The following is a 57,671-nucleotide window of genomic DNA, read 5'->3' as shown; positions in this document are numbered from 1 at the left end:
GATCCGGCGCTCGGGGCAGGGGTCAGTGGTTGTCTTTGCGCTGGCTGGCCGGCCAGGACTCGTGGTCCAGATCCAGGTCGGCGTACTCTTCAGCGTGGAAGGTCGGCGTCTTGTTGCCGCTCTTGAGCTGTCGGTCGTAGTCGGCGAGCACGCGCTTGCCGGTCTTGAACAGCAGGGTCAGGGCAACCAGGTTGACCAGTGCCAGCAGGCCCATGGTCAGGTCGGCGAAGCCGAATACGGTACCCAGATCCATGATCGCGCCCAGACAGCACAGGCAGATCACCACCACCCGAAAGCCGTTCATGACGAACTCGTTGCTGCGGCCGGTGGTCAGGTAGCTGACGCTGTTCTCACCGAGGTAGTAGTTGTAGAGCACGGTGCTGAAGCCGAACAGCAGCATGGCAATGCTGACGAACACACGGCCCCATTCGCCGATATGGGTTGCCAGCGAGGCCTGGGTCAAGGCCACGCCCTGACTGGCGTCGCCCAGCGTCGGGTCATAGGCGGTGCCCATCAGAATGATCAGCGCGGTGCAGGTGCACAGCACGATGGTGTCGATGAAGACCGAGAACGACTGCACCACACCCTGATTGGCCGGGTGCGGGACGAAGGCCACCGCCGCCACGTTGGGCGCGCTGCCGAGACCCGCTTCGTTGGAGAACAGGCCGCGCTTGACGCCCATCAGGATTGCCGCGCCGATACCGCCGCCGACCACCGGGCCAATGCCGAAGGCGCTTTCCACAATCAGCTTGAGGGTCGCGGGAATCTCGCTGAAGTTCAGACCCAGTACCACCACCGCGATCAGCAGGTAACCGCCCGCCATGATCGGCACCAGCACCTCAGCGACCTGAGCGATACGTTTGACGCCGCCGAAGATGATCAGGCCGACCACCAGTGCCAGACCGATACCGCTGTAGTACAGCGGAATGCTGAACGCATCCTGCAGCGAGGTGGCGACTGCGTAGGACTGCAGGGCGATAAAGCCGATACCGAAGGTCACCAGCAGCAGCACCGAGTAAACCATCGCCAGCCACTTCCAGTTACGGCCCAGACCGCGTTCGATGTAGTGGGCCGGGCCGCCACGGTAGGCACCATCCGGTTCGGCGGTCTTGTACAGCTGGGCGAGGGTACATTCGATAAAGCTGGTTGCCATGCCCATCAGGCCGACAACCCACATCCAGAAGATGGCGCCAGGGCCACCCAGGGTGATAGCCACCGCGACACCGGCGATATTGCCGCCGCCAACCCGGCCGGCAACCGACAGGATCAGGGCTTGAAAGGAGCTGAGGTGGCGTCCGTCCGCCTCATGATGGTTGGCAGTGAGAATGCCGAACATCTTGCCGAAGTAACGAAACTGCACGAAGCGGGTAGCGAAGGTGAACCAGATACCGATGCCGACCAGCAGAGCAATGAGGACCTTGCTCCACAGCAGGTCGCTGAGGGCGGATAGCATGACTAACTCCTTTCGGTGAGCCGAATTTTATTGTGGATTGGGCAGGCTCATTGAAGCGTGTGACACCACGCTTGGGGAGTTTGTAACTTGATACGACATGATGCTTTCTGATGCTTTCTGATGCTTATTCAGCACCAGAAAGCATCTTTTTTTCTCAGGCGACGGTCTCCAATGCCTCGTCGCGCAGCACCACCAGCGGCTGACCGGCCTGTACCCGCCCACCGGGCTGCTGCAGCACGTGGGTTACCACGCCATCGCACGGCGCCTGCAACGGGATCTCCATCTTCATTGATTCGAGAATCAGCAGGGTTTGCCCGGCCTTGACGGTATCACCGACCTTGACCTCGGCCTGCCACAGACTGCCGGATACTGGGCTGTCGACGCCGACGCTGTCTTCCGGCCAGCTGACATCCTCGTCGCTGCTTTCCAGCTCCTCGCTTTCGAAGTTGAACTGGCCGTTGGCATGCCACTGGCGCAGTTCTTCGGCGAACGCCGCGTTGCGCTGCTGCTTGAAGGCGTCGATGTCGTCGGCGTTGTTGGCAATAAAGGCTTCGTGTTCGGCCTGGCTGAACTGGCTTTCCTCGATGCGCAGCGGGTAGCGGCCCTGCGGGAAGTCGCGGCGAATCTGCTGCAGCTCCTCGTGGCTGACTTCGTAGAAACGGATCTGGTCGAAGAAGCGCAGCAGCCACGGTTTGCTGAACTCGCGGGTCTGGCGGTAGCGGTTCCACATCTGCAGGGTACGGCCGACGAACTGATAGCCGCCGGGGCCTTCCATACCGTAGACGCAGAGGTAGGAGCCGCCGATGCCGACCGAGTTCTCGGCGGTCCAGGTGCGCGCCGGGTTGTACTTGGTGGTCACCAGGCGGTGGCGCGGGTCGGTCGGTGTAGCCACCGGCGCGCCGAGGTAAACATCGCCCAGGCCCATGACCAGATAGGACGCCTCGAACAGCACCTTCTTGACGTCGTCGATGCTGTCCAGGCCGTTGATGCGGCGGATGAACTCCAGGTTGCTCGGGCACCAGGGCGCGTTCTTGCGCACCGACTGGGTGTATTTTTCGATCGCCAGCTGGCAGGCCTCGTCATCCCATGACAGCGGGATGTGCACGATGCGCGAGGGCACCGCCAGTTCATTGAGGCGTTCCGACAGCGCCTGCTCGGCCTTGAGCAGGTGATCAAGCAGGGCGTCATGGCTCAATTGCTGGCTGTCGAAATGCACCTGCAGTGAGCGGATGCCCGGTGTCAGTTCACGCAGACCTGCCACCGGGTTCTGCTGCAGCCACTGCATCAGCGCGTGGGCGCGGAAACGCAGGCGGATATCCAGCATCTGCTCGCCGTACTCGACCAGCAGGAAGTGGTCGCCGGCGGCGCGGTAGACGATCTCGTCGCCGAACTGCTCGGCGGGCAGGCGCTTGAGAATCGGCGTGTCTGCCGCCACCGGTTGCCATTCAACCGGCTTGGCGGCCAGCGCGTTGATCTGCTCGATCTGCGCGGCTTCCAGTGCGACCGCCTGGTCGATGCTGACCGGTACGAAGCGCACGGTGTCGCCGGCGCGCAGCTGGCCGAGCTTCCACAGGTCGGCGGTAATCACGGTCGCGGGGCAGACGAAGCCACCCAGTGACGGGCCGTCCGGGCCGAGGATCACCGGCATGTCGCCGGTGAAGTCGACGGTGCCGAAGGCGTAGGCGTTGTCGTGGATATTGGACGGGTGCAGGCCGGCTTCGCCGCCGTCCTTGCGCGCCCATTCCGGTTTCGGGCCGATGAGACGTACGCCGGTGCGGCTGGAGTTGTAGTGAATCTCCCAGTCGGTGGCGAAGAAGCTGTCGATGTCCTTGCCGGTAAAGAAGTCCGGCGCGCCGTGCGGGCCGTAGATTACCCGCAGCTCCCACTGGTTGCTGATCGCCGGGCGCAGCTCGCTCGGTACTTCTGCCGCCGCGACCGGGCTGCCTGCGGCACTCAGGTGCAGCACGTCACCGGTGCGCAGCGCGCGGCCGTTGTGGCCACCGAACTGGCCGAGGGTAAAGGTCGACTTGGAGCCCAGATAATCCGGGCATTGCAGGCCGCCGAGCACCGCCAGATAGGCGCGGGCACCGGCGTCCTTGATGCGGCCGAGGGTCAGAGTCTGGCCAGCAGCGACGTCGATCACCTGCCAGGGCGCAATCGGCTGGTCATCCAGTTTGGCGTCGATCGCGGCGCCGCTCAGCACGATCTGGCTGGCGCTGGCAAAGCGCAGGGTCGGGCCCTGCAGGGTGATTTCCAGCCCGGCGGCGTCGGCCGGGTTGTTCAGCAGGCGGTTGCCGAGGCGGAAGGCGTAGCTGTCAAACGGACCGCACGGCGGTACGCCGACATCCCAGCTGCCGGTGCGGCCCGGAAAGTCCTGAATGGTGGTCTGGGTGCCGCCGGCCAGCACGTCGATGCGCGCCGGCTGAAAGCGGAAGCTGTTGAGGTAGCGGGTGGTGACCTCGCCAGCCAGCAGCGCCGGATCGCGGGTCAGCGCACGCAGGTAGTCGAGGTTGGTTTCGCTGCCGTACAGGCGGGTCGCGTCCAGGGTGTTCTGCAGTTTGGTCAGCGCCGCAGCGCGGTCTTCAGCGTGGACAATAACCTTGGCCAGCATGGGGTCGAAGTAGGGCGGTACTTCCAGCCCGGACTCAATCCAGTGGTCGATGCGGATGCCGTCACCGGACGGGAAGGCCACTTCGCTGAGCAGGCCGGCGCAGGGCTGGAAGTCGCGGAACGGGTCTTCGGCGTACAGGCGTACCTGAATGGAATGGCCCTTGGGCGCAAGACTGGCGCGGCGGGCGTTCAGGTCGAGCTCTTCGCCGGCGGCAAGGCGCACCATCCATTCGACCAGATCAACGCCGTAGACCTCTTCGGTGACGCCGTGCTCAACCTGCAGGCGGGTGTTCACCTCAAGAAAGTAGAACTGGTGGCTGTCGGCGTCGTAGATAAATTCGACGGTTCCGGCGTTGCGGTAGCTGACGCTGGACAGCAGCTTCTCAGCGGTCGCATGCAGCTCGCTGCGCACCGTGTCGCTCAGGTTCGGTGCCGGGCACTCTTCAACGACTTTCTGGTTGCGGCGCTGGCTGGAGCAGTCGCGCTCACCGAGTGCCAGCGCGTTGCCCTGGCCATCGGCAAACACCTGTACCTCGATATGCCGGGCGCGGGCGATGAATTTTTCCAGGAACACGCCATCGTCGGCAAAGTTGCTGGCGCCAAGGCGCTTGACGCTGTCGAAGGCGCCGGACAGCTCGTCTTCACTGTGGCACAGCTGCATGCCGATACCGCCGCCACCGGCGGTGCTCTTGAGCATGACCGGATAGCCGATACGCGCGGCTTCTGCCTTGGCAGCAGCCAGATCGGTCAGCAGGTCGGTGCCCGGCAGCAGCGGCACATTGGCCTGCTCGGCCAGCTCGCGGGCGCGGTGCTTGAGACCAAAGGCCAGCATCTGTTCGGGCGTCGGGCCGATGAAGGCGACACCGGCGGCCTCACAGCGGCGCACGAAGTTGGCGTTCTCGCTGAGGAAGCCGTAACCGGGATGGATGGCCTGGGCGCCGGTTTCGGCGGCGATGGCCAGCAGTTTATCGACCTGCAGGTAGGTGTCGGCGGCAGCGCCTTCGCCGAGGCTGTAGGCCTCGTCGGCCAGCCGCACATGCAGGCTGTCGGCGTCGCATTCGGCGTAGACGGCAACGGAGCCGACGCCGAGCTTGCGCAGGGTGCGGATGATACGGGTGGCGATGGCGCCACGGTTGGCGATCAGAACCTTGTTGAACATGTCGCTAGCCTCTGCCGGGCCGTCCCAGGCTGCTTCTTACGACAGTGGTCGTCCACTGAAGATGTTGTGTCTCGTTGCGTCGCCGCTGCTTAGTTCCAGACGAGGAGTTCTACCGGCGTCGGGTTATAGCCGTTGCACGGGTTGTTCAGCTGCGGGCAGTTGGAGATCAGGATCACCACGTCCATCAGCGCGGTCAGCTCGACATACTTGCCGGCGCCGGATATGCCGTCTTCAAAGGTCAGGCCGCCTTCGGCGGTAACCGGGACGTTCATAAAGAAGTTGATGTTGTGGGTGATGTCGCGCTTGCCGATGCCGTACTGCGGGTTCTCCGCTACGGCCAGCATCCAGCTGTCACGGCACGAGTGCATGCAGCGCTTTTCCAGGTCGTAGCGCACGGTGTTGCTTTCGCTGGCGCAGGCGCCGCCGAGGGTGTCGTGGCGGCCGCAGGTGTCGGCGACGATTTCCAGCATCGGGTTGTTTTCATTTGAGCGGATTACCGAACCGGCGGTCAGGTAGACGTTGCCCTGTTCGCGGATGGTGTCGGTGGCGCTGTAACGCTCGACCGGATTGGCGGCGCTGAAGAACAGGGTGTCGGCGGCCTGATTGCCTTCCAGATCCAGCAGACGCAGGGTCTGGCCGGCCTTGACGATGCCGATGTAGTAATCGCCAGCGCCGATGGTGGTGCGCGAGGCGGCGTTTTCGGGGAGCAGGGAGCTGTGCTTGATCATGGTGTCCTCGCTTACTTGCCCAGGTGGTACAGGGCGTTGTTCTGGAAGCCGCGCTGGTTTTCCGGGCGGAAGTTGCGGCAGAAGTCGTCATCACTGACCGGCGCGGCCTGGCTCAGCTCGATGCGTACCGGGGTGTATGGGTAGCTTTCAGCGTTGCTGAGCGGGTGCGGGCAGGTATGCAGCACGACCAGCGTGTCCATTTCGAAACGCAGGGCGACCTGACTGCCAGCCTTGCTGTGGCCGCTGACCAGTTGCATGCGGCCTTCGTCGTCGGTGGCGACCTTGCTGAACAGGTTCAGGTTGGCGGCCATGTCGGCGCGGCCCAGGCCGTATTTGGCCAGCTCGACGAGGAAGGCGTCGTAGCCGTTCTGGTGCCATTCGTTGCGGGCGTTCTGGTAGTCACGCGCGCCCCAGCGCTCGGCCACCTGCGCGGCGTTGCTGTTGCCGCAGACGCTTTCGTGCCAGCCCAGATCGTCTTCGACGATGGAGGCGAAGATGCGGCCCATGTCGGAGTACAGGCAGTTGCCCCGGGTCAGTTTGAAGGTGTGCTGGCACTTGAGGGTGTCGGGCGCGTTGTAGCGCTCCAGCAGGTTTTCCGGGTTGTAGAACAGCATGCCAACGTTGGCGTCGCCGGCCAGGTCGGTCAGGCGCATCAGGGTGCCCTTGCGTACGCGCAGGGACCAGTGGCTGGCGCCGGGGATGTCGGTGGTATAGGTATTCAGCGTCATCTGCCTTGTCTCCGTGATTCGGTGGCTCAGCTGGCGGCTTCGGCCAGCAGCGGGGCAATGGTTTGTTCGGTGGTTTGCGGCGCCGGCTGCCGGGCGCGGTGGTCGATCGGCAGGTCGTAGGTAATGGTGGCGCCAAAGGCTTGCGGTGCGTGCGGGTCATGCCGCACCTTGTCGAACACCCACAGACGGGTGCCGAGGTGAAAGCCTTCCTTGATGTCGTGGGTGACCATAAAGATGGTCAGCTTGTGTTCCTGCCACAGGCGCAGCACCAGCTCGTGCATGTCGGCGCGGATGCCGGGATCGAGTGCGCCGAAGGGTTCGTCCAGCAGCAGGATGCGCGGCTTGCCGAGCAGCGCCTGGGCAATTGCCAGACGTTGCTTCATGCCGCCAGACAGTTCGTGCGGGTACTTCTTCAGCGCGTGGCCAAGGCCGACCTCGGTGAGAATCGCTTCGGCGTCCTGCCGGGCCTGCTTGCGCTTGCTGCCGAACAGGTAGCCGGTGAGGCCGCGTTGGGCGAAGCCGACCGCCGCCATGACGTTCTCCAGCACGGTCATGTGCGGGAACACCGAGTACTGCTGAAACACGATGCCGCGATCCGGGCCGGGCTCGGAGGCAATCGGCTTGCCGTCGAGCAGCAGCTCGCCGCTGGTCGGTGATTCGGTGCCCAGCAGCATTTTCAAAAAGGTGCTCTTGCCGCAGCCGGAGGCGCCGACCAGGGTGACGAACTCGCCTTCGGCGACGGTGACGTTCAAGCGTTCCAGCACTGGGTTGCCGTCGTAGCTCTTGCCGACGTTCTTGACTTCAATCATCAGTGGGCTCCTTGGGCGTTCCACGGGAACAGGCGGCGCGACAGGGTCGCCAGCAGCCAGTCGAAGAGGAAGGCCAGCAGGGTGATCCAGGCGACATACGGCAGGATCACGTCCATCGACATGTAGCGACGGACCAGAAAGATGCGGTAGCCCAGACCGTCGGTGGCGGCGATGGCCTCGGCGGCGATCAGGAACAGCCAGCCGGCACCCAGCGACAGACGCACGGCGTCGATCAGCTTGGGCATCAGTTGCGGCAGCAGCACGCGGACCATGATTTGGCTGGTGTTGGCGCCGAGGGTCTGCGCCTTGACCAGTTGCTCGCTGGGGATTTCCTGGGTGCGGCGCTGCAGGTCGCGGGCGATGAACGGGGTGATGCCGATGGCGATCAGGATCACCTTGGAGGCTTCACCCAGCCCGAACAGAATGAACAGCACCGGCAGAATCGCCAGCGGCGGTATCAGTGACACTACCGTCAGCAGCGGGCTGACCCCGGCGTGTACCAGCGGCAGGGCGCCGGTAAACAGCCCCAGCGCCAGGCCGATGGCGGCGGCGATCAGCACGCCCAGACCGAGGCGCTTGAGGCTGCTGGCGGTGTCCTGCCAGAACAGGTATTCGCCGGTGCGCTTGCTCGGCTCCAGCGCCATGCGGTCAATGGCTTCACCCATCTGGCTGAACGCCGGCAGCAGCTTGTCGTTGGCGTTCTCGGCCAGCCGTGCGTCCGATGCAATCACATACAGCAGCAACAGCAGCGCGAACGGCAGCAGGCCAAGGAACAGCCGGCTGGCCGGTGGTGGTGTGAGATTGATCAGTCGCTTCATATGCATCCCGCTGGGGCGCGCAACTGCGCCCGGTGTGTTTCAGGGCTCAGAGCGCGCCGTCGGCAGCCATCTGCATGTAGGTCGGGTCAAAGCGCAGCTTCAGGTTGCTGCTGTCGCCGTAGTCACCAGCGGGCATCTGCACGCCGATGAAACCGGCATCCGGTGCGCCGTCACCCAGCAGACCGTGGTCGAAGGAGAACTCGGCAACGTACTGCATGGTTTGCTTGAGCTGCGCACTGTTGGTCAGCTCCAGTGCGGCGGCCGGGGTATAGAACATCTTGGTCGCGGCGAGCTGAGCTTCGTAACCGGCCAGATCGGTGCCGGAGGCTTCAGCCATGTAGCTGCGGGCGGCGACACCCTGCTCGCTGTCGCTGCTCATGGTCGCCATGATTTCGTACCAGGCGCCGGTCAGTGCCTTGCCCAGTTCAGGGTGTGCGCCGAGGGTATCGGTGTTGATGACCAGCAGGTCGATGATTTCGCCCGGAATCTGCGCCGAGTTGAACACCACGGTGCTGTTCGGTTGCTGGCTGATTTCGCTCAGCAGCGGGTTCCAGGTCGCGACCGAGGTGACATCGTCGGTGCCGTAGATAGCGACCATGTCGGCGTCCGAGGTGTTGACCACCTGCACATCGGCTTCACTCAGACCTACCGAGTCCAGTGCGCGGGCCAGCAGGTAGTGGGACACGCTCAGCTCGACCAGATTGACGTTCTGACCCTTGATGGCGGCCAGCTCGCTTTCGCCCTTGAGCACGATGCCGTCGTTGCCGTTGGAGAAGTCACCAACGATCAGCGCGGTGCTGTCGATGCCGCCAGCGGCCGGAATGGTTAGCGCATCCATATTGGTCATGGTGCAGGCATCGAACTCGCCGGCGCTGTACTGGTTGATGGACTCGATGTAATCGTTGATCTGCACCACATCAATGTTGATGTCGTACTTGTCGGCCCATTTCTTGACGATGCCGCTTTCGGCGCCGTAGGCCCAGGGCATCCAGCCGGCGTAGATCGACCAGCAGACCTTGAAGCTGTCCTGTGCCTGGGCGGCGGTCGACAGCAGCAGGGAGCTGAGTAGCAGGGCGGAGAATCTTTTCATCGGGAACCTCTCAGTCAATGTCACGTGGAGCACTCCTGGCAGTGGTGCCAATCGTCTCCCGGGCTTTTATCCCGCCGTGTAACCTTTGTCTGAAAGGTCGAGTGCTCTCGGACCAGGCACCGCTACAGCGGCCGGAACCCTAGCGCTCTATTTGCAAATTGTGAGTTGCGCAGTAGTACGGAGTGCGAACGCTGAGTACAAAGCAATATGCAGACCAGAGTGGGCAATGCCCCGTAACACGCGGGATAGAGGCAGTGGCTCCAGTGCGGTGCAATGAAGCTGTGCACGGTTGTGGTGCTTCGCTCGCTTTTGGTGCGTCATGCCGGTGCGGCTGGCGGGCGGGCTTATAGGCGGACAAACCCGGGCGTATGGTCGAAGCGGGCAAAAGAGGGAGAGGTACGCACAGCCCCAGTGCGCTCTTTCTGATCGCTGCACCGTGCAAACGCATGCTCGATACAGGTTTAACCCGCTCGGTATTGGCTTTATTCTATTTAATCAGTGACTTGAGAATTCTGGCACAGGCCTTGCTGCCAACCCCCTGTGTCGGCTATCCCAATGGTGGGAGCGCTGACCACACAGAATTTTCGGGCAAAGGCGTCCACCAACATACCTGCATCAGCGGCTGTGTTTGTGGACGCCTTTTTTTGTGCGCGTTTTTTGGGGGCGTAACCATGGGGATGACACTGCGGGCAGGGGTAACAGGGGCATGGGTGATGGGAGCGATGCTGGCGATGGGCAGCAGCGTGGTGCTGGCTGAGGCAAATTCGATCAGCGAAGCGGTAACCGGCGGCAAGGCGGGGCTGGACCTGCGTTATCGCTATGAGTATGTGGATCAGGATGGCATCGACAAGAGTGCCGGTGCATCAACGCTGCGCACCCGCATCAACTTTGCTACTGCGCCCTATCGTGGTTTCGGCGCGTTTGTTGAGGCCGATGACGTCGCCGTGATCGGCAGCGAGCGTTACAACAACGCTACCGGCCTGCCGAGTGCCAAGACCCGGTATCCGGTGGTCGCCGACCCGGACGGCACTGAAATCAATCAGGCCTGGCTGAGCTATGCCGGTCTGGACGCCACCACCCTGAAGTTTGGCCGTCAGCGCATCATCTATGACAACGCACGGTTTATCGGCAACGTCGGCTGGCGTCAGACCGAGCAGACCTACGATGGCTTCAGCCTGAGCAACAGCAGCCTGGCCGACGCCACCCTCAACTATGCCTACGTCTACAACGTGAATCGTATCTTCGGCGAGGATTCGCCGAAAGGTGATCTGGATACCAAGGCCCATTTCGTCAATCTGGCCTATGGCGGTTTTGATCTGGTCAAGATCACCGGTTACGGCTACTTCCTGGATCTAGAGGATGCGCCGGCCGCGTCCAACAAGACCCTTGGCCTGCGTCTGACCGGTGCACCCAAGCTGACCGAGCGCACCAGCCTCAGCTACGCGCTGGAGTACGCCCGCCAGAGCGATTACGAAGACGGCAGCAACATCGGCGCCGATTACTGGCTGGCCGAGCTAGGTGTGAACGTCGGTGGTCTGCAGCTGCTCGGTGGCTACGAGTTGCTGGGCGCGGACGACTCCGCTTTCAGCACCCCGCTGGCGACCGGTCATGCGTTCAATGGCTGGGCTGACAAGTTTCTCAATACTCCGGCCAACGGGCTGGAAGATCTCTACCTGCAACTCGGCGGCAGTCTCGCCGGGTTCAAGCTGCAGGCGGTCTACCACGACGTTTCCGCCGACAAGGGCGGCGCCGACTACGGCAGCGAACTGGATCTGCTGGCAGCGCGCAAGTTTGGCGACGTCACCCTAGTCGCCAAGTACGCCAGCTACAACGCCGATGAATTTGCCACCGACACCGACAAGCTCTGGCTGATGGCGCAGGTTGCCTTCTGAGCCGCGGGCCTTTCACTGATCACTGTTTAACGGAGCACAACCATGAACACGTTCAAGCGCAAGTCACTCGCTGCCACCCTGTCGCTCGCGGTTTCGCTGGGCCTCGGCAGTCTGCTCTCGACCTCGGTGCAGGCGGTCAAGGATCTGGAGAAGGAAGATCTCAAGTTCGGCTTCATCAAACTGACCGACATGGCACCGCTGGCGATTGCCTACGAGAAGGGCTTTTTCGAGGATGAGGGGCTGTATGTCACCCTTGAGGCTCAGGCCAACTGGAAGGTGCTGCTCGACCGGGTGATCGACGGCGAGCTGGACGGCGCGCACATGCTGGCGGGTCAGCCGCTCGGTGCGACTATCGGTTTTGGCACCCAGGCTGACGTCATTACTGCCTTCTCGATGGACCTCAACGGCAACGGCATCACCGTCTCCAACGACGTCTGGGATGAGATGAAAAAGCACATCCCGCTGGATGCCGACGGCCGGCCCCAGCACCCGATCAGCGCCGCCGCGCTCAAGCCGGTGATCGAGCAATACCGGGCGGCCGGCAAGCCATTCAACATGGGCATGGTGTTTCCGGTGTCCACCCATAACTACGAGCTGCGCTACTGGCTGGCGGCCGGCGGCATCAACCCCGGCTACTACGCGCCGGCGCGTGGCGATACCTCGGGTCAGATCAACGCCGACGCGCTGCTCTCGGTGACGCCGCCGCCGCAGATGCCGACGACCATGGAAGCCGGCACCATCAATGGCTATTGCGTGGGTGAGCCGTGGAACCAGCAGGCGGTGTTCAAGGGCATTGGCGTGCCGGTGATCACTGACTATGAGATCTGGAGGAACAACCCGGAGAAGGTGTTTGGCGTCAGCCAGACCTGGGCCGACGAGAACCCCAACACCCACATCGCGGTGGTTAAGGCGCTGATCCGTGCTGCGGCCTGGCTGGATGCGGATAACAACGCCAACCGTGCTGAGGCTGTGCAGATTCTGTCCCAGCCGGCCTATGTGGGTGCCGACGCCGAAGTAATCGCCAACTCGATGACCGGCACCTTCGAATACGAGAAGGGCGACAAGCGGGAGGTCCCGGACTTCAACGTGTTCTTCCGCTACAACGCGACCTATCCGTTCTACTCCGACGCCATCTGGTATCTGACCCAGATGCGCCGCTGGGGCCAGATTGGAACCGCCCAGCTGGACAGCTGGTACATGGACGTGGCGAAGAAGGTCTACCGCCCGGACATCTACGCCCAGGCCGCGCAGGAGCTGATTGCCGAAGGCAAGTTGCCGGCTGATGCCTTCCCTAACTTTGCGACCGAAACCGGTTTCAAGGCACCGACCGGCGAGTTCATCGACGGCGTGACCTACGACGGCACCCAGCCCAACGCCTATCTGCAGCAGTTTGCAATTGGGCTCAAGGGTGACGAACAGCTGTAATCCGAGTGGCTCCGGCCAGCCGCCGGAGTCCCTTTACCCTGATGGCAGAGGTATAAGGCTATGAGTAACAAGCTGATCAACTATCTGGAAACCGCCGGGCTTAACTGGATGGTGCCCGTGGTTCGGCTGTGCCGCGGTGAAGATGCACGCGAGCAGGCAACCGAGCTGTTCAACAAGGCGGGGTTGCCGCTGATTGCGCTACTGGTGTTCCTGCTGGTGTGGTCGGTCGGCGCCTCACAGGTCAAGACCAGTCTCGGTGTACTGCCGGGACCGGCAGCCGTCTGGCAGCAGGCGGTCAATCTGGTCGACGAACATCAGATCGAGCGCGCCAAGGCTGATGCCTTCTATCAGCGCCAGGAGGTGCGTAACGCCGCCAAGCTGGAACGGGACCCGACTGCCGAAGTACGCATTCGTGACTATACCGGCAAGCCGACCTTTATTGATCAGATCGGTACCAGCCTGCTGACGGTATTTACCGGTTTTGTGCTGGCCAGCCTGATTGCCATTCCGGTCGGGGTGGCCTGTGGGTTGAGCCCGACCCTGTATGGCGCAATCAGTCCGCTGGTGCAGATATTCAAACCGGTGTCGCCGTTGGCCTGGCTGCCGATTGTCACCATGGTGGTGAGTGCGGTGTACATCTCCGACGACCCGCTGTTTCAGAAGTCGTTTATTACCTCTGCGGTGACGGTAACCCTGTGTTCGCTGTGGCCAACGCTGATCAATACGGCTGTGGCGGTTGCCTCGATTGACAAGGATTGGATCAACGTCGGTCGGGTGATTCGTCTGAGCTGGGTAACTCAGGTGTTTCGCATCGCCATCCCGGCGGCGCTGCCGATGATGTTCACCGGCCTGCGGCTGTCGCTCGGGGTGGGCTGGATGGTGCTGATTGCCGCCGAGATGCTGGCGCAGAACCCGGGGCTCGGCAAGTTCGTTTGGGATGAGTTCCAGAACGGCAGCTCCGATTCGCTTGGCCGCATCATGGTGGCAGTGATCACCATCGGCATCATCGGCTTTTTGCTCGACTGGCTGATGCAGACCCTGCAGGGCCTGCTGTCCCATCAAAAGCCCGCTGGCCACTGATCAACAGGAGAATTCACCATGTCCGTTATTGCCATGCGTAAAGAGCAGATCGACAGCCAGGAGGAAATTGTTACTCCGGAGGTATCACGTGAACGAAGTTTCCTGGATCTGTCCGGCGTGTCGATTGACTTCCCGACCCGCAAGGGGCCGTTTCGCGCGCTGAACAACGTCAATCTGAGGATTGCCAAAGGCGAGTTTGTCTCGATCATCGGCCACTCCGGCTGCGGCAAGTCGACGGTGCTGAACATCGTCGCCGGCCTTTGCCGCGCCACCGAGGGCGGTGCGATCCTCAATGGTAAGGAGGTGACCGAGCCGGGGCCCGAGCGAGCCGTCGTGTTTCAGAACCACGCCTTGCTGCCCTGGCTGACCTGTTACCAGAACGTGGAGTTGGCGGTCAAAACGGTGTGCAAGGGCCGCAAGAGCAAGCAGCAAATGCGCGAGTGGATCGAGCACAACCTCAAACTGGTGCACATGGATCACGCGATTCACAAATACCCGGCGGAAATCTCCGGCGGCATGAAGCAACGGGTTGGAATAGCAAGGGCGTTGGCAATGGAGCCCTCAGTGTTGCTCATGGACGAGCCCTTCGGGGCGCTGGATGCGCTGACCCGTGCCCACCTGCAGGATTCGGTCATGGAGATTCAGGCCGAGTTGAACAACACGGTGATCATGGTTACCCACGATGTGGACGAATCGGTGCTGCTGTCGGACAAGATCGTGATGATGACCAATGGCCCGTCGGCGACGGTCGGCGAGGTGCTGACCGTCGATCTGCCGCGGCCCCGTGAGCGGCTGGCGTTGGCCAGTGACGAGCGCTACAACCAGTTCCGCTCGCAGGTGCTGAGCTTTCTGTACGAGCGGCAGCGGCGACCGGAAGGGGTTTGACCTCTGTTTTGGGGCGCGCGTAGGCACATGCAGGCACGTGTGGGTAGATGTGGGTAGCACGCTGTGCCCGTGGCGGTGTGTTACATCAACGCATCCGCGGTGATATCGGCAATGGTCGGCGTACCGGCCAGCGCCATGGTCACCTCCAGCTCCTCACGCAGCACTCGCAGCATGTGCGCAACCCCCAGCGGTCCGGCGACGGCCAGTGCGTAGAGTTGTGGGCGGCCGAGCAGCACGGCATTGGCACCGAGAGCGATGGCTTTAAAAACGTCAGTGCCGCGTTCAATGGCGCCGTCCAGCAGCAGGCAGAAGTCCGGGCCGACCGTCTGGCGGATACGCGGCAGCATTTCGATGGCGCTCGGCACGCAATCCAGCGTGCGGCCGCCGTGGTTGGAGATCACCGCGCCAGCCAGCCCCATGTCCTGTGCGCGTTTTACGTCCGCCGGGTGCAGTAAGCCCTTGAGGATGATCGGCAGACGGGTCTGCTGCTGCAGCCAGGCAATGTCGTCCCAGTTAGGTACTTCACTCATCATGCCTTGAAAAACGATGCTCTGGCTGGGATCGAAGCTGGCGCTCGGCAGCGGTGGCCGGCCTGTCAGGTTGACGGCTTCGATACCGACGGGCAACTCATATCCGGCGCGCTGGGCGCGGTTACGAATACCGTGCAGCGGCGCGTCTACAGTAATCATCAATTGGCTGTAGCCGGCTGCTTCGGCGCGACGCACCAGACTCAGGGTGAAGTCGCGGTTCTGCTGCATATAAAGCTGGAACCAGCGTGGGCTGTCCAGCCGGGCTGCGATGTCTTCCAGCGGCTGACTGGCCAGTGTGCTGACCACCATGCTGGTTTCCAGCACGCTGGCCGCGGTAGCGGTCGCCAGCTCGCCGTCCGGGTGCACCAGCCGCTGGAAGGCAACCGGCGCCAGCAGTAATGGGTGGCGCAATGTCTCGCCCAGCACGCGGGTGTGGGTGCTGCCTGCGGTGCAGTCAACCAGTGGCCGCGGCAGAATCATTAACGCATCCAGCTGCTGACGGTTGCGCTTGAGCGTGATCTCGTCCGCGCCGCCACCGGCGATGTACTCCAGTACCGGTGGGGCGATGAATTCGGGGGCATAGCGCGCGTAGTCGGCAACGCTGACCAGATCGCGTGGAATCTCGCTGAGTGGTGCGCGCAGCGGGGAATGGTCTGGCATGCTCATCGGGGCTTCTCGCTCAGGTGTCCGCCCATTGGCGAATCAGGTTGTGATAGACGCCGGACAGGCGTACGACTTCGCTGTGGCTGGCGCCCAGCTCGGCGGTCAGCGCCTGAACGCTCTGGTCCAGCTCGAACAGGGTTTCGCGCTGCTGGTTGCTGCGTACCATGCTCTGCAGCCAGAACACCGCGCAGGTCCGTGCGCCGCTACTGACTGGGGTCACGGTATGCAGGCTGGTGGAGGGGTAGAGCACCAGATCGCCAGCCTCCAGCTTGACACGCTGGCTGCCGAAGTTGTCTTCGATGACCAGTTCACCGCCTTCATACTCCTGTGGGCTGCAGAGGAACAGAGTGGCTGACAGGTCGGTACGGATCGGGGTTGGGCTTCCAGGTGTGTAGCGAATCGCGTTGTCCACGTGCAGGCCGTAGGTTTCGCCGGTGCGGTAACGATTGAACATCGGCGGAAAAATGCGCAGCGGGAGGGCTGCAGAAACAAAGGTAGGATGCTGTGACAGGGTTCTGATGAGGATGTCGCCCAGCTGCCGGGCCAGCGAGCCATCCAGCGGCAACTGCTGGTTGTGCTTGACCTGGCGGGCCTGCTCGCCTGCTGTCGTGTTGCCATCCTGCCAGTCTGCCGCGTCCAGATGGTCGCGGATACGTTGAATATCGGTGTCGGAGAAAACGCGGGGAATCACGATGATCATGGTTGTTTCCCTTGATACAAAACGGCGACGGAGTTGCCCCCGTCGCCGTTACCGATCAACCGCTGGCGTCAGAACTTGTAACGCGCGGTGAGCTGGGCGTTGCGGGCATCACCCTTGTAGACAATGCTGCCGCCTCGATAAACCGCGGTGTAGTAGTCTTCGTTGAAGATGTTCTGCACGTTGGCTCGCAGGTCAAGATGCTCGTTGACCTGGTAGGTGGCGAACAAATCGTACACGGTATACCCATCCAGCACGATGCGGTTAGTTGCCCCTGCGTCAGGTTGTCCACCCCGAATTTCGCTGGAGTAGGTCATGGTGCCGCCGAAAGCGAAGTCGGGCGTCAACTGATAACGCAACTGGGCGTTGGCGCTCTTCTCCGCAAAGTTGGCCTTGGGCAGGCCTTCGTTGGCCTGGTTGTAGGACTTGAGGGTTTCGGAGTCCATCAACGCCGCGCCAATTTGGCCGCTCAGGCGGTCGGTGATGTTGCCTGCCAGGCCCAGTTCCACACCGTGCACGCGGTTTTTGCCTGTGTTCAGGCTGCCGCCGGTCTGGTAGGAATCATTGCCACCTTCGATGACGTCATCCTTGGTGGTCTGGAACACGGCTGCGGTCAGCAGCAGGCGATGATCCAGCAGGTTCCACTTGGTACCCAGTTCCCAGTTGGTGGATTGCTCTGGTTCAGCTTGCGCGTAGTTGCCGGCGTCATCGACGCACAGGCCACCGTAGCCGCAGTTGGTGCCGGCATCCGCCTCACCGCCGTTGATGTTGGAGGAGGTGCTCCAGCTCACATAGACGTTGCCGTGCTCCCATGGCGAGTAGACCACGCCCAGATGGCCGTTCCAGAAGCCATCGTTATATTTGTAGGTTGCTGCCGGGATGATCACGCCGCCACGTCCGGTCCGCTCGGCGGTGTCGAGATAGTAGTCAAAGCGGTCATAGCGCAGACCGGCAAACACTTCCCAGTCTTCGTTGAGGGTAACGGTATCCATCACATAGGCAGAGATGGTTTCCAGTTCCAGTTCGCTCTGCTTGGCACTGCGGGTTTTGGTGCCGCTCCAGGCATGATTGTTCGGGTTATAGGGGTCGACGGCGACGCTGCTTGGGTTGGCTGAATAGCCGCCCGCATCGGTTTGCTCGTTGGCGTACTCCAGGCCGGTGATCACGGTGTGGCGAATATCGCCCCACATCTTGTCGATGGTCAGGTTGGTCTGGTTGCCGATGTAGTCGTTTTCCTGCCAGCCGGCAAAGCTGCGTGTGCCGCCACTGCGGGCGCTATAGGCAGAAATGATGTAGCTGTTTTCAGTGGAACCAATCCGGCTCTTGTTTTCCAGCTTCACGCCATCGCCCAGCTCCCATTCGAAGCCCAGGGTGAAGATATCGGCGCCGGTGCGCTGGAAGTCGAGCCCGCTTTGGCCAACGTACTTGCCGTGGTCGTCCGGCTTGCCGTTGGTCATGAAGGTGCCTGGATCGGTGCGGTCATCGCTGCGTGCGTAGTAGTAGTCGGCGAGGATCTTGAACTCATCCAGCGGCTGGTAGATGCCGGAGATCAGGGCGCCAGTGCGACGCTTCTCGGCCGGGCCGCGATCCGGCACTTCGGCTTCGGTGTACAGGCCGTTGAAGCGGATGGCCAGATCCTCGGTCAGGACGCGGTTGGCATCCAGGGTGTAACGCTCGTAGTCGTCGGTGCCGAGGCCGCCTTCGATGGTGGTGAAGTCATCCCACAGGTTGGCCTTCTTGGTCACGCTGTTGACCGCGCCGCCGGTGGAACCGCGGCCGGCAAAGGTGGAACTCGGGCCCTTGGCGATTTCGATCTGCTCCAGCGCAAAGGTCTCGCGAGTAATCAGACCCGGGTCGCGCAGACCGTCGGTGTAGATGTCGCTGCGGGCTTCGTAGCCGCGGATGATGTAGCGGTCGCCGAACGAGTTGCCGCCTTCGCCGGTACCCAGGGTGATGCCGGGCTGGGCGCTGAGGATGTCCTTGAGTTCGGTTTTGCCTGAGTCTTCGATGGCGCTGCGCGTGATGACAGTCATGGTCTGCGGCGTGTCTGCGATGTCGCGGGTGCGACGGCTGTCAGACAGGGTGCGGGCCTTGTACGGTGCAGCTTCTTCAGCGTAGGGGTTGGCGTCGGCCTGGATGCCGGTGTCTTCGACGTGCAGGGTGTCGAGGCTGACTTCCTCAGCATACAGTGGGTTGGCGATACCACCAGAGATTGCCAGTGCCAGTGAGGTGGCTACCAGACTGTGCGGGCCTGCAATCTTGCGCATGCTGAGTTCGCTACCCTGTGGGGTAGTAGCGTTGACGGTTTTGTTGCTCATGCTCTCTTTTTCCTGGATCTAATGGTTTCCATGTTGGCGACGGCGCGTTCTTCTCTGGAACGCGTCCGTGCGTCGGGAACGCCGTCGTTGATACCGCGTTACGGTTTTTCCTGTTAGGCACTGCTGTTGCGGGCGGGGCGTTTGCTCAGCGGCTGTTGACCACCTTGAAGTCGACCGGAATGCGCAGCGGCATCTGGTCTTCACTCATGTCGTCGCTGAATGGCGGAAATGGCGAAGCGTCTTCCAGCATCTTCATTACCGCCCGATCCAGGCGTGGGTAACCCGAGCTTTCGCGGATCTGCGCATCGGTGACTGAGCCATCGCGGTGAATCACAAAGCTGAGAATGGCGACCCCTTCCTCGCGCCGGCGGCGGGAGGCATGCGGGTAGCGTTTGTGCCGTGCCAGACTCGCTGCGACCTTGGCCTTGTAGTCAGTGGACGCGCCGCCCATACCACCAGAAGTGGCCGCGTTGCCGACACCGGTAGATTGCTTGAGCTGGGCCTGGCTGGCTTCGCTCTGACCTTGCTCGACCGGCGTTGCGGTGGGCGCAGGTTCGGGTGTCGGCTGGGGTGCTTCGACCTGTTCGCGTGGCGGCTCCGGACGTGGCTTGGGCTTGGTCTGGACCCGCGCCTGTGCCTGTTGACGCGGCGGCTCCGGAGTCGGCTCCGGTGGCGGCGGTGGCGGTGTTGGCTTGGGGGGGGCTACTTCCTTGGGTTGCTCGGTTTCCTGCGCTTCACCCAGGTCGCCCAGCATGCCCAGATCGATCTCAACGCCAAGCTGGCCCTGGGCCGCTGCCGTGCCCTGGGGCGGATTGAATACCAGCAGAATAAAGACGGCGATATGGGCTAAAGCGGCCAGCAGCAGGGCACCAATCCAATGATGTGCACGGATCATGGCAGGGCCTCACCGGGTTGGGTCAGCAAGGTGACGCGGCGGAACCCGGCTGCTTTGATGCGTTGGAGCAGGGCTTGCAGGTTCTCGACCGGAACATCGCCGTCTGCCTTGACGGCCAGCGTGAAGCTCTCCGGGTCCGCCATCTGCTCGAAGGCGGCGACCAGTGGAGCCTCAAGCTCGTCGAGGGTGATCTGTTGATCCTTGAGCCAGATGTTCAGCTCGGCGTCGATCAATATCTGCATTGCCTCATCGTCAATCGGTGCCTCGGCAATCGATTCAGGTGGCGATACAAAGGTGGCATCGGACTGGCTGATCTGGCCGGCGACCATGAAAAAGATCAGCATCAGGAACACGATGTTGATCAGCGGAATCAACTGGTCGTCGCCGTTGTCCTTGCGGGTGCTGTTTTCGGCAACCAGCTTCATGGCAGCACTCCGGTCATGGAGACTTTTTTCGCGCCGGCGCGGTGTAGCTGATCCAGCAGCGATACCAGCGTTTGGGTCTTGACCTCGGGCGCGGCTTCAACGGCAAAAACCGCCTCGGGATTGGCCGCCACCAAAGCACTCAGCGCGGTCAGATCCTGCAGCTGATAGCTTTTGCCTGCATGGGTGACACGGCCGGCGTCTGACTCCACACGCACCACTTCAATTTTGTCCGGCGTTTGCTCGGACTGCTCCGCTGAGGACAGGGTGATCTGCCGCCAGTGCATGAAGTTGGAGGAGAGCATGAAGAACAGCAGCAGGATGAACACCACATCAATCAGCGGTGTCAGGCTGATGCCGCGACGCTTCTTGCCCGGGAAGGCTTCAAGCTGCATTGGCGACTTTTCCGCTGCTGACCGACGACTTGGGCTGGTGGGTAAACACCTGAGTGACGGCATCGTTCAGGCTGGCGGCGATGCGCTCAACCCGGCGCTCCATCCAGCTGTGCACGGCAACCACTGGGATCGCGACCGCCAGGCCGACCGCGGTAGTCAACAACGCCTGCCAGATGCCTCCGGACAGTACAGACGGATCAACCCGGCTACCTGCGGCTTCCATATTCTGGAAGGCCACAATCATGCCCAGAACGGTGCCGAGCAAGCCAAGTAGTGGCGCCAGGTTGGCAATAACTTCGAGTGGGCGCAGCAGCAGCTTGAGCTGGTTGAGACGGAAGCTGGCAACCCGCTCCAGCTCTTCGCGCAGCAACTCTTGATTGGTGCCACTGCGCTTGCCGCGCATGGCCAGTAGTAGAACCGCGGGAACGGTCTGACGGGTATTGAGCTGGGCGATGGCTTCGTCGGCCTGGCCCTGGTGCCAAAGTGCCAGGCTGCGGCGTACGGCGCGGGTTCCTTCCGGGGCGGGCATGTAGAACTGCCACAGTTTGATCAGCAGGATGCTGAGGGCAACAACCGACATGCCAAGCAGAATCCAGACCACCGGGCCGCCGACGATCAGCCACTCGCGCAGCGTATCCAGCAGGGTGGTGGCTGTCTCAACATTGTCAACAGCAGCGTTCAGACTGGCGTCCAGGGAGGCGGCAGGCAACGTGGGATCGGCAGCGACGGTAGCCGCCGCTGCGTCGATGGCAGCATCAGGAACGGCGCTGCCGAGCGCGGTGGCTGCGGGTTCGATTGCGGTGGGCGTGGTGGCTTCTACTGTCACGGTCGGTCTCCGGAGAGAAAATTGAGGTGCAAATGATAGGTGTTCTCATTACTTCTTGCAACAACAAGAAATACAGAGATGCCGGCTTCGGGAGCGTCTCGGTAATGCCGTTGTCCCAGATAAATGGTTCCCCACTATTGACCGCCGGGTCGCTTGGTTTTAAGGTTCGCTCCGAACGTTGAGGCTGGCACGATCCATACGGCTCAAGTACTGACGACGAGACAGCAAGACTGCTGAATAGAGCGGGCTTATTGCTTTCGGCGCACGCCTTGGGAAGTAGGCGAACCAAAGTGGGGATACTGATCAGACGTTCGCACCCCCGGGTTGTGTGTTGGCTGAAAGCGTTCAGAGTCGCTTCCGTCGGAAGGCGTACCTCAGGCTCCTGCTCATTGAGCGGGGCGTGCGTGTGCACCTCTGCCCTGCATATCTGATCCTCTTTTCGTCCCCACGCGGTCCGTCACCCGAACTTAATGCTTTGGAGCCGACGCCATGTCCATCAAACTTGACGACTACTTCGATCGTGACACCTTCAGCCGTCTGAAGGCCGCCGCTGACCAGCGCGAAACCCCGTTCCTGGTCGTTGACCTGAAAACCATTGATCGTGCCTATGACGAGCTGGTCGACGGCTTTCCGTTTGCCAAGGTCTACTACGCCGTAAAAGCCAACCCCGCCAACGAAGTACTCTCGCTGCTGCGCGACAAGGGCTCCAACTTCGACATCGCCTCTATCTATGAGCTGGAGAAGGTGCTGGCGCTGGGCGTCAAGCCGGAGCAGATCAGCTTTGGCAACACCATCAAGAAAGCACGTCACATTCGCGCCTTCTATGAGAAGGGGGTGCGCCTGTATGCCACTGACTCCGAAGCGGACCTGCGTAACATTGCCAAGGCTGCGCCAAGCTCCAAGGTGTATGTGCGGATTCTGACCGAAGGCTCGACCACTGCCGACTGGCCGCTGTCACGCAAGTTCGGCTGCCAGACCGATATGGCCATGGACCTGCTGGTGCTGGCGCGAGAGTTGGGCCTGGAGCCCTACGGCATCTCCTTCCACGTTGGTTCGCAGCAACGCGACATCGGCGCGTGGGACGCTGCCATCGCCAAGGTCAAGGTGATCTTCGAGCGCCTGAAAGAAGAAGACGGCATCAACCTGAAGATGATCAACATGGGTGGCGGCTTTCCGGCCAACTACATTACCAAGACCAACACCCTGCAGACCTACGCGGAAGAAATCACCCGCTTCCTGCAGGAAGACTTCGGTGATGAACTGCCGGAGATCATTCTGGAGCCGGGCCGTTCGCTGATCGCCAACGCTGGTATTCTGGTCAGTGAAGTCGTACTGGTCTCGCGTAAGTCGCACACAGCGCTGGAGCGTTGGATTTACACCGACGTGGGCAAGTTCTCCGGCCTGATCGAAACCATGGACGAATCCATCAAGTTCCCGCTGTGGACCGAGAAGCAGGGCGAACTGGAAGAAGCCGTCATCGCCGGCCCGACCTGCGACAGCGCCGACATCATGTACGAGCACTACAAGTACGGCCTGCCGCTGAACCTGGCCATCGGCGACCGTCTATATTGGTTGTCTACCGGTGCCTACACCACCAGTTACAGCGCTATCGAGTTCAACGGCTTCCCGCCGCTGGAAGCGATCTACGTCTGACGCTGAAAGCAGCGGCGCGCTCTAAGCCGCATGTTGCAAGTGAAAACCCCGCGTCGGTAACGGCGCGGGGTTTTTGTTTATGGGCATGGATCGCAGTTTCGATATGCCGCGGGCAAGAAGAGCCTGTAGCAGCTAACTGACGCAGCTGTAGGGTGGTACATTCCGCGCAGGGAAATAACTGCGTATAGGGATTAGTATGCTTGAGATTGTATTTTGTGGGCTGGTTGGGCTGCTGTTGATCGGGCCGCTGTTCATGAATGCCATTGGCCCTTTCATCGTCTGGCGTACCCAGAAGATTCCTACCATTGTCCAGTTTGAGCCGCTCAGCGACGATGCTTTCTATGAGCATTGTTCAGCGTTGGTGCAGTTGTATGACCAGCAGCTCCGTGACGCGGGGTTCTTGGTCGTCGGCAACTCATCGATGCACGACAGCCAGACTGATAGCTACTTCCGGGTTTACTGGCACGATGCGTTGAAGCTAGCCGCTACGGCAGTGGACATTATTGGAGCCAACCAATCCACGCTGAGCTATTGCGAGTTATCGCAAAAATACACCGACGGATGCTGGCTGAATGTTTCCAATAGCAACCGCTCTGAGGCCTACCCGGAATTACCTATCAAACAGAGTTTTCAGTTTCCTGATACGCATGATGTTGACGTGCTGCTGGAACGGCATAAGCAACTGCGAAGCAAGTTGAAGGGCGATATGCCGTCGATCGACTACCGGGCGGAGCACGGTTTTGCCGAAATGGCTGCTTTCCTGCGCGAAGAGTCCGATACGTTGTTGGCCAAAGGCTTGGTGAAGCCGGAAATTGATGCAGACGGCAAGCGGCCGCTGACGCTTTATGGCGCTTTTGTCATGACTTGGCGTTCGGTGTGGCCGGGCAGGGTGGTTGCGGTAGCAGCCAAGCGACGTTTGGCTAGACGTTGGTTGCGCAGCGGTTAATTTATATTCGCCAACCCGGCGCTACTAGCCCGTGTAAACGGGACGAATCACGGATATACACTTTACAGCGTCCGGCAGACTGTTTTGTTGCAACAAGGTAGCACCTCACCCCTGAATCGCGCGAATAGCTAACAAAAAGCCCGCCACCTGTTGCACAGGGGCGGGCTTTCTAACACTAGCTTCTAGCTTGAGGCTTAAAGCTTGTCGCTCCAGAAGTGGCCGTTAGGCAAACTTCTGGATATTGGCCATCAGCTCGCGCAGGGCTTCGATATTGTCTTTCGGGTGGACGGCGCCTTCGAAGCTGCACAGCTGTTCGAAGTTGGCGGCGACGTCTTCCGGGGTGAAGCCTTCGTCGGGGTTGAAGCCGATACCCAGGGAGCGCTCCCAGCGTACCTTGCCCATCCAGCCACCGCCGACTTCGAACAGGCTGCCGGTTTCCTTACACTCTTCGGAGCACAGGTAGGCAACCAGCGGGCTGACCAGTTCAGGCTTCAGCTTGTCGAATGCGCCTTCCGGGAACAGACCTTCGGTCATGCGGGTGCCGCCAGTCGGGGCAATGGCGTTGACGAAGATGTTGTTCTTGCGGCCTTCGATCGCCAGGGTACGGGTGAAGCCGTACAGGCCCAGCTTGGCCATGCCGTAGTTGGCCTGACCGAAGTTGCCGTAGATGCCGGAGGTGGACGAGGTGAAGATGATGCGACCGAAGTTGTTGTTCTTCATGTGGTCCCAGGCGGCCTTGGTAGTCTTGTAGGCGCCTTCGACGTGGACTTTGTAGATCAGGTCCCAGTCGGCATCGGTCATCTTGGCGAAGCTCTTGTCGCGCAGGATGCCGGCGTTGTTAACGACGACGTCGATGCGACCGAAGTTGTCCATCGCGCACTCAACGATGCGATCACCGTTGATGACGTTGTCCGGGTTGGCGATGGCAGTGCCGCCAGCGGCCTTGATCTCTTCGACAACCTTGAGCGCGGCTTCGCTGTTGGCGCCTTCGCCGTTGGTGCTGCCACCCAGGTCGTTGACGACGACTTTGGCGCCGTGTTTTGCGAACAGCAGGGCGTGGGCGCGGCCAATGCCGCCGCCGGCACCGGTTACGATGACGACTTTGTCGTCAAAACGGATATCGCTCATGGGTTGTCCCCTTGGTTTGTGCGGGTTGAAAAAGGCAGCCAGTGTCGAACACTTGTTTGAACAAGGCAATAGGCAGGCAAAGCTCTGAATATTGGCCTATAAACGAGGGTCGACCCGTTGGCCCGACTTAATCCTTGAAGTCGGCCTTGTCCAGACCATGGCGTTTCATCTTGTCGTACAGGGTTTTGCGCGCCAGCCCCAGTTGCATCATGACTTCCTTGATGCTGCCGTTGCAGGCCTTGAGCGCGCTGACCAGCAGGCTCTGCTCATAGGCATCGAGCATTTCGCTCAGGGTTTGCTGACCACCCGCCGGCGGCAACTGACCGGTTTCCGGTCCGCTCAAGGCGCTGGCTCCCATCAGAACGTAGCGCTCGGCAAGGTTACGCAGCTCGCGCACATTGCCGGGCCAGTCGTGCTGCATCAGCGCGGCGGCCTGGTTGGCGTCGAGTGGAATGATTTCCCGGTCGTAGCGGGACGCGGCGATCAGTGCGAAATGGTGAAACAGGAGCGGAACATCCTGCTTGCGCTCGCGTAGCGGCGGAATGTTGATCTGCACGACGTTGAGGCGGTAGTACAGGTCGGCGCGAAATTCGCCGGCGTCGCTCAAGGCCTTGAGGTCGGATTTTGTTGCGGCGACGATGCGGACATCAACGGCAATCGGCTGGTTGCTGCCCAGCCGCTCAACCTTGCGTTCTTCCAGAACCCGCAACAGCTTGACCTGCAGGTTCAGCGGCATGCTTTCCAGTTCATCGAGAAACAAGGTGCCCTGATTGGCGTGCTCGAATTTGCCGATGCGGCGTTTGTCGGCACCAGTGAAAGCGCCGGCTTCATGACCGAATAACTCGCTTTCGATCAGATTCTCCGGTACTGCGCCGCAGTTGATGGCGACGAAATTGTGATCGCTGCGGTTGCTGTTTTCGTGGATGTAGCGTGCGATGGCGTCTTTGCCCGAGCCGGTTTCGCCATGCAGCAGGATATCGGCGCTGGTGTTGAGCAGCGGTTCGAGCAGGCTGATCACGGTCTGCATACTCTGGGAGTCACCCAGCAGTCGTGGGCCAGGACGGGTGAGGCCGCGCACTTGGGCTTTGAGGTGGCGGTTCTCGAGCGCTAGACGACGTTTGTCCAGCGCCCGTTTGATGATTTCGATCAGGCCGTCATGGTGGAAGGGTTTCTCGATGAAGTCGTAGGCGCCGTTGCGCATGGCGGCAACGGCGGTACTGATATCGCCCTGGCCGGTGAGGATGATCACCGGGATGCTGTCATCCAGCTGCTGTATCGCATCGAGTACCGCCAGCCCATCCATGCCTGGCATGTGGTAGTCGCACAGCACGATGCCGGTGAAATCACGACTCAGCCTGGCCAAAGCCTGGGAGCCTTCGGCGTAGCTCTGCACGCTCAGGTCTTCCAGCGCCAGGGTTTGGGTAATTGCCTGGCGAATATCTGCGTCGTCATCGATGAAGATGATGGCTGGCTCGGTCATACCGTCCTCTTGCTGGGTGCGCGTCAGGCGCGGGTCTGAAAACTGAGGACAAATTCGGCGCCGTGCTGATCTGCGCGATTATGGCCGACCAGGCTGCCTCCGAGTGCGTCCATGATTTGCCGGGAGATGGACAGCCCCAGTCCCAGGCCCTGCTTCATAGATTTGGTGGTGAAAAACGGCTCGAAGATCTGCTCGGTATTGGCGGGCAAGCCCGGGCCGTTGTCCTGCACGCGGCACAGCAACTGCTGGCCCCGCTCTTCGATCTGTACGCTGATACGCGGTTCGGCTACCGCTTCGACCGCCTGAACTGCATTGCTCAGCAGGTTGACCATGACCTGCTCGATGCGGATCAGGTCACCATGCACCATGGCAGGTTCCGGCGGGCGCTGCCAGTCGATGGCGATGCGTTCCATACCGTCCTGTGCATTGATGATCTTGATTGCCGCGTCGACCGGTTGGCGCAGATCAACCTGTGACGGCAGCCCTTCGGATTTGCGGGCAAAGACTTTGAATTGGCGGGTCAGCTCGGCCATTTTGTCGCACAGGCTGATGATCTCGCCGAGGTTGCTGTCGACCGTCTGCTGGTCGCCGCGCTCAAGAAAGCGCCGGCTGTTGCGGGCGTAGGTCTGGATTGCTGTCAGCGGCTGATTCATTTCGTGGTTCAAGCCCGCAGACATTTGCCCGAGCACCGCCAGCTTGGCGGCTTGCACCAGCTCCTGCTGGATGGCTTTGAGTTCCTTCTCGGCGCGTTCGCGCTCGCGTATTTCGTCAATCAACTTCTGGTTGGAGGCCTTCAGGTCGGCGGTGCGCTCATTGACGCGGCGTTCGAGTTGAATGCTGCGCTCGGCCAGCTCCGCTTCGCGGCGGTAGCGTTCGCGCAGATAAAGCCAGGCCAGCAGTGCACCTGATAGCAGCAGAATGCCGACCAGTAGAAAACGGACTTGTACCCAGAATACCGAGCGGGTGCCGATCAGCACACGCAGAGACCATTGCTCGTTCGGCAGCGGGGTGGTGATGCCAAGAAACTCGCGATGCACGCCCTTGTCGTGCAATAGCAGGCGCTCGGTCGCGTTGCTGGTACCAACCGGGGATGCTTTCACAGTGAAGTCGAGCGGGGTAATGCGCTGGTTGGCGTAGCGTTGCTCCCTTGCCAGCTGATCGCGCTGGGCAATGTCGAGCGGGGCAATGGCGCGATACAGCCAATCCGGGCGACTGGCGAGAAAACTCACGCCTTGGGCATCAGTTACCAGCATTTCGGCGTCGTCGAGTGCGTCGGGTCGATGCCACTGTTGCTCCAGTTCGGTGACCTGCACCTTCATGGCGATGACGCCGAGCGGCTGCGGATTGGCACCGGTGGTTTGAATGGCATGCGCGAAGTACAGTCCGCGTACTTCCGAGGTCGTGCCCAGAGCGAAATAGAACGCGGGGCTCCCCGGTTTTTCCAGCGCCCGCCGGAAGTAGGGGCGGTAGCTGAAGTTTTGACCGATGAAGCTGGCCGGTTGCTGATAATTGCTGGCCGCGATGGTGTGGCCGCGGCTGTCCATCAGATAGACATCGGAGCTGGCGACGATGGTGGCCATGGCGCGCATGATGTCGTTGGCGGCTGCAACCAGGTCTGGATCCTGCGGGTGTTGCAGTGCCTGGTGGAGTACGGGGTGCTGGGCGGACAGGGTGACAATCGGGTTGTAGCGTTTGACTTCGTTGCTGATCAGTTGGCTGTAGCGAAAGGATTCGTCCCGGCCCTGGCGTTCCACCTGGCGATAGCCCAGCACGGCGCCAGCCTGCCAGGCGGTGATGGCGACCAGGGTAAAGCTCAAGGCAATCCAGAGCGGGTGCTTCATGTTCAACAGCTCGCAAACAGAAGGCCTGAGCGTAGCTGGCTACGCTCAGGCAAACAACATCAGGACAAGCTGGGTGCTGCCTGCCGACCGAGCTTCTTCTGCAGGGCGACGGCGGCGACCGCAGTGGCGATGCCAACCAGATCGGTGAGCCCGCCCCCTTCGATCATCAGGAACGCGGCAACAGTCAGCAGGACGCGGATAAACCAGGAGGCACGCAGGTTCATGAACCAGCCCTGAACGCCGGCCGACAGCAGATACACCCCGGCACTGGCGGTGATCAATGCCTGGATGATGGCAGGAATACTGTCGTTCATCAGCAGCGCGCCGTTATAGAAGAACATGAACGGCACAATGAAGGCGGCCAGACCGATCTTGAACGAGGCCATCGAGGTCTGCATCGGGTTGGCACCGGAGATGCCGGCAGCCGCGAAAGAGGCCAGGGCAACCGGTGGGGTGATCGCCGATACGACCGCGAAGTAGAACACGAAGAAGTGCGCGGTCAGCGGGTCGATGCCCAGCTGGATCAGGCCGGGTGCGACCACCGAGGCGGCGACGGCATAGGCGGCGGTGGTGGGCATGCCCATGCCCAGTACGATGGAGATCATCATTGCGAAGATCAGTGCGAGCAGTTGGCTGGCGTCGGCCAGACCCAGCAGCATCGAGGAGAAGCGCGCGCCGACACCGGTCAGCGCGATGACGCCAACGATCACGCCGGCGCAGGCGCACACCACGATGATCTGGATCGACATGATACCCGCCAGCTCCAGCGCCTTGAGCATGCCGCGCAGGCCCATCTTGTTGGGCGACAGCCAACTGACCACGGCGGCAGCGACTGTCGCCAGGGTGCCGGCACGGATCACCGAGTAACCGACAAACAGGGCGACCACCAGAATCAGGATGGGTACGAACAGGTAGACCTGGCGCAGCAGGGCCTTGAGCTGCGGCAGCTCCTCCTTGCGCATGCCACGCATGCCGGTCTTGGCCGCTTCCAGGTCGACCATGAAGTACACCGAGGCGAAGTACAGAATCGCCGGGATGACCGCCGCAATGGCGATCTCGGTGTAGGGGATGCCGGTGATCTCGGCCATGATGAAGGCGCCTGCGCCCATAATCGGCGGCATGATTTGACCACCGGTGGAGGCAGCGGCTTCCACCGCGCCAGCGGTTTTCTTGCTGTAGCCGACCTTCTTCATCAACGGAATGGTCAGCGAGCCGGTGGAGACCACGTTACCGGCGCTGGTACCGTTGATCATGCCCATCAGGCCGGAGGCGAAGATCGACACCTTGGCCGGGCCGCCGCGCGAACGACCAGCGCAGGCAAAGGCGAAGTTGACGAAGTAGTCGCCGACCTTCGATGCCTGTAAGAAGGCGGCGAAGATGATGAACAGGATGATGTAGGTCGAGGACACGGCGGTGGTCGGGCCCAGTACGCCAATGTCGGTGTAGACCTGACTGAAGAAGCGCTGAATGCTCAGGCCGGGATAGCCGAGGAAGCTCGGCAGATGCGGGCCGGCAAACACATAGGCAACGAACAGCAGGGCAATCACCACCAGCGCGAGACCGGCGACGCGGCGGGTCATCTCCATGATCAGCGCGGTGCCCGCCACGGCAGCGAAGCTCATGCCGATGGGCGCGAAGGGGGTGCCGGTGCTCATGCGCAGAGGTGAATTGAAAATCACCAGAAAATAGCCAGCCGTCGCCAGCGAACAGACGATCAGCACCAGGTCCGGCAGGTTGAAGCCGTCGCGCTGCTGGCGCTGCAGCCAACTGAGCACAATGCCGAGCCCGGTAGCGGCCAGCAGTGGCCAGCCAAAATGCAGGGTTTCGATGTCGACCGGCACGCGCATGGCGCCGCCTTTGAGCAACTGGTACATCGAGACGGTTTGCCACAGGGCATAGGCTGCGGGCAGCAGCGCGGCAGTCGCCGCGACATTGAGCCAGCGGTGCATGGCGCTGGGGGCGTCGGCAAAGCCGCGACCGGAGAACAGCAGGTAACCCAGGATCAGCGCGCCGCAGACGTGAACGATGCGATAGCTCCAGGTCTCCATCGGCGACACGTTCAACACATAGAGATGGAAAGCCGAATAGGCGATGGCGAGCAACGCCATGCCATGCATGCGCCAGCCTTGATACAGGCGGCGGTTGCCCTCGACGGGTTCGTCATCCACGCCTTCTGCCATTACCGGGTCGGTGGGGGCGAGGGTGGCCTGCGGATCATCCGCATGGGAGTGAGTTAGCTGAGTCATGGTGCACCTGCAAGGGAGCGGGCCGCCCGGCGTGGGCCGGGCGGCGGTGGACAGGGAAAGAAGGGGTTACTTGACCAGTGCCGGGTCCAGCTCGTAGCCGTTCTCGGCAAACCAGCGCGCCGCGCCCGGGTGCCACGGAATGAAGGTGTTCTTGTCGCGATTTTCCGGAATGCTGGTCACCGCAGACTGGTGGATGGACACCATGCGCGGGTTGTTTTCCATGGTCAGGCGGGTGACTTCATAGACGAAGCTTTCCGGCAGGTCACAGTTGGCCACGGCGAAGTTCCACATGGCGACGGCGCGCACATCGTCCTTTACCGTGCTGTAGGTGCCAGCCGGGATGATGTACTCGGAAACCGGGTAGGCGGCGATCAGCTTGTCAGCTTCTTCCTGCGTGAAAGACAGCACGTTGACGGAGGTTTGTACTTCCAGCTGGCTGATGGTCGGGATCGGCACACCGGCGGCGAAGCCGACCATGTCGAGCAGGCCGTCCTGCATCTGACCACCCAGGTCGGCCCAGCTGCCGTTGCGTGGCTCGAACTGGACGCCGAGGGTGCGCAGCATGTTTGGGAAGTAGCTGTCAGAGGTTGAGCCGGATGGGCCGAAGCCGATGCGGGTGCCTGCCGGAATGCCGCTCACGCTGGTGATGCCGGAGCTGCCCAGAGCGGCCATGGAGAACGGCGTTTCGTACATTGGGAACATGGCGCAGGTGTTATCCAGCGGCATGCCCGGAGCCAGTGGGCTTTTGCCTTCGATCGCGTCGCGGGCCGGGCCCATGGTAGTGAAACCGAACGCCAGATCGCCGGTGTGAACCAGTGCCATGTTCTGTACCGGGCCGCCGGTCACTTCTGCGCCGCCGGAAACACCGGTCTGCTCGGCGATGAAGTTGGCCCAGCCGGAACCATAGGCGAAGTAGGTGCCGCCCTGGCTGGCGGTACCGACGGTGAAGCTGGAAGGCCAGCCGGCGCGATCCTGAGCAAAAGCAAACGAACTGGACAGCAGGGCAGTGGCAGACAGGCCGGCAACGGCCAGGGTGCGTAGGGTTTTCATGGCATAACTCCGGTTCTTGTGTTTGTTGTTGGCCCGAGGGTGGGCAATCACACATAGACCAGAGCAAGCGTTGTGCCACAGGAAGGAAGTTTCTGTTTTTAAAGGAATTTGTATTTTCTGTGAGGGCGTATTGGGTGGATTCTCACCCCGATTTTTGAGGGGGATGGGTGGGAAATGACCCATTGCCGCCGGGCGGCCCGGCGACAAAGGTAGAGGAGATCAGACGGTCAGATAGCGCTGGATCAGGTCGTCGTTCAGCTCATCCATCGGGCCGTTGGCGACCATGCGCCCGCGTTCCATGATGAAGAAGCTTTCCGCGGCCCGGCGGGCAAACGGCAGTTTCTGCTCGACCAGCAGGACGGTCAGCCCCAGTTCGGTGTTGAGTTTGCGGATCACGTCGCTGATGTCGCGCACGATGTTGGGCTGAATACCTTCGGTCGGCTCATCGAGAATCAGCAGCTTGGGGTCAAGCACCAGCGCCCGGCCAATCGCCAGTTGCTGTTGCTGACCACCGGACAGGTCGCCGCCACGGCGATGTTTCATTTCCTTGAGTACCGGGAACAGCTCGTAGATATGCGCAGGAATCTGCCGGGCACGGTCGGGGCGGGCACCGAGTGAGATTTTCAGGTTCTCTTCCACCGTCAGCAGCGGAAAGATCTCGCGCCCCTGCGGCACGTATCCGATCCCGGAGCGGGCGCGGTTTTCGGTCGAGAGCTTGGTGATGTCGCGGCCCATCAGGCTGATCTGCCCGCTTTTCACCGGCAGCAGGCCAGTGATGCATTTGAGCAGGGTGGTCTTGCCCACGCCGTTGCGGCCGAGCAGGCAGCTGCAGCTGCCTTCTTTCAGCTCGAGGTCGAGATCCCAGAGGATGTGGCTCTGGTTGTAGAACTGGTTGATGCCTTGAATGCTGAGCATGGTCATTCCCCCAAATAGACTTCGACCACACGCGGGTCATTCTGCACCTGATCCATGGTGCCTTCGGCCAGCACCGAGCCCTGGTGCAGCACGGTCACCTTGCGGGCGATGGAGCGCACGAACGCCATGTCGTGCTCGACCACGATGACCGAGTGACGGCCGGCCAGCGAGGTCAGCAGTTCGGCGGTGTGTTCGACTTCTTCACCGGTCATGCCGGCGACCGGTTCGTCGACCAGCAGCACGCGCGGGTTCTGCATCAGCAACATACCGATCTCCAGCCACTGCTTCTGGCCGTGGGAGAGGGCGCCGGCTTCCATGCGGAACTGCTCCTTCAGACCGATCAGCTTGAGCACTTCGTCGATGCGGTCGAGCTGTTCGCCGGTCAGGCTTTTATTCAGCGTGTACCAGACGTGCTTGTTGGAGGCGGTGGCCAGTTCCAGATTCTCGAACACCGAGAGCGCCTCGAAGATGGTCGGCTTCTGGAACTTGCGGCCGATGCCGCCGCGGGCAATCTCGTGCTCGGAGAGCTTGAGCAGGTTCATGCGCTGGCCGAACCAGACGCTGCCGGTGTCCGGGCGGGTCTTGCCGGTGATGACGTCCATCATAGTGGTCTTGCCGGCACCGTTGGGGCCGATGATGCAGCGCAGCTCACCGTCATCGATGTACAGGTTCAGGTTGTTCAGCGCCTTGAAACCGTCAAAGCTCACGCTGACGTCTTCCACGTAGAGGATCGGGCCGTGGGTGGTGTCGACCTTGGTGGAAAAGTCCGGCGCGGGCTGGACGAAGTCGAAGACCTGATCGCGGCGCCAGGTTTCGCGCAGTTGTTCAAGCGGGTTCATTGTTTGTCTCCCTTGCGGCTGAAGCGGTCGAACAGGCCCACGATGCCCTTGGGCAGCAGCAGGGTTACCAGTACGAACAGACCGCCGAGGATGAACAGCCAGGTTTCCGGTGAGAAGGTGGTGAAGAAGGTCTTGGCGTAGTTGACGCTGAACGCGCCGACGATGGCGCCGAACAGGGTGCCACGGCCGCCGGTTGCGACCCAGACCACCATTTCGATGGAGTTGAGCGGGGAGAACTCGCCCGGGTTGATGATGCCGACCTGCGGCACATAGAGCGCGCCGGCCACCGCCGCCAGCATGGCGGAGAAGACAAACAGCCAGAGCTTGTAGCTTTCGACCTGATAGCCGCTGAAGCGGGTGCGGCTTTCGGCGTCGCGGATGGCAATGATGACCCGGCCCATGCGTGAGGTGACGATGTAGCGGCAGGCCATATAGCCGAGGATCAGGGCAATCGAGGAGGCGACGAACAGCCCGACGCGGGTGGTCTTGGCCGCCAGATCAAAGCCGAGGATTTCCTTGAAGTCGTTCAGGCCGTTGTTGCCGCCAAAGCCCATCTCGTTACGGAAGAAGGCGAGCATCAGGGCGTAGGTCAGCGCCTGGGTGATGATGGCGAAGTAGACGCCGGTCACCCGTGAGCGGAACGCCAGCCAGCCGAACACCAGGGCCAGCAGACCTGGCACCAGCAGCACCATCAGCATGGCGAACCAGAACATGTCGAAGCCCTGCCAGTACCACGGCAGCTTGTCCCAGTTGAGCACCACCATGAAGTCCATCAGCTCGGGGTGGCCGTAGACGCCGCGGTCGCCGATCTGACGCATCAGGTACATGCCCATGGCGTAGCCGCCCAGACTGAAGAAGGCACCGTGGCCGAGCGACAGGATGCCGGCGTAGCCCCAGATCAGGTCGACCGAGAGGGCCAGCAGGGCAAAGCAGAGAAACTTGCCGAGCAGGCCGACGGTAAAGTTGGAAACGTACAGCGGTGAGTCGGTCGGCACCGCCAGATTGAGAATCGGCACGATGATGGTGGTGAGCAGCACTAGGCCCAGCACCAGCATTCCGCCCCGATCACTGAGTAACAGTCGTTGGGTAAGCATACTTCCCTCGTTCAATTCGGTTGTAAAAAGAAACGGCGGCGGCGATCAGTCAGCCGCGGCCCGTCCTTTCTGCGGGAAGAGTCCCTTGGGTTTCTTCTGGATAAACAGGATCAGCATGATCAGCACCAGCACCTTGGCGAGCATGGCGCCGGCCCAGGGCTCGAGGAAGTTGTTGATCAGACCCAGGCTCATGGCGCTGACCAGCGTGCCCCAGAGGTTACCCACGCCGCCGAATACCACCACCATGAACGAGTCGATGATGTAGGCCTGGCCGAGGTTGGGGCCGACGTTGGTGATCTGCGACAGGGCAACACCTGCTACCCCGGCGATGCCGGAACCCAGGCCAAAGGTAAGGGCGTCGATCCAGTTGGAGCGCACACCCACGGCGCGGGCCATGGCGCGGTTCTGCGAGACGGCGCGGACCTTGAGGCCGAGGCTGGTGCGCTTCATGACCAGCATCAGGGCGAAGAACACCGCCAGCCCGAACAATAGGATGTACAGACGGGTATAGGTGATCGACAGCACCGGGTTGATGGCCAGGGTGCCGCTGATCCACTCGGGTGAGGTGACCGAGCGGTTGAGCGGGCTGAACAGGGTGCGGACCGCCTGCTGCAGGACCAGACTCAGGCCGAAGGTTGCCAGCAGGGTTTCCAGCGGGCGGCCATAGAGGAAGCGGATGACCCCGCGTTCGATGGCGATGCCGACCAGTGCGGTGATCAGGAAGGCTGCCGGAATGGCAATCAGCAGGCTCCACTCGATCAGATCCGGGAACAGCACCTGAATGCCCCAGGTGGTGTAGGCGCCGATCATGATCAGCTCGCCGTGGGCCATGTTGATCACGCCCATCACGCCGAAGGTGATGGCCAGGCCGATAGCGGCCAGCAGCAGAATCGAACCCAGGCTGAGGCCGAAGAATACGTTTTCGATAAAGCGGTAGAAGTCGATGCGGCCCTGAATAGAGTCGATCGCCTTGGCGGCGGCGGCACGCAGTGTTGCGTCTTCATCGTTCTCGGCGACGCTGCGCAGAGCGTTGCGGGCCTCCTGTTCAAGAGAACCGCTGAGGGTGTCAATGGCGGCCATGCGTTGATCGCGGTCACCGTTCTGCAAGTCAAACAGGGCCAGCGCTGCGTCGATTGCGTCGTTCACCCGGCCAGACTCCTCAACGGGCTGGTGCTGGCGCAGCAGCGTGGCAGTCTCGGCATCCACTCCGTCACGAATAAAGCGCTGAACGGCATCGTAGCGTTTGTCGCTGTTGGGATGGGTCAGGTTGAGCTGGGCAACCATCCCGCGCAGTTGGGTGCGCAGGCTGTTGTTCACCGGAATGCGGCGCAGGCCGGCGGTGCCGGTCAGGTCTGAGCCGTCCAGGGCGCTGGTGAGCTGGTCGCCACTGCGAATGGCGATGACCGGTGGTTTGTCCTTGCTGGCCAGCAGATCGCCGGCCACCAGGGCGTTGAAAATGTCGGCCAGACGTTCGTCTTGATGGGTGGCCAGTTGCTCGACGGTGGCTGCGCGCTGGCGCAGGTTGCCGGTCGCCAGTTGGCGGACCAGTTCGTCAAAGGTGGGTTCTGCGGGGGCTGGTTCAGCCTCCTGGGCGCTGGCGTGCAGAGGCAGACTGCACAGACACAGCAGCAGCAAACGGGTAAGCCATTGCTGCGCGGCATGCCGGGGTGTCAGACGGCAAATGGGGTTCATGGCATCGTCCTGATTGAAGATCGAACTGAATGTGCAACCGGGGCGTGATGGTCGCCCCGGTTGCCGTGGCGGGCGCATGGCCCGCCGTCAGAGGATGGCTGATTATTCGGCGGTGGCGCCGACGCAGCTCTTGGTCTGGGTGTTGTAGTTGCCGCAGCTGATCGGCGCGGTCCAGTCGGAGATCAGGTCCTTGCTGCCTTCCAGGTAGTCGGACCAGGCGTCGCCGGGCACCAGCTCTTCGGTGCTGGAAACGGTCAGGAACTGGCCGTCGTCCTGGATTTCACCGATCAGGACCGGCTTGGTGATGTGGTGGTTCGGCAGCATGGTGCTGACGCCGCCAGTCAGGTTCGGGACTTCCACGCCAACCATGGCATCGATGACCTTGTCGGTATCGGTGGTGCCGGCTGCTTCAACCGCTTTGACCCACATGTTGAAGCCGATGTAGTGGGCTTCCATCGGGTCATTGGTGACGCGCTTGGTGTCGCCGATGTAGTCGTGCCAGGCCTTGATGAAGGCTTCGTTTTCCGGAGTTTCTTCGCTCATGAAGTAGTTCCAGGCAGCCATGTGGCCGACCAGCGGAGCGGTGTCGATGCCGGACAGCTCTTCCTCACCAACGGAGAAGGCAACAACCGGGATGTCTTCAGCGGAAACGCCCTGATTACCCAGTTCGCGGTAGAAGGGCACGTTGGCGTCACCGTTGATGGTGGAGACCACGGCAGTCTTCTTGCCGGCGCTGCCGAAGCGCTTGATTTCAGCAACGATGTTCTGCCAGTCAGCGTGGCCGAACGGGGTGTAGTTGATCATGATGTCTTCTTCAGCCACACCGTTGGCCTTCAGATAGGCCTCCAGAATGCGGTTGGTAGTGCGCGGGTAGACGTAGTCGGTACCGGCCAGAACCCAGCGCTCAACGCCGACTTCATCCTTCAGGTAGTCAACCGCCGGAATGGCTTGCTGGTTCGGTGCAGCGCCGGTGTAGAACACGTTGCGGGAAGACTCTTCGCCTTCGTACTGAACCGGGTAGAACAGGATGCCGTTCAGCTCTTCAACCACCGGCAGAACCGATTTGCGCGAAACGGAGGTCCAGCAGCCGAAGATGGCGTCCACGCCGTGCTGCTCCAGCAGCTCGCGGGTACGTTCAGCGAACAGCGGCCAGTTGGAGGCCGGGTCAACGACCACGGGTTCGAGCTGTTTGCCGAGCAGGCCACCTTTCTTGTTCTGCTCTTCGATCAGCATCAGCATGGTGTCTTTCAGGGTGGTTTCCGAGATGGCCATGGTGCCGGACAGCGAGTGCAGCACGCCGACCTTGATGGTTTCCTCGGCTTGGGCGCTGAGTGCGCCAATGGCCATGCTGCAGGCGACGCCGAGTGCGCCGACCTGTTTGACGATCTTCTTCAGAGTCATGTTCCTTTCCTTTCTCTGTTATTGGCAGGAGTCACGGCTGTTGCTCGATACTTGCTGGTCCGGTGTTGACGCACTAGGACCGCGCAGACCGCCCCAGCAAGTCAGCCTGTGCCATGAACAGAGCAGAGACCGTGCCAGTTTTGACATTGGCTGACATTGTCAAAGTCGAAGCGCGCTGGCGTGGGGGTTGCAGCGGTGGCTGACTGAAATGTGAGCGGCTTGCGCGGTGTTTGGCGGCAGTGCTATGCGGTGGTGCGACGCACGAATATGGTGCGTTGCCGTGGTGCGTGGTCAGGATTTTGTGCGGAAAGGGGAAGGGACAAGTGAAAGCCCGGGCCGCGTTGCACGGCTCGGGCTCCGACGCATTACATCAGCTCGATGGCTACTGCGGTAGCTTCGCCGCCACCAATGCACAGCGAGGCCACGCCGCGCTTGCCGCCGGTCTGTTGCAAGGCATTGATCAGAGTGACGATCAGCCGCGAGCCGGTGGAGCCAACCGGGTGCCCCTGGGCACAGGCGCCGCCGTAGATGTTGACCTTGGCGTGGTCCAGGCCGTGCTCACGCATGGCCAGCATGGTGACCATGGCGAACGCTTCGTTGATCTCGAACAGGTCGACATCTGCGGCAGTCCAGCCGGTCTTGTTGAACAGGTTGGTCATGGCGCCGATCGGAGCGAGGGTGAACTCGCTCGGGTCCTGGCTCTGGGTGGCGTGGCCGACGATACGGGCCAGCGGCTTCAGACCACGGCGCTCGGCTTCGGCAGCGGTCATCAGCACCAGGGCGCTGGCGCCGTCGGAGATGGAGCTGGCGTTGGCGGCGGTGACGGTGCCGTCTTTCTTGAAGGCCGGTTTGAGGGTCGGGATCTTGTCCAGATTGGCGTTCAGCGGCTGCTCATCGTCCTTGACCACGACCTCGCCCTTGCGGGTCTTGACGGTGACCGGGACGACTTCGTTGGCCAGCACGCCGCTTTCAATGGCGGCCTGGGCGCGTTTGAGCGATTCGATGGCGTAGGCGTCCATGTCTTCGCGGGTCAAACCGTTCTGGTCGGCGGTGTCCTGGGCGAAGGAGCCCATCAGGCGACCAGTGCGTGCATCTTCCAGGCCGTCGAGGAACATGTGGTCCTTGATTTCACCGTGGCCCATGCGCAGGCCGGTGCGGGCTTTCTCAATGATGTAGGGGGCGTTGGACATGCTTTCCATGCCGCCGGCCACCATGATGCTGTTGCTGCCGGCCTTGAGTGCGTCATGGGCCTGCATCACGGCTTTCATGCCGGAGCCGCACAGTTTGTTGATAGTCGTGCAGCCCGTCGCGGCTGGCAGACCGGCGTTCAGGCTGGCCTGGCGGGCCGGACCTTGCTTGAGGCCAGCGGGCAGTACGCAGCCCATGATGACCTCTTCTACCGCTTCGGCTGGGATGCCGGCTCGGCTGACGGCTTCGCGAATGCTGATGGCGCCCAGCTCAACTGCGCTAATGCTGGACAGGCTACCCTGAAAACCACCCATGGGGGTGCGAACGCCACTGACGATTACGATGCTTTGGTCCGACATACCGGCTCCTGACTTGATGTTTGGGTGCTTGTTGAGACTATGAAGCTAAGTTCAGTCACAAAACGACTTTGTTTACAATTATACGCATGATGGTCGCAAAGAAAATCCGTATGATAATTTCCGCTTGCGCTGGCTGGGCTACTCTGAAATCAATTGTATTTGCCCGGTTGCGTACGACGACCGTTCCATGTCCTGACAATCCCAAAAACAGTAGGCCATTCAATGCTCAATACTCGTATCCTCAAGCCGACCGACGAGGCGCGCTCCACTCCGTTGCTGATCAAGAACCTGTTACTGACAGGACAGCGCTACGAGCGCACGCAGGAGATCATCTATCGGGACCTTGTTCGTTACGACTATCGAACCTTCAATGAGCGCGTCTGCCGCCTGGCCAATGCGCTGACCAAGGCGGGCGTCAAGGCGGGTGACACCGTTGCCATGATGGACTGGGACAGTCACCGTTATCTTGAGTGTATGTTCGCCGTTCCCATGCTGGGCGCGGTGATGCACACCATCAACGTTCGTTTGTCGCATGACCAGATCCTGTACACCATGAACCACGCCGAAGACATCGTGGTGCTGATCAACAGTGAGTTTGTGCCAATCTACAAGGCCATCGAAGACGAACTGACCACCGTTACAACGACCATTCTGCTTACCGACGAAGACGAGAAGACGGCTGACCTCCCGGGCCTGGTGGGTGAATACGAGCAACTGCTGGCGGCGGCAGAAGCGACTTACGAATTTGCTGACTTTGACGAGAACTCGGTTGCTACCACCTTCTATACCACCGGCACCACCGGTAATCCGAAAGGGGTGTACTTCACCCACCGTCAGTTGGTGCTGCACACGCTGGGGCAGGCTGCGTCACTGAGCGCGCTCGACAGCGTTCGTCAGCTCGGTAACCGCGACGTCTACATGCCGATTACCCCGATGTTCCACGTTCACGCCTGGGGCATCCCTTACACGGCGACCATGCTGGGTCTGAAGCAGGTTTATCCGGGCCGCTACGAACCCGAGCGTCTGGTGCAGATGATCAAGGACCACAAGGTCACCTTCTCCCACTGTGTACCGACCATCCTGCAGATGGTGCTGAACGCCGAGGGCGCCAAGGACTTCGATTTCAACGGCATGCGCGTGATCATTGGCGGTAGCGCCTTGAACCGGTCGCTGTATCTGGCGGCGAAGGCCAAAGGTATGCAGCTGGGGGCCGCCTACGGCATGTCCGAGACCTGCCCGATGATTTCTGCTGGCTACGTCAACCTGGAGCTGGAAGAGGCGTCTGAGGAAGTGCAGATCGCTCATCGGATCAAGGCCGGTGTGCCCGGTCCGCTGGTTGAAGCGCAGATCATGGCGCCGGATGGCTCGATGCTGCCGAATGACGGCGAAACCCAGGGCGAACTGGTGCTGCGCGCGCCCTGGCTGACCCAGGGTTATTTCCGTGAGCCGGAGAAGAGCCAGGAGCTTTGGGCTGGCGGCTGGATGCACACTGGTGACGTAGCAACTATCAGCCCGATGGGCTTTATCGAGATTCGCGACCGGATCAAGGACGTGATCAAGACTGGCGGTGAGTGGTTGTCTTCGCTGGAGCTGGAAGACCTGATTAGTCGTAGCCCGCTGGTGGCTGAAGTGGCTGTGGTCGGTGTGCCGGACCCGCGTTGGGATGAGCGTCCGTTTGCGCTGATCGTCCCGGCGGCCGGTCAGACGGTTACGGCTCAGTCTATCGCCGATCACCTGACGCCCTGTGTAGAGGAAGGCCACATCAACAAGTGGGCGATTCCTCATCAGGTTGCGGTGGTTGCCGAGATTCCGAAAACCAGCGTCGGCAAGCTCGACAAGAAGCGCATCCGCGCTGATATCGCCGGTTGGCTGGAAGCGGGCGCGGAGTGCATCTCCTCGCTGGCTTGATCGCCGGATGAAGTCCAGGCCGCGCCGGTTTCCGGCGCGGCTTTTTTATGCCTGAGACAGTGGGCCATAACATGCTAGTTGTCTCATTGGCTTCTTTTGAATTGCTTTTATTTTTTGTTGTAGTGCTTGATTTAGAGCGGGTTTGTGTTTTTTTGTGCGATGGGTTCTGTGGTGTAAATGGGACGAATGGGCTTGATTAGCTCGCCTCCAGACAGTAGAGTCGTGGCCCTCTCAAGTCTTATAAAAATCCTAATAAATCCTCTTCGCTGCGTGACCCGGTGTCTATCATCAGGTAATGCGGGCGATGTTGTGCGTCTGAAAGTCTGACGGCAGGCACCGTGTGTGCTCCTTGAGGGAACAACACCGGTCATGGTCGTTGCAGCGAATGTGCTGGTGGCCGGTCACCCCAAACAACTCCAAGCAAAACAGGGCGAATGTATGAAACCCATCTCCATTGCTTCTTCGATTCTGGCAACCGCGCTGTTCGTGCCGTCTGTAATGGCTTCGGTCAGCGAGCAGGATGCGGCCAAACTGGGCTCCAGCCTCACACCGATTGGCGCCGAGGTTGCGGGCAACGCGGCCGGTACTATCCCTGAGTGGACCGGTGGTCTGGCGACTGACGCCGCTGCTGTTGATGCCAACGGATTCATGGCTGATCCCTACGCTGGTGAGCAGCCGGAGTTTGTCATTACCGCTGCCAACTATGAGCAATATGCAGACAATCTGGCGCCTGGTCAGATTGCCATGTTCAAGCGTTATCCCGACACCTTCAAGATGCGCGTGTTTGCCAGCCACCGTTCTGCCGCATTCCCCCAGGCTGTTTATGATGCCGCAGCGGCCAATGCGACCAAGACGACTCTGGTTCAGGGTGGCAACGGTCTGAACAACTACAGTCTGGCCTACGCTTTCCCGATCCCGGCAGATGGTCTGGAAGCGATCTGGAACCACATTACCCGCTACCGTGGCGAGGCATTCCAGCGCACCGTGGTGCAGGCCACGCCGCAGGTCAATGGCAACTACAACGTTGTGCGCTTCGTGGAAGAATATGCCGTACCGAGCGGGCTGGAAGATTACGACCCGAGCACAGCAGCGGACATGCTCTACTACTTCAAGCAGCAGGTGACCGACCCGGCGCGCTTGGCCGGTAACGTGCTGCTGGTCCACGAGACTATCAACCAGGTCGCGTCCCCGCGTATGGCTTGGATCTACAACGCTGGCCAGCGTCGTGTTCGCCGTGCCCCGCAGGTGTCCTACGATGGTCCGGGTACCGCTGCTGACGGTATGCGCACTTCCGACAACCTGGACCTGTACAACGGTGCACCGGATCGTTACGACTGGGAACTGGTTGGCAAGCGTGAGATGTTCATCTCCTACAACAACTTCGAGCTGGGCTCACCGCAGGTCAAGTATGACCAGATCTTCCAGGCTGGCCACATCAACCAGGACTTGGCGCGCTACGAGCTGCACCGCGTCTGGGAAGTGGTTGCCAACGTCAAGCCGAGTGAGCGTCATATCTACGCCAAGCGTCACATCTTTATCGATGAGGACTCCTGGCAGGCTGCCCACATCGATCATTACGATGGTCGCGGTGAGCTGTGGCGTGTCGCTGAGGCCCATGCTGTCCAACGTTATGCCGACAAGGTTCTGGGTTACACCATGGAAACCCTGTATGACCTGGTCGCTGGCCGTTACCTGGTGATGGGTGCCAACAACGAAGAGCGCAGTAACTACAACTACGGTTACAAGACCTCCAGTGTCGAGTTCACGCCGACTGCCCTGCGTCAGTCTGGCGTGCGCTAAGCGCTCGTTGCAGTAACCAAAACGCCCGGCTTTTCCGGGCGTTTTGCGTTGCGGCGCAGATACCTTCTCAGCAGACCTGAGCTATCCAGTCGTTCAGGTTGTAGTAGTTGCTGATGCGCGCGACCTTGCCGTCTTTAACGTCGAAGAAGGCGCCCGCCGGCAGCACATACTTCTGGCCTTTGGCTGGTGGCAGGCCTTCGTCGTCGGCCAGATATTCACCATTGACGACAAATTCAGCGGCGGCTCGGCGGCCATCGGCGCTGACCATGATGACCAGATCGGTCAATTGCTCGCGGTAGCAGCGATTCATCTTGTCCATAAACTCGGCGAATACCGCCTTGCCGGTCTGGCGCTCGCCCTGATTGATGTCGTGCACGATGTCATCACTGAGCAGGGCGAGAAAGGCGGGCATGTCTGCGGCGTTGAAGGCGTCGTAATAGGCCTGGATCAGATCGCGGGTGGTCACGTGGGGCGGGCTCCTGTTAGAGGTTGGGCTGCAGGCATGATAAGTTGCCCGCAGGTGCCGGTACAGAGCCCGGCGAGATACATTTGCAGCGAGTTTCAGCATGGACATCCAACTGCTCCGCGGACAACAGATTGCGCCCTGGATTGATGCACTGGCGGATCTGCGCATTCGCGTGTTTCGCGAATTTCCCTATCTGTACGACGGCAGTCGAGAATACGAGGCCGAGTACCTGTCCACCTACCTGCGCAGTCCGGACAGCCTGTGCGTGCTGGTGCAGGACGAAGGTCAGGTGGTCGGTGCGTCTACCGCGCTGCCGCTGGCGGATGAGACCGAGGCATTCAAGCGGCCCTTTGTCCAGCAGGGCTGGAACTGCGAGCGGGTCTTCTACTGCGCCGAGTCCGTGGTGCTGCCTGCATGGCGGGGCAAGGGGTTGGGGGTGCGGTTCTTTGCCGAGCGCGAAGAGCATGCGCGCCAGCTCGGCCGGTTTGAATGGTCAGCGTTCTGCGCGGTGCAACGCCCCGTCGACCATCCGCGGCGCCCAGCGGATTACCAGCCGCTGGATGCCTTCTGGGCGCGCCGGGGCTATCAGCACCACCCGGAACTGGCGACGGTCTACCACTGGCGCGACCTGGATGAGGCTGAGGAATCAGCCAAACCCATGTCGTTCTGGCTGAAGGAGCTGGTCTGATGATTACGTTGGCTGCCTGCCAGTACCACATCGATCTGCTGGAGACCTGGGACGCCTATGCCCGGCACCTGACGACCCTTTGTGAGGAGGCGGTGGCGCAGGGGGCTCAGCTGCTGTTGTTGCCGGAGTACGCCGGGCTGGTGCTGAGCGGCCAGTTGCCCGCCGCCGAGCGCAGCGATCTGCATGCCTCCATCGCCGGCATCCAGCCGCTGGTGCCGCGCTGGCTGGAACTCTGCGAGCAGATTGCGCGGGACTGCGGCGTCTACCTGCAACCCGGCTCAATGCCGGTATTGGATGAGGATGGGCAATACCGTAACCGTGCCTGGCTGTTCGGCCCGCAGGGCTGCCTCGGCAGTCAGGACAAATTGATGATGACCCGCTTCGAGCTGGAGCAGTGGAATATCGCCGCCGGCAGTGAGTTGAACGTGTTCGACACCGACCTGGGCAAGCTCGGCATTCTGATCTGCTACGACAACGAGTTCCCCATGTTGGCGCGAGGGTTGGCCGAGCAGGGTGCTGATCTGATTCTGGCGCCGAGCTGCACCGACACGGCGGCCGGGTTTTACCGGGTGCGTATCGGCGCGCAGGCGCGGGCGCTGGAAAACCAGATTGCGGTACTGCAGTCGCCCACCGTTGGCATGGCCGCGTGGTCACCGGCGCTGGACGAAAATACCGGCCGCGCTGCGCTGTATGTGCCCTCGGACTATGGCATGCCAGCCAACGGTATTGCTGCTGAAAGCCCGGAGCTGAGTCCGGCCCGGAGCCAGTGGCTGATCTGCCAGCTGGATTTGGACGAGGTGCGCCGGGTGCGTGACAACGGCCAGGTGTTTACCCGCCGGGACTGGCCAAAGCAGTTTGGCTGTGTCGGCCCCGCAAAGCATTAGCCGAGAGCACCACATTCGGCCGCTTCGAGCACCGCTCTGACCTGATAGAGCGCTGACTCAAGACGGGTGATATCCAATGAGCCCAGTGCCAGCCTGATCGCCTGCGGCGTGTGTTCACCCACCACGAAGGGGGCAGCGCTGGATACGGACACGTTGCGCTGCAGGAGTGCGGAGACCACCTGCTCAGCGCGTACCGTCGCTGGCAGCCGCAACCAGAGAAAGTAGGCATTGGGATGGCCTTGCCAGGGGAGTCCGTGTAGCACTCGGCGAGCGAGCTGTTGCCGGGCTGCGGCATCGCTGCGCTTTTGCTGTTCCAACTGCTGCACGGTGCCGTCGCTGATCCAGCTGCAGGTAATGCGGGTCAGCAGTGCCGGGGTATTCCAGGTTGTCGCTCTAATCGTGCGTTGCAGGCTGGCAACCCGGTTGATAGGGGCAACCAGATAGCCCACCCGTAGGCCGGTGGCGACGCTTTTGGAAAAGCCCGATACGTAGAGGGTACGCTCCGGTGCGAAGTTGTAGAGGGGCGGCGGCGGGGCATCAGCAAGAAAGGCGTAAGCGGCGTCTTCGATCAGCAGCAGATCGTGCTGACGCGCCAGAGCTGCCAGTTTTTTTCGCTGCGCACGGGGCATGACCCAGCCGAGCGGGTTGTGCAGAGTGGGCATGCAGTACAGCGCACGTATCTTGCGATGTTGGCATAGCGCGTCGAGCGCCATCAGGTCCGGCCCTGCCTTGCCTGCCGGGATTGCCAGCACCTCCAGATGCAGTAATTGTGCGATGGCCTTGAATCCGGGGTAGGTCAGGGCATCCGCCGCAATCACATCACCAGCGCGCAGCGTACTCATCAGGGCTACCGCGAGACCATGCTGGGCGCCGCTGACCAGCATCAGTTGTTCTGCCGTTACCGCCAGCCCTCGCGTACTCAGGTGCTCGGCAACAATGGCCCGCTCGTGCGGCCGTCCGGCGTGCGGTTGATAGTGCAACAGCGCGTCCAGATCGCCTGACGCTGCAAGCTGGCGTAACGCGGTGCGCAGCAGCTCCGTTTGCTCCGGCAGTTCGGGATGGTTGAAATTGAGGTCGAGCATGTCCGGTGCTGTCGGGCTCTGATCGATACCCTGTCCTGGAGAAACACGGGTTTCGCGAACAAAGGTGCCGCGCCCGACCTCGGCGCTGATCAGTCCCATTGATTCCAGCTCTGCGTACACTCGTGACGCGGTAGCGAGTGCCAGATGCTCTTCTTTCGCCAGGGTGCGGTGGGTCGGCAAGCGTGTGCCCGGGGGCAGTGCGCCGGAGCGTATCTGTTCGGCGAAGCGGTCAACCAGTTGCTTGTAGCGCGGCGCTGGCATTGGTGTATCCATGACAATTTATTGATTGTCATGGTCTGCTATCTGATTCTGCCCGGCAACAGTGATTTGTTATCAGAGGGTTTAACGCCGTGCACATCAGTATTCTCACGTTCGAAGGGTTCAACGAACTCGACTCCTTTATTGCCTATGGCATTCTCAATCGTGTCCGTCTTGAGGGCTGGCGCGTGACTATTGCCAGCCCAAGCGAGCGCCCCTGTTCGATGAACGGGCTGGTTGTTGACCGCCAAGCCACTCTGGCCCAAGCGTGCAGTGCCGACGCGGTGCTGATTGGTAGTGGCCTGCAGACCCGCCAGATAGCCGAGAATGACGGGTTGATGGCGCAGCTGGCGCTGGACCCGGCGCGCCAGTTGGTAGCGGCGCAGTGCTCCGGGGCACTGCTGTTGGCCAGGCTGGGTGTGCTGGAGGGTGTCCCTGCCTGCACTGATCTGACCACGTGCCCCTGGCTGGTCGATGCGGGCGTGGATGTGCTGGAGCAACCGTTCTATCAGCAGGGCAATATCGCAACGGCTGGCGGCTGCCTGGCGTCTGTGTATCTGGCGGCCTGGCTGGTCTGGCGGTTGGCCGGGCAGGCGGCCGTGGAACAGGCGGTTCACTATGTAGCGCCGGTCGGAGAGAAGACGGATTTTGTTGAGCAGGTCCTTTGCCGGATTCAGTCTGTGGGTTGATACGCTTGCGCGGACTTCACCCTGGACGCAGGATGGCCAGCGAAGCCAGGCCGAAGCGGAGAAAGAACGATGACTACAGTGTTGGGAGGCTGCCTGTGTGGGGCGGTCCGTCTGCGGGCTGAAGGCCAGCCGTTGCGCGTTGGCATCTGCCATTGCCTGGATTGTCGCAAGCACCACGGTGCGCTGTTTCACGCTTCGGCGATCTTCGTGTTGGCGGCGGTCGAGATAGCGGGGCAGACCGCGGAATATGCCGGACGGCATTTCTGTCCGCTCTGTGGGTCGTCGGTCTATTCACGTAGCGGCGACGAGATGGAGGTGCATTTGGGCGCGCTGGATGAGCCGGATCAGTTTATCCCCAGCTACGAGCTGTGGAGCTGTCGCCGTGAGGCGTGGCTACCTCCCTTTGCCGTGCAGCAGCGTTTTCAGCGCGACGCCTGACGGAGCAAACCAACTGCATCTGGCCTTGCCCTGATAGCCATTTGGCGCCGGTGAATAAATCTTCCTGTATCCCATGCGGACTTCCGTTGCTGCCGGTTTAACGACCGGTTGTTGTGTTGCGCTTGAAGCCCGCTGACAGGCAGCCTTCTGCTGCCGGGTGGGCGATGCTGGTACAGGGAGTTTCCGGCAACTGACTGCCAGGCGGTAATGCCGACTAGTCAATGTGGCGGTGGTCCAATGGCCGACAATCAGTGGCTTGCGGCGTTCAGCCCTGGTATGAGGGTGTGCACGGTGATGTCCGTTTGCGGTGAAGAATGCCGCGGCGAATGCTATATATCTTGAAACGTATCCCGGTGAGAACGCATTCTATCTAAAGGATGCGGTGTGCAGGCGCACAACTCAGGGAGCAGTTCAATGCAGTTATTCATGCTGTACTCAATGGCCGTCAATCTGTCAGTTGGCGCAGCGCTGCTTCTTGCCTGGCAGCGGGACAAGGGACAGCCTTTTACCCGCTGGATCGGCCTGTTCTTTATGACCGGTGCGCTCTGGGTACCCACTACTCTGCTCTATTACAGTGATACGCCGCTGCGCTGGTTGGGCGGCGTGGGCTGGTGTGCTCACATTGTGTTGAGCATGTTGTTTCTGATGTACGGTGCCTCGCTGATGCGGGGAGCAACCTATCCCCTGCGCTACTTTGTGCTGTCGGGCGTCATCATGTTTGTGGTGCTGATGCTGGCGCTGCTCTGGTCGCCGCGCATGGCGGTGTTCACCATCGCGTTAATGTTCTCGGTCACGGCGCTGTTTGTCGCCCAGCAGCTACGCAGTGGTCCCCCGGCAGAAAAGCTGGCCAGCGGGCTGCTGCTGCTCAATGCACTGTGCTGGTGGATTTCCCCGATCTGGGGCGTTGAGTCTCATCCGCTGCAGGCTCAGATCGTCGCCTTGATCCGTTTGCTGATGGGGCTGGCGTTGCTTTATGCCTGTGTTGATCGTTCGGCGCAGCAGGCCGAGCGTCTCAGTTCGCGCTTTATGCGCCTGACCGATAGTTCGCATCAGGGCGTTGTCGTCTTGCAGGGTGACCGCTTCGTCTACGCCAATCCCGCGGCCTTGCGTCTGTTCGGCTTGAAAACCTCCGCTGAGATTCCACCCAACTGGGAGCAGCTCGCGCTGAAGGACTTTGATCGTCAACTGTTCGCGGAGCGACTGGCCGAGCTGCGCAATGGCGACGCGGAAACGCTGTCCTGGGTGCAGACTGTCACCGGCCCCGCTGGCAGGATATTGCAACTGCGCATGACTGGCTGGCTGACCGAGTGGGACGGTCGCGTGGCGATTCAACTGGTGCTCTCTGACGAGACCGATATTCGCGAGGCCGAACAGCGCCTGATTCAACAGGCAACCCATGATCACCTGACCGGTACGCTTAACCGTTTTGGCATCGAGCAGCTCGCCAGTGTATCGCTGCGCGACGGACGCGGGCATGCCCTGATACTGATTAATATTGATCGCTTCTCCAGCATCAATGATGCCTTTGGCTACACCAAGGGGGATGAGTTGCTGAGCCAATTGGCTGCGCGCATGGCCGAGGTCAGCAACGGCAACCCCTCGCTGGCGCGTATCTCGCGCGACGAGTTTCTGCTTTTGCTGCCGCTGCAAGACGGGCCTGCCAGCGCCAGTGCGATTGCCTCTAGGTTGTTACAGCGCGCTGGCGAAGGCTATCAACTGGCAGGTATCGACCTGAATATCACGGTGTCTATCGGCGTTGCGCTCTACCCGAGCAATGGTGACAGCTTTGAGCGCCTGCTCAAGCAGGCCAGTCTGGCAGTCAAGAGCGCCAAGGATGCGGGGCAGAACATGATTCGCTTCTTCGACAGCGACATGGATGGGCAGCTGCACGAGGAAATTCTGTTGACCAGTGAGCTGCATGGGGCGGTGCAACGCAACGAGTTTGTGTTGTATCTGCAGCCCATCCTGGACATGCAGAGCGGCAGGGTGGTGGGTGCTGAGGCGCTGATTCGCTGGTTGCATCCGGTACGTGGTTTTGTCTCGCCAGGTGTATTTATCCCGATTGCCGAGAAGGCGGGGCTGATTGTCGAGATTGGCGGCTGGGTGATTGATCAGGCTTGTGCGTTGCTTGCCGGCTGGGTTGGTCAACCAGTGCTTGGCGAGTTGACGCTGGCGATCAACGTTTCTGCCAAGCAGTTTGGGCGCGGCGACCTTGATCAGGTTCTTGCGCGCAGCCTCGCGGTCCATCAGGCACCGGCGAATCTGCTCGAGCTGGAGATCACCGAGTCGGCGCTGATCAACCAGCCTGAGCAGTTTGTCGACCTGCTGGCCCGCCTGCGCCGGCTGGGTGTGCGGCTGGCGATCGATGATTTTGGTACCGGTTATTCAAACCTGACCTACCTGCAGCGTTTTATGGTCGACAAGCTGAAGGTTGATCAGTCGTTTGTGCGGGATGTGGCACTCAACTCGCAGAACGCGGCCATCGTCCAGGCGGTGGTGCAGATGGCGTCCAGCCTGGGGCTGAAAACGACTGCTGAGGGGATTGAGGATAGCGAGACCTTCGATACCCTGCGCTTACTCGGGTGTGATCAGGCCCAGGGCTACCTGTTCTCGCCGCCGATGCCGGCGCCGGACTTTGACGGATGGGTGATGCGCAGGATCGAAAATGGCCAGACAGGGGACTGCAGTTAGCCTCGGGTGATCCATCCGCGGCTGGCCTCCTGCGGCCTGCCTACCTATACTCTGGGTCTTGAACCCCAAGCTGGCACTGTCAGTGCAGCTTGGCCGATTTTTTGATGCTGGAAGCAAGATGACGCAAACGCCCACCCTGATTCGCGAAACGTTCCCTGTTGGCCCATTGCAGTGTAACTGCACGCTGATTGGTGATCCGGTCAGCAAAAAGGCGATTGTGGTGGATCCGGGCGGGGACCATGAATTTATCGTCAAACGCCTCAATGAGCTTGGGCTCAAGCTGGTCAGCATCATTCATACCCATGCTCATCTGGACCACTTTCTGGCGTCCGGTGAACTGAAGAAGCTGACCGGTGCTACGCTGCACCTGCACAAGGAAGATCAGTTTCTCTGGGACGGTCTGGAGATGCAGTGCAAGATGTTCGGTATCCCCTACAAACCGGCCCCGGCGCCGGACCAGTGGTTGCAGGATGACGAGGAGCTGGCCTGCGGGTGTGGGGTTGCGTTGCACACGCCGGGTCATACGCCGGGTTCGATGAGTTTCTGGTTCCCCGAGGGCAAGCTGCTCATTGCTGGTGATACCCTGTTTCGCCGTGGTATCGGGCGCACCGATCTGTGGGGTGGGGACTATCGTCAGATTGAACGATCGATTCGCGAACGACTCTATACGCTTGATGAGGATGCGATTGTGGTGACCGGGCACGGGCCGGATACCCGCATCGGAGATGAGATTCGCGAGAATCCATTTATTCGCGGCTGAGTGCCGCGTCTGGCTTGGCCTTGGGGTCGGGCGAGAGACAGAACCAACCAGAACAAGGGAATTACTATGAAAAGCCAAGGTTTGATTATTGCGGGTGCCTGTGCACTGATGATTGCCGGGTGTACCAACAACCCCTACACCGGCGAACAGCAGGCTGGCAAGTCTGCGGTTTACGGCGGGATTGGTGCACTGACTGGCGCGGCCATTGGCGCCGCCACCTCAAGCAGCGATGATCGTGCCAAGGGTGCGCTGATCGGTGCAGCCGTTGGCGGCGCAGCTGGCGGCGGTTATGGCTACTACGTCGACAAGCAGGAACAGCGCCTGCGCCAAGAGCTGACTGGCACTGGCGTGCAGGTCATCCGCAACGGCGATACCCTGCAGCTGGTCATGCCAGGCAACATTACCTTTGCATCAGGCTCGTCCGACATCTCCAGCAGCTTCTATCCGACGTTGAATTCGCTGGTCAAGGTGTTCAAGGAGTTCGACCAGAACGGTATCAACATCGTTGGTCATACCGACAGCACCGGCTCCATGGAGCTGAACATGCGCCTGTCGCGTGAGCGCGCAGCCAGTGTCGCGTCCTATCTTGCCGGCCAAGGCGTCAGTGGCGCACGCATCAGCAGCGCCGGTGTTGGCCCGAGCCAGCCGATCGCCAGCAACGAGACTGAAGCCGGTCGTGCTCAGAACCGCCGCGTCGAGATCACCCTGCGTCAGCTTTGATCACTGCAGGCGAGCCAAAAGGCCAACCGGGTAACCGGTTGGCCTTTTTTGTGATTCTGATCCGGCAGGAATGGAGGTGCTTGGTTGTTGCGCCAAGAAGGTCTGCCTGATGATCAGGCGGTGAAGTGTGCACTTGCGGTTCGTCCCGTTTACGCGGGCAAGCAGCCCCCCTTGGCTCGCCGTGGAGGCGAAAAGCTGATTCGGCGCCAGCGCAATGGCTGAATGTCTACCCCAGCAATCTTTAATGAACCAACTAATTACCCTTACAGCTCAGCGGCTCGAGCGATCCATCGGCGTCGGGTACTGCTGGTGCAGGCGCGCCAAGTGGGCATCCTTGTCGAGCCACAGCTGATTGACCCAAGCCTGGAACTCGCCGCGGAACGCTTCGTCCTCCTGGTAATTGCGGCCGAGGAATGCCGCCGGAATCGGCTTGAGTTCAAGATGCATGACCACGTGCCTGACCTTTCCGCACAGCAGGTCCCAGAAGCTCGGGTTGCCATCGGGATAGTGAATGGTGATATCCAGCAGTGAGCGCAGGTGCTCACCCATGGCATCCAGAACGAATGCGATGCCACCGGACTTGGGTTTGAGCAGGTACTTGAACGGTGACTGCTGTTGCTGGTGCTTGGCCGGCGTCAGGCGGGTGCCTTCGAGGAAGTTGAAGACCGCCACCGGGGTGGATTTGAACTTTTCGCAAGCCTTACGGGTGGTTGCCAGATCCTGTCCGGCTTTCTCCGGGTGCTTGGCCAGATAGGCCTTGCTGTAGCGTTTCATGAACGGGAAGTCGAGCGCCCACCAGCACAGGCCAATGACGGGTACCCAGATCAGCTCCTGCTTGAGGAAGAACTTGAGCATTGGCATGTGGCGGTTGAGTACGTGCTGCAGGGCCAGAATGTCGACCCAGCTCTGGTGGTTGCTGGTGACCAGGTACCAGCCGTTGTAGTCGAGCCGCTCCAGCCCCTCGATATCCCAGCGGGTGCGCCCACTGAGCGCCATCCAGCCGCTGTTACAGGTGATCCAGAATTCGGCGACGCGGATCATCACCCGGGTGCAGAAGGTGCGCAGCGCGGGTATCGGCAGCAGCTTGATCAGGGCGAAGACGAACAGAATCGGCGCGTGGATCAGGGTGTTCAGCACCAGCAGCAGGGTAGCAATGATACCGCGCACGGAAGCAGGCAGAAACGACAGCATGGGGTTGGCTCATCCAGGGGCCGCTTGCAGGCGGCAGTATTATTGGTTATTCGTTGTTGTAGGCCTGGATCGCGGTTAACGCAATGGTATAGACGATATCGTCGACCAGCGCGCCGCGTGACAGGTCGTTCACCGGCTTGCGCAGGCCTTGCAGCATAGGGCCGACGCTGACCACGTTGGCACTGCGCTGCACCGCCTTGTAGGTGGTGTTGCCGGTGTTCAGGTCAGGGAACACAAAGACCGTTGCCTGACCGGCCACCGGGCTGTCTGGCGCTTTCTGGCGACCGACGCTGGCGATGGCGGCCGCATCATACTGGAGCGGGCCGTCAAGCAACAGCCCGGGCTCGCGCTCGCGGGCCAGTCGGGTGGCTTCGCGAACCTTTTCCACCTCGCTGCCACTGCCGGAGCGGCCGGTCGAGTAGCTGATCATTGCCACCCGCGCCGGGATGCCGAAGGCCTCTGCCGAGCGAGCACTCTGGATAGCGATCTCAGCCAGATCCTCAGCGCTGGGCTCCGGGTTGACTGCGCAGTCGCCGTAGACCAACACCTGCTCGGGCAGCAGCATGAAGAAGACCGACGACACCAGGTTGTAGCCGGGCGCGGTCTTGATCAACTGGAACGCCGGACGAATTGTATTGGCGGTGGTGTGGATGGCGCCGGAAACCAGTCCGTCCACTTCATCCAGTGCCAGCATCATGGTGCCGAGCACGACGTTGTCCTCCAACTGCTGCAGCGCCATCGGCTCGTTCAGGCCCTTGCCTTCGCGCAGTTTGACCATGGGCGCGACGTAACGCTCGCGCGCCTCGTCCGGGTCGATGATCTGCAGGCCTTCCGGCAGGCTGATGTGCTGGGCGCGGGCGACGGCTTCAACCGCCTCGCGCTTGGCGAGCAGGATGCAGTTGGCGATTCCGCGGCGTTGACAGATGGCGGCCGCCTGCACGGTGCGGGGCTCGTCGCCTTCGGGCAAGACGATGGTCTTGGCTGCGTGCTGGGCCTGACGCACCAGTTCGTAGCGGAAGGCTGGCGGCGACATGCGCTTCTCACGCGGGGTATCACAGCGTTTGGCCAGCCACAGGTGGTCGATGTGGCTGGCAACAAAATCGGTCACCTTGTCGGCGCGCTCGCGGTCATCAATCGGGATCTCGCGGTTCATGCGGTCGAGTTGGGTCGCGGTGGCGAAGGTATCGGTCGGTACGCCCAGAATCGGCAGGCCCTGATCCAGCGCCGGCTGGCACAGCTGGATGACGCGCGGGTTGGGTTCAAAGCCACCGGTCAGCAGCAGGCCTGCCAGTGGCGTGCCAGACAGCGCCGCCAGTGAGCTGGCGATGATGATGTCGTCGCGGTCGCCGGGGGTGACGATCAGGGCGCCGGGGCGCAGCAGATGAATGATGTTGGGTACGGTGCGGGAGCATAGCGCCATCTCCATCACTCGGCGTTGCTGCATCTCGCCGGCGTGGAAAGTAGTGGCCTTGAGCAGGTCGGCGATGTCGGCAGTGCGTGGCGCGTTCAGTTCATCCTGCCAGGGCACACAGCCAATCAGGCGGAAGTCGTCGGTATCCAGTCGGCTGGAAGCATCGCGCAGGCTTTGGGCGAAGTCCTTCAGCGTGCTCTTCAGTGTAGGTCGATCTGGGATGTCCGCAGTCGTCTCTGGCGCCAGCGCCTTGACCTTGTTGATGATCACGCCAAGCACTTTCGGGTGTTTTGGGCCACCGAAGGTCTGGGCATTGATCTCGATACGGTCGGCCAGTGCGGTGAAGTCGTCGCCGTCGGGGGCCGTGACCAGAATGACGTCGGCGTCGAGGCTCTTAGCCAGTTGCTGATTGATCTGCGTGGCGTAGCTGCTTTGGCGGGTCGGCACCATGCCCTCGACCACGACCACATCGGCACCTTCGGCGGCCTGCTGATATCGACTGACTATTTCCTCCAGCACTTCATCGAACTCGCCCATGGCCAACTGGTGCTCGACCTGCGTCAACGAGATGGCGGGCGGCGGCGCGAGGCCGAGGGTGCGACTGATTAGCTCGGTCGAGCGCTCGGGGCCTTCGTCGCCCGGATGCGGCTGGGCAATAGGCTTGAGAAAGTGCACCTTCAGGCCGGTGCGCTCAAGCGCGCGAATCAGGCCCAGGCTGGTTGAGGTCAGGCCGACGCCGAAGCCGGTCGGGGCGACAAAAAAGGTATGCAGGCTCATGCCGTTTGGCTCCTTGGCTGTGTTTCCAGCAGGGCGAGGCTCTCGTCGGCGATCTGGCGCTCCTCATCGGTGGGTATCACCATTACTGCTGCAGAGCCTGCCGCCTCGATGCGGCCAGCTTCGCCGCGCGGCAGACTGCTGTTGCGATCCGGGTCGATCTGCAGGCCGAGAACAGCAAGGTGTTTGAGGGTCAGGGCGCGGGTCAGCGCGGAGTTCTCGCCAATGCCGCCGGTAAAGATCAGCCCGTCGATACGCGGCAGAGCGACCGACAGGCCGGCCAGCGACCGTGCGAGGCGGTAGCAAAAGACTTCGATCGCCAGCTGGGCGCCGCTATGACCGTCGGCGCGCGCCTGCTCCAGTTCGCGCATGTCGTTCGACAGCCCGGACAGGCCCAGCAGTCCGCTCTCGCGGTTGAGCAACCGCTCAATGCGGCTCAGGTCCCAGCCGAGGGTACGGGCCAGGTGCGCGTGCAGATTGGGGTCAACGTCGCCGCTGCGGGTCCCCATGACCAGACCTTCAAGGGGGGTCAGGCCCATGCTCGTGTCCATGCTGCGTCCATCCAGCACAGCGCAGCTGGAGCAGCCATTGCCGAGGTGAGCGGTCAGCCAGGCTCCGTTGCCTTTGCCGAGACCGGTCAACAGACCGGCCTGATCACTGACATATTTGTGGCTGGTGCCGTGGAAGCCGTAACGGCGCACGCCATGCACGGCATACAGCTCATCGGGCAAGGCATAGCGGAAGGCATGCGGCGGCATGCTCTGATGAAACGCGGTATCAAATACGGCAACCTGCGGGGTCTGCGGCCGCAGTTGCATGGCGGCACGGATACCGGTCAGGTTGGCCGGGTTATGCAGCGGTGCCAGTGGGGCATTGGCTTCAATACCGGCGATAATCTCGTCATTCAGCAGCTGCGCAGAGGTGAAGCGCTCGCCGCCATGGACCACGCGGTGACCGATCGCGCTCAGGGGATGGTCCAGGTGGCGCTCGAGCATTGGTAGTAGCGCGTTAAGGGCATCCAGGTGGGTTGCGTTTGGCAGCTCACCGCACTGACCGTCAGAGGTGGAGTAGCAGGCCTGGGAGGTGTTCAGCCGCTCGGCGATGGCGTCGAACAGCGCGCCTGATGTGTTTTCACGGCGCAGTGCCAGTTTGATGGAGGAGCTGCCTCCATTGATGACCAGGACCAGTCGGTTTGTCATGGGATTGTGCGAGTTCCTTTCAGCCGGATGTCCTCTATGGACCGCCGGATATCGATTGCGTTCTGCTATCTTCCGGTGACCCACTGGTCGGGTCAAGCCGTGCGTTTCGTGGCTATAACGCGTACACTTGAGCCTCTTATACCCTCAATCACAGGAAAGAGATTATGCAGATTGCCGCCAACAAGGCCGTGTCCATCGACTACACCCTGACCAATGACGATGGCGAAGTGCTGGATTCGTCCGTCGGTGGCGCGCCGCTGGTCTACCTGCACGGTGCCGGCAATATCATTCCGGGTCTGGAAAAGGCGCTGGAAGGTAAAGCCGCTGGCGACGATGTCAAAGTGACTGTCGATCCGGAAGAAGCCTATGGCGAGTTCAACGCCGAGCTGATCGCCGTGCTGGGCCGCAACATGTTCGAAGGTGTCGATGAGCTGGAAGTGGGCATGCAGTTCCACGCCTCCGGCCCGGATGGCAGCATGCAGATTGTGACCATCAAGGCGCTGGAAGGTGATGAAGTCACCGTCGACGGCAACCACCCGCTGGCTGGCGAGCGCCTGACCTTCGAAGTGAAGGTTGTTGCGGTACGTGACGCCAACGAAGAAGAAATCGCCCATGGTCATGTCCATGGCGAAGGCGGTCACGACCACTAAGTGGTTGGCAGCGCTGGAAGAACCGGGCCTTGGCCCGGTTTTTTTATGGCCTTTGCACTATTCGGCGGTGCGCGTCAGGGTAGCCGCAGTCGGTTCGGTTAGCTGAGATTGCCACCGGCCAGCCCCGGCGCTTGAGCGAGACCCACATCAGGTTGATCGCGAATACAGCCTGGCCGTATCCAGGCTCCCTTGAAAGAGAGAAGGCGAAAAGTCGCGGCGCGGATCTGTTCGCGTCTGATCGGCCATTATCAGCATTATCTATAGTGGTGATTTTTGTCTATCAGGCAAAGTTGACCGGTCGTATAGTGCTCGCCATGAACACTATTCAAGACAAGCGCGCCCGTATTCTCGCCTCTGGCACCAGTGTGATGTTGCGTAAAGGCTATAACGGTACCGGCGTGCAGGAAATCACCCAGGGCGCTGGTGTACCCAAGGGGTCTTTCTATCACTACTTTGAGAGTAAGGAAGACTTTGCAATCCAGGCGCTGCACTACTACTACACCCCGCGCATTGAGCGCTTCGCCGATGCGTTGAGCACGCCTCAGCTGTCGCCGCGCGAGCGGGTTTTGCGTTGCTACCGAGATCTGGTGGGGTATTTCGCCAATCAGGAGCAGCCAAGCCATCAGTGTTTCATTGGCAGTCTCTGTCATGAGATGGCGGAGGAAAGCCAGCCTATCGGCTACGCTGCCAGTGCCATTTTGCAGCGCTCGAACCAGGTTCTGGCCGACTGCCTGGCTGAAGCGCAGGCGGCGAGTGAGATTGCGTCTGATCAGAATCCGGCAGAACTGGCCGGATTTATCAGTGCCG

Annotated in this window: 47 protein-coding genes and 1 riboswitch (1 of these 48 only partly in view); of the genes, 17 read left to right on the top strand and 30 right to left on the bottom strand. The window is 61.2% G+C overall.

Annotated elements, in window-relative coordinates; translation table 11 throughout:
• Positions 1–22 precede the first annotated feature (22 nt).
• From C1949_RS13145 to C1949_RS13115, 7 genes are all read right to left on the bottom strand, one after another.
• Complete coding sequence (locus C1949_RS13145) at positions 23–1,453, bottom strand: alanine/glycine:cation symporter family protein (protein WP_104738924.1); 1,431 nt, start codon at positions 1,451–1,453, stop codon at positions 23–25.
• Positions 1,454–1,607: 154 nt separating this feature from the next.
• Positions 1,608–5,222 carry an urea carboxylase gene (gene uca / locus C1949_RS13140; protein ID WP_104738923.1) on the bottom strand — a complete coding sequence of 1,205 codons (3,615 nt, stop codon included), beginning with the start codon at positions 5,220–5,222 and terminating at the stop codon, positions 1,608–1,610.
• A gap of 89 nt (positions 5,223–5,311) precedes the next feature.
• Positions 5,312–5,950, bottom strand: a complete 639-nt coding sequence (locus tag C1949_RS13135; RefSeq protein ID WP_088274640.1) for an urea amidolyase associated protein UAAP2 — start codon at positions 5,948–5,950, stop codon at positions 5,312–5,314.
• Between the two features lie 11 nt (positions 5,951–5,961).
• Positions 5,962–6,678: an urea amidolyase associated protein UAAP1 gene (locus C1949_RS13130; RefSeq protein WP_104738922.1), complete on the bottom strand. Its 717-nt coding sequence runs from the start codon at positions 6,676–6,678 to the stop codon at positions 5,962–5,964.
• 26 nt (positions 6,679–6,704) lie between these two features.
• Positions 6,705–7,487 carry an ABC transporter ATP-binding protein gene (locus C1949_RS13125; RefSeq protein WP_104738921.1) on the bottom strand — a complete coding sequence of 261 codons (783 nt, stop codon included), beginning with the start codon at positions 7,485–7,487 and terminating at the stop codon, positions 6,705–6,707.
• Entirely contained in the window at positions 7,487–8,305 is an 819-nt protein-coding gene (locus C1949_RS13120; protein WP_088274645.1) for an ABC transporter permease, read from the bottom strand. The genes C1949_RS13125 and C1949_RS13120 overlap by 1 nt, the downstream gene beginning before the upstream one ends.
• 46 nt (positions 8,306–8,351) lie before the next feature.
• A complete protein-coding gene (locus tag C1949_RS13115; RefSeq protein ID WP_104738920.1) occupies positions 8,352–9,395 on the bottom strand; it encodes a putative urea ABC transporter substrate-binding protein in 1,044 nt (347 codons plus the stop codon).
• A gap of 53 nt (positions 9,396–9,448) precedes the next feature.
• Positions 9,449–9,549: riboswitch (guanidine-I (ykkC/yxkD leader) on the bottom strand.
• 517 nt (positions 9,550–10,066) lie between these two features.
• Between C1949_RS13115 and C1949_RS13110 the strand changes: the two genes are divergently transcribed.
• The 4 genes from C1949_RS13110 to C1949_RS13095 are packed head-to-tail and all read left to right on the top strand — an operon-like array spanning position 10,067 to position 14,677.
• Entirely contained in the window at positions 10,067–11,287 is a 1,221-nt protein-coding gene (locus tag C1949_RS13110) for an alginate export family protein (protein WP_170063073.1), read from the top strand.
• A 42-nt stretch (positions 11,288–11,329) separates the two neighbouring features.
• Complete coding sequence (locus tag C1949_RS13105) at positions 11,330–12,712, top strand: CmpA/NrtA family ABC transporter substrate-binding protein (RefSeq protein ID WP_104738918.1); 1,383 nt, start codon at positions 11,330–11,332, stop codon at positions 12,710–12,712.
• A 60-nt stretch (positions 12,713–12,772) separates the two neighbouring features.
• Positions 12,773–13,792 (top strand): ABC transporter permease, encoded by a 1,020-nt coding sequence (locus tag C1949_RS13100; protein WP_104738917.1) that lies wholly within the window; start codon positions 12,773–12,775, stop codon positions 13,790–13,792.
• A gap of 33 nt (positions 13,793–13,825) precedes the next feature.
• A complete protein-coding gene (locus C1949_RS13095) occupies positions 13,826–14,677 on the top strand; it encodes an ABC transporter ATP-binding protein (RefSeq protein ID WP_104738951.1) in 852 nt (283 codons plus the stop codon).
• Between the two features lie 80 nt (positions 14,678–14,757).
• Here the strand turns inward: C1949_RS13095 and C1949_RS13090 are convergent, their stop codons facing one another.
• The 7 genes from C1949_RS13090 to C1949_RS13060 all read right to left on the bottom strand — a co-directional run bounded on the left by C1949_RS13090 (position 14,758) and on the right by C1949_RS13060 (position 21,423).
• A complete protein-coding gene (locus C1949_RS13090) occupies positions 14,758–15,873 on the bottom strand; it encodes an alpha-hydroxy acid oxidase (RefSeq protein ID WP_104738916.1) in 1,116 nt (371 codons plus the stop codon).
• A gap of 13 nt (positions 15,874–15,886) precedes the next feature.
• Positions 15,887–16,570, bottom strand: coding sequence for a Fe2+-dependent dioxygenase (locus C1949_RS13085; RefSeq protein WP_104738915.1), 684 nt, complete (start codon positions 16,568–16,570; stop codon positions 15,887–15,889).
• Between the two features lie 68 nt (positions 16,571–16,638).
• Entirely contained in the window at positions 16,639–18,885 is a 2,247-nt protein-coding gene (locus C1949_RS13080) for a TonB-dependent receptor (protein WP_104738914.1), read from the bottom strand.
• A 145-nt stretch (positions 18,886–19,030) separates the two neighbouring features.
• Positions 19,031–19,780, bottom strand: a complete 750-nt coding sequence (locus C1949_RS13075; RefSeq protein WP_104738913.1) for an energy transducer TonB — start codon at positions 19,778–19,780, stop codon at positions 19,031–19,033.
• Entirely contained in the window at positions 19,777–20,205 is a 429-nt protein-coding gene (locus C1949_RS13070; RefSeq protein ID WP_104738912.1) for an ExbD/TolR family protein, read from the bottom strand. Before C1949_RS13070 ends, C1949_RS13075 begins: the two co-directional genes overlap by 4 nt.
• The gene (locus C1949_RS13065; protein WP_170063071.1) at positions 20,202–20,597 is read right to left on the bottom strand and encodes an ExbD/TolR family protein; all 396 of its coding nucleotides are present in this window, start codon (positions 20,595–20,597) and stop codon (positions 20,202–20,204) included. The genes C1949_RS13070 and C1949_RS13065 overlap by 4 nt, the downstream gene beginning before the upstream one ends.
• On the bottom strand, positions 20,587–21,423 hold the full coding sequence (locus tag C1949_RS13060; RefSeq protein ID WP_211287148.1) for a MotA/TolQ/ExbB proton channel family protein: 837 nt from the start codon (positions 21,421–21,423) through the stop codon (positions 20,587–20,589). The genes C1949_RS13065 and C1949_RS13060 overlap by 11 nt, the downstream gene beginning before the upstream one ends.
• A gap of 489 nt (positions 21,424–21,912) precedes the next feature.
• Between C1949_RS13060 and C1949_RS13055 the strand changes: the two genes are divergently transcribed.
• Entirely contained in the window at positions 21,913–23,076 is a 1,164-nt protein-coding gene (locus C1949_RS13055; RefSeq protein ID WP_104738910.1) for a type III PLP-dependent enzyme, read from the top strand.
• A gap of 196 nt (positions 23,077–23,272) precedes the next feature.
• Positions 23,273–24,022 (top strand): hypothetical protein, encoded by a 750-nt coding sequence (locus C1949_RS13050; RefSeq protein WP_104738909.1) that lies wholly within the window; start codon positions 23,273–23,275, stop codon positions 24,020–24,022.
• 222 nt (positions 24,023–24,244) lie between these two features.
• Here the strand turns inward: C1949_RS13050 and C1949_RS13045 are convergent, their stop codons facing one another.
• The 11 genes from C1949_RS13045 to C1949_RS12995 form a co-directional block, all read right to left on the bottom strand.
• The gene (locus C1949_RS13045; RefSeq protein WP_104738908.1) at positions 24,245–25,150 is read right to left on the bottom strand and encodes an SDR family oxidoreductase; all 906 of its coding nucleotides are present in this window, start codon (positions 25,148–25,150) and stop codon (positions 24,245–24,247) included.
• 127 nt (positions 25,151–25,277) lie between these two features.
• Complete coding sequence (locus tag C1949_RS13040) at positions 25,278–26,630, bottom strand: sigma-54-dependent transcriptional regulator (protein ID WP_104738907.1); 1,353 nt, start codon at positions 26,628–26,630, stop codon at positions 25,278–25,280.
• Positions 26,631–26,653: 23 nt separating this feature from the next.
• The gene (locus tag C1949_RS13035) at positions 26,654–28,471 is read right to left on the bottom strand and encodes a sensor histidine kinase (protein ID WP_104738906.1); all 1,818 of its coding nucleotides are present in this window, start codon (positions 28,469–28,471) and stop codon (positions 26,654–26,656) included.
• A 59-nt stretch (positions 28,472–28,530) separates the two neighbouring features.
• The gene (locus C1949_RS13030; protein ID WP_104738905.1) at positions 28,531–30,717 is read right to left on the bottom strand and encodes a TRAP transporter permease; all 2,187 of its coding nucleotides are present in this window, start codon (positions 30,715–30,717) and stop codon (positions 28,531–28,533) included.
• Between the two features lie 66 nt (positions 30,718–30,783).
• Positions 30,784–31,767, bottom strand: a complete 984-nt coding sequence (locus tag C1949_RS13025; protein WP_104738904.1) for a TAXI family TRAP transporter solute-binding subunit — start codon at positions 31,765–31,767, stop codon at positions 30,784–30,786.
• A 219-nt stretch (positions 31,768–31,986) separates the two neighbouring features.
• On the bottom strand, positions 31,987–32,682 hold the full coding sequence (gene urtE / locus C1949_RS13020; RefSeq protein WP_104738949.1) for an urea ABC transporter ATP-binding subunit UrtE: 696 nt from the start codon (positions 32,680–32,682) through the stop codon (positions 31,987–31,989).
• A 2-nt stretch (positions 32,683–32,684) separates the two neighbouring features.
• Entirely contained in the window at positions 32,685–33,521 is an 837-nt protein-coding gene (gene urtD, locus C1949_RS13015) for an urea ABC transporter ATP-binding protein UrtD (RefSeq protein WP_096003906.1), read from the bottom strand.
• Positions 33,518–34,630, bottom strand: a complete 1,113-nt coding sequence (gene urtC / locus C1949_RS13010) for an urea ABC transporter permease subunit UrtC (protein ID WP_373289814.1) — start codon at positions 34,628–34,630, stop codon at positions 33,518–33,520. The genes urtD and urtC overlap by 4 nt, the downstream gene beginning before the upstream one ends.
• A 30-nt stretch (positions 34,631–34,660) precedes the next feature.
• Positions 34,661–36,307, bottom strand: a complete 1,647-nt coding sequence (urtB, locus tag C1949_RS13005) for an urea ABC transporter permease subunit UrtB (RefSeq protein ID WP_104738902.1) — start codon at positions 36,305–36,307, stop codon at positions 34,661–34,663.
• 102 nt (positions 36,308–36,409) lie between these two features.
• Positions 36,410–37,708 carry an urea ABC transporter substrate-binding protein gene (gene urtA, locus C1949_RS13000; protein ID WP_104738901.1) on the bottom strand — a complete coding sequence of 433 codons (1,299 nt, stop codon included), beginning with the start codon at positions 37,706–37,708 and terminating at the stop codon, positions 36,410–36,412.
• A gap of 365 nt (positions 37,709–38,073) precedes the next feature.
• Complete coding sequence (locus tag C1949_RS12995) at positions 38,074–39,255, bottom strand: acetyl-CoA C-acyltransferase (protein WP_104738900.1); 1,182 nt, start codon at positions 39,253–39,255, stop codon at positions 38,074–38,076.
• A gap of 222 nt (positions 39,256–39,477) precedes the next feature.
• On the opposite strand from C1949_RS12995, the gene C1949_RS12990 reads away from it, so the two are divergent.
• Positions 39,478–41,163 carry a fatty acid--CoA ligase gene (locus tag C1949_RS12990; protein ID WP_104738899.1) on the top strand — a complete coding sequence of 562 codons (1,686 nt, stop codon included), beginning with the start codon at positions 39,478–39,480 and terminating at the stop codon, positions 41,161–41,163.
• Positions 41,164–41,601: 438 nt separating this feature from the next.
• Positions 41,602–42,963, top strand: a complete 1,362-nt coding sequence (locus C1949_RS12985; protein WP_104738948.1) for a DUF1329 domain-containing protein — start codon at positions 41,602–41,604, stop codon at positions 42,961–42,963.
• Between the two features lie 67 nt (positions 42,964–43,030).
• Here C1949_RS12985 and C1949_RS12980 read toward each other — a convergent pair whose 3' ends face one another.
• Entirely contained in the window at positions 43,031–43,429 is a 399-nt protein-coding gene (locus tag C1949_RS12980; RefSeq protein ID WP_104738898.1) for a ketosteroid isomerase-related protein, read from the bottom strand.
• Between the two features lie 100 nt (positions 43,430–43,529).
• Between C1949_RS12980 and C1949_RS12975 the strand changes: the two genes are divergently transcribed.
• Both C1949_RS12975 and C1949_RS12970 read left to right on the top strand, forming a co-directional pair.
• On the top strand, positions 43,530–44,117 hold the full coding sequence (locus C1949_RS12975; protein WP_104738897.1) for a GNAT family N-acetyltransferase: 588 nt from the start codon (positions 43,530–43,532) through the stop codon (positions 44,115–44,117).
• A complete protein-coding gene (locus C1949_RS12970; protein ID WP_104738896.1) occupies positions 44,117–45,001 on the top strand; it encodes a carbon-nitrogen hydrolase family protein in 885 nt (294 codons plus the stop codon). Before C1949_RS12975 ends, C1949_RS12970 begins: the two co-directional genes overlap by 1 nt.
• On the opposite strand, the gene C1949_RS12965 is transcribed toward C1949_RS12970, so the two are convergent.
• Positions 44,998–46,344: an aminotransferase-like domain-containing protein gene (locus C1949_RS12965; protein WP_104738895.1), complete on the bottom strand. Its 1,347-nt coding sequence runs from the start codon at positions 46,342–46,344 to the stop codon at positions 44,998–45,000. The two genes, C1949_RS12970 and C1949_RS12965, sit on opposite strands and share 4 nt — an antisense overlap.
• A gap of 89 nt (positions 46,345–46,433) precedes the next feature.
• Here C1949_RS12965 and C1949_RS12960 point away from each other — a divergent pair, with 89 nt between their 5' ends.
• From C1949_RS12960 to C1949_RS12940, 5 genes are all read left to right on the top strand, one after another.
• The gene (locus C1949_RS12960) at positions 46,434–47,030 is read left to right on the top strand and encodes a DJ-1/PfpI family protein (protein WP_104738894.1); all 597 of its coding nucleotides are present in this window, start codon (positions 46,434–46,436) and stop codon (positions 47,028–47,030) included.
• Positions 47,031–47,099: 69 nt separating this feature from the next.
• Entirely contained in the window at positions 47,100–47,468 is a 369-nt protein-coding gene (locus C1949_RS12955; RefSeq protein ID WP_104738893.1) for a GFA family protein, read from the top strand.
• A 414-nt stretch (positions 47,469–47,882) separates the two neighbouring features.
• Positions 47,883–50,159 (top strand): putative bifunctional diguanylate cyclase/phosphodiesterase, encoded by a 2,277-nt coding sequence (locus C1949_RS12950; protein ID WP_104738892.1) that lies wholly within the window; start codon positions 47,883–47,885, stop codon positions 50,157–50,159.
• A 118-nt stretch (positions 50,160–50,277) separates the two neighbouring features.
• The gene (locus C1949_RS12945) at positions 50,278–50,919 is read left to right on the top strand and encodes an MBL fold metallo-hydrolase (protein WP_104738891.1); all 642 of its coding nucleotides are present in this window, start codon (positions 50,278–50,280) and stop codon (positions 50,917–50,919) included.
• A 66-nt stretch (positions 50,920–50,985) separates the two neighbouring features.
• Entirely contained in the window at positions 50,986–51,639 is a 654-nt protein-coding gene (locus C1949_RS12940) for a YiaD family glycine zipper/OmpA-like lipoprotein (protein WP_104738890.1), read from the top strand.
• Between the two features lie 270 nt (positions 51,640–51,909).
• Here C1949_RS12940 and C1949_RS12935 read toward each other — a convergent pair whose 3' ends face one another.
• Genes C1949_RS12935 through C1949_RS12925 form a run of 3 tightly spaced genes read right to left on the bottom strand, consistent with a single transcriptional unit; the run spans position 51,910 to position 56,214 of the window.
• Positions 51,910–52,830, bottom strand: coding sequence for an acyltransferase (locus C1949_RS12935; RefSeq protein WP_104738889.1), 921 nt, complete (start codon positions 52,828–52,830; stop codon positions 51,910–51,912).
• Between the two features lie 46 nt (positions 52,831–52,876).
• Complete coding sequence (gene pta / locus C1949_RS12930; RefSeq protein ID WP_104738947.1) at positions 52,877–55,012, bottom strand: phosphate acetyltransferase; 2,136 nt, start codon at positions 55,010–55,012, stop codon at positions 52,877–52,879.
• Positions 55,013–55,014: 2 nt separating this feature from the next.
• Positions 55,015–56,214 (bottom strand): acetate/propionate family kinase, encoded by a 1,200-nt coding sequence (locus C1949_RS12925; RefSeq protein ID WP_104738888.1) that lies wholly within the window; start codon positions 56,212–56,214, stop codon positions 55,015–55,017.
• 164 nt (positions 56,215–56,378) lie between these two features.
• On the opposite strand from C1949_RS12925, the gene C1949_RS12920 reads away from it, so the two are divergent.
• Both C1949_RS12920 and C1949_RS12915 read left to right on the top strand, forming a co-directional pair.
• On the top strand, positions 56,379–56,864 hold the full coding sequence (locus tag C1949_RS12920) for an FKBP-type peptidyl-prolyl cis-trans isomerase (RefSeq protein ID WP_104738887.1): 486 nt from the start codon (positions 56,379–56,381) through the stop codon (positions 56,862–56,864).
• Positions 56,865–57,178: 314 nt separating this feature from the next.
• Positions 57,179–57,671, top strand: the 5' portion of a protein-coding gene (locus tag C1949_RS12915; protein ID WP_104738946.1) for a TetR/AcrR family transcriptional regulator. The gene runs 95 nt beyond the window's last position; the window shows 493 of its 588 coding nt (coding positions 1–493); it begins with the start codon at positions 57,179–57,181; its stop codon lies beyond the right edge, outside the window.

This window comes from Halopseudomonas oceani (assembly GCF_002903165.1).
GTDB lineage: Bacteria > Pseudomonadota > Gammaproteobacteria > Pseudomonadales > Pseudomonadaceae > Halopseudomonas > Halopseudomonas oceani.
The sequence above is the reverse complement of the archived record's forward strand: the minus strand, read 5'-3'. Positions and strand labels throughout refer to the sequence as shown.

Coding starts and splice junctions, on each gene's coding strand:
- urtE (WP_104738949.1), bottom strand. CDS start 32,682: ATGCTCAGCATTCAAGGCATCAACCAGTTCTACAACCAGAGCCACATC.
- C1949_RS13075 (WP_104738913.1), bottom strand. CDS start 19,780: ATGATCCGTGCACATCATTGGATTGGTGCCCTGCTGCTGGCCGCTTTA.
- C1949_RS13120 (WP_088274645.1), bottom strand. CDS start 8,305: ATGAAGCGACTGATCAATCTCACACCACCACCGGCCAGCCGGCTGTTC.
- C1949_RS13130 (WP_104738922.1), bottom strand. CDS start 6,678: ATGACGCTGAATACCTATACCACCGACATCCCCGGCGCCAGCCACTGG.
- C1949_RS12970 (WP_104738896.1), top strand. CDS start 44,117: ATGATTACGTTGGCTGCCTGCCAGTACCACATCGATCTGCTGGAGACC.
- C1949_RS13070 (WP_104738912.1), bottom strand. CDS start 20,205: ATGAAGCTGGTTGCCGAAAACAGCACCCGCAAGGACAACGGCGACGAC.
- C1949_RS13065 (WP_170063071.1), bottom strand. CDS start 20,597: ATGCAGCTTGAAGCCTTCCCGGGCAAGAAGCGTCGCGGCATCAGCCTG.
- C1949_RS13050 (WP_104738909.1), top strand. CDS start 23,273: ATGCTTGAGATTGTATTTTGTGGGCTGGTTGGGCTGCTGTTGATCGGG.
- C1949_RS12975 (WP_104738897.1), top strand. CDS start 43,530: ATGGACATCCAACTGCTCCGCGGACAACAGATTGCGCCCTGGATTGAT.
- urtA (WP_104738901.1), bottom strand. CDS start 37,708: ATGACTCTGAAGAAGATCGTCAAACAGGTCGGCGCACTCGGCGTCGCC.
- C1949_RS13080 (WP_104738914.1), bottom strand. CDS start 18,885: ATGAGCAACAAAACCGTCAACGCTACTACCCCACAGGGTAGCGAACTC.
- C1949_RS12945 (WP_104738891.1), top strand. CDS start 50,278: ATGACGCAAACGCCCACCCTGATTCGCGAAACGTTCCCTGTTGGCCCA.
- C1949_RS13095 (WP_104738951.1), top strand. CDS start 13,826: ATGCGTAAAGAGCAGATCGACAGCCAGGAGGAAATTGTTACTCCGGAG.
- C1949_RS13105 (WP_104738918.1), top strand. CDS start 11,330: ATGAACACGTTCAAGCGCAAGTCACTCGCTGCCACCCTGTCGCTCGCG.
- C1949_RS13035 (WP_104738906.1), bottom strand. CDS start 28,471: ATGAAGCACCCGCTCTGGATTGCCTTGAGCTTTACCCTGGTCGCCATC.
- C1949_RS13115 (WP_104738920.1), bottom strand. CDS start 9,395: ATGAAAAGATTCTCCGCCCTGCTACTCAGCTCCCTGCTGCTGTCGACC.
- C1949_RS13100 (WP_104738917.1), top strand. CDS start 12,773: ATGAGTAACAAGCTGATCAACTATCTGGAAACCGCCGGGCTTAACTGG.
- C1949_RS13110 (WP_170063073.1), top strand. CDS start 10,067: ATGGGGATGACACTGCGGGCAGGGGTAACAGGGGCATGGGTGATGGGA.
- C1949_RS12995 (WP_104738900.1), bottom strand. CDS start 39,255: ATGTCGGACCAAAGCATCGTAATCGTCAGTGGCGTTCGCACCCCCATG.
- C1949_RS13145 (WP_104738924.1), bottom strand. CDS start 1,453: ATGCTATCCGCCCTCAGCGACCTGCTGTGGAGCAAGGTCCTCATTGCT.
- C1949_RS12955 (WP_104738893.1), top strand. CDS start 47,100: ATGACTACAGTGTTGGGAGGCTGCCTGTGTGGGGCGGTCCGTCTGCGG.
- C1949_RS13025 (WP_104738904.1), bottom strand. CDS start 31,767: ATGAAAACCCTACGCACCCTGGCCGTTGCCGGCCTGTCTGCCACTGCC.
- urtB (WP_104738902.1), bottom strand. CDS start 36,307: ATGAACCCCATTTGCCGTCTGACACCCCGGCATGCCGCGCAGCAATGG.
- C1949_RS13085 (WP_104738915.1), bottom strand. CDS start 16,570: ATGATCATCGTGATTCCCCGCGTTTTCTCCGACACCGATATTCAACGT.
- C1949_RS12990 (WP_104738899.1), top strand. CDS start 39,478: ATGCTCAATACTCGTATCCTCAAGCCGACCGACGAGGCGCGCTCCACT.
- C1949_RS12920 (WP_104738887.1), top strand. CDS start 56,379: ATGCAGATTGCCGCCAACAAGGCCGTGTCCATCGACTACACCCTGACC.
- C1949_RS13135 (WP_088274640.1), bottom strand. CDS start 5,950: ATGATCAAGCACAGCTCCCTGCTCCCCGAAAACGCCGCCTCGCGCACC.
- C1949_RS13045 (WP_104738908.1), bottom strand. CDS start 25,150: ATGAGCGATATCCGTTTTGACGACAAAGTCGTCATCGTAACCGGTGCC.
- C1949_RS12940 (WP_104738890.1), top strand. CDS start 50,986: ATGAAAAGCCAAGGTTTGATTATTGCGGGTGCCTGTGCACTGATGATT.
- C1949_RS13040 (WP_104738907.1), bottom strand. CDS start 26,630: ATGACCGAGCCAGCCATCATCTTCATCGATGACGACGCAGATATTCGC.
- C1949_RS12925 (WP_104738888.1), bottom strand. CDS start 56,214: ATGACAAACCGACTGGTCCTGGTCATCAATGGAGGCAGCTCCTCCATC.
- C1949_RS12935 (WP_104738889.1), bottom strand. CDS start 52,830: ATGCTGTCGTTTCTGCCTGCTTCCGTGCGCGGTATCATTGCTACCCTG.
- C1949_RS12950 (WP_104738892.1), top strand. CDS start 47,883: ATGCAGTTATTCATGCTGTACTCAATGGCCGTCAATCTGTCAGTTGGC.
- C1949_RS12965 (WP_104738895.1), bottom strand. CDS start 46,344: ATGCCAGCGCCGCGCTACAAGCAACTGGTTGACCGCTTCGCCGAACAG.
- C1949_RS12985 (WP_104738948.1), top strand. CDS start 41,602: ATGAAACCCATCTCCATTGCTTCTTCGATTCTGGCAACCGCGCTGTTC.
- C1949_RS13090 (WP_104738916.1), bottom strand. CDS start 15,873: ATGAGCATGCCAGACCATTCCCCGCTGCGCGCACCACTCAGCGAGATT.
- C1949_RS13030 (WP_104738905.1), bottom strand. CDS start 30,717: ATGACTCAGCTAACTCACTCCCATGCGGATGATCCGCAGGCCACCCTC.
- C1949_RS13055 (WP_104738910.1), top strand. CDS start 21,913: ATGTCCATCAAACTTGACGACTACTTCGATCGTGACACCTTCAGCCGT.
- uca (WP_104738923.1), bottom strand. CDS start 5,222: ATGTTCAACAAGGTTCTGATCGCCAACCGTGGCGCCATCGCCACCCGT.
- C1949_RS13125 (WP_104738921.1), bottom strand. CDS start 7,487: ATGATTGAAGTCAAGAACGTCGGCAAGAGCTACGACGGCAACCCAGTG.
- urtD (WP_096003906.1), bottom strand. CDS start 33,521: ATGAACCCGCTTGAACAACTGCGCGAAACCTGGCGCCGCGATCAGGTC.